The sequence below is a fragment of the Coprococcus sp. AF102-57 genome, from assembly GCF_027686195.1.
GTDB classification, from domain to species: domain Bacteria; phylum Bacillota; class Clostridia; order Lachnospirales; family Lachnospiraceae; genus Allocoprococcus; species Allocoprococcus comes.
The window spans coordinates 41,828-99,498 of sequence record NZ_JAQCSY010000010.1 but is presented as its reverse complement, the minus strand read 5'-3'; the positions used below and the strand labels follow the sequence as shown (position 1 = coordinate 99,498).

General features: G+C 41.7%; 50 protein-coding genes (1 of these 50 cut by a window edge). All 50 read left to right on the top strand.

What is annotated here, in order from left to right:
- On the top strand, positions 1-1,141 hold the 3' portion of the coding sequence (gene glgA, locus PGZ10_RS08525; RefSeq protein ID WP_117556531.1) for a glycogen synthase GlgA. The gene continues 296 nt to the left of window position 1, outside the view; 1,141 of the gene's 1,437 nt are visible here — the last part of the coding sequence; its start codon lies off the left edge, out of view; its stop codon occupies positions 1,139-1,141.
- Between the two features lie 72 nt (positions 1,142-1,213).
- On the top strand, positions 1,214-2,080 hold the full coding sequence (gene metF, locus PGZ10_RS08520; RefSeq protein WP_117556533.1) for a methylenetetrahydrofolate reductase [NAD(P)H]: 867 nt from the start codon (positions 1,214-1,216) through the stop codon (positions 2,078-2,080).
- A gap of 15 nt (positions 2,081-2,095) precedes the next feature.
- Positions 2,096-2,743: a vitamin B12 dependent-methionine synthase activation domain-containing protein gene (locus tag PGZ10_RS08515; RefSeq protein ID WP_270541135.1), complete on the top strand. Its 648-nt coding sequence runs from the start codon at positions 2,096-2,098 to the stop codon at positions 2,741-2,743.
- 12 nt (positions 2,744-2,755) lie between these two features.
- Entirely contained in the window at positions 2,756-5,182 is a 2,427-nt protein-coding gene (locus tag PGZ10_RS08510; protein WP_270541134.1) for a homocysteine S-methyltransferase family protein, read from the top strand.
- Positions 5,183-5,316: 134 nt separating this feature from the next.
- Positions 5,317-5,448 (top strand): vanadium nitrogenase, encoded by a 132-nt coding sequence (locus tag PGZ10_RS08505; RefSeq protein WP_270541133.1) that lies wholly within the window; start codon positions 5,317-5,319, stop codon positions 5,446-5,448.
- Between the two features lie 118 nt (positions 5,449-5,566).
- Positions 5,567-8,206 (top strand): alanine--tRNA ligase, encoded by a 2,640-nt coding sequence (gene alaS / locus PGZ10_RS08500; protein WP_270541131.1) that lies wholly within the window; start codon positions 5,567-5,569, stop codon positions 8,204-8,206.
- 158 nt (positions 8,207-8,364) lie between these two features.
- Positions 8,365-8,541, top strand: a complete 177-nt coding sequence (rpsU, locus tag PGZ10_RS08495; protein WP_004054229.1) for a 30S ribosomal protein S21 — start codon at positions 8,365-8,367, stop codon at positions 8,539-8,541.
- Between the two features lie 64 nt (positions 8,542-8,605).
- Entirely contained in the window at positions 8,606-9,220 is a 615-nt protein-coding gene (locus PGZ10_RS08490) for a putative ABC transporter permease (RefSeq protein ID WP_117556539.1), read from the top strand.
- Between the two features lie 220 nt (positions 9,221-9,440).
- Positions 9,441-10,682: an aspartate aminotransferase family protein gene (locus PGZ10_RS08485; protein WP_022219905.1), complete on the top strand. Its 1,242-nt coding sequence runs from the start codon at positions 9,441-9,443 to the stop codon at positions 10,680-10,682.
- A gap of 98 nt (positions 10,683-10,780) precedes the next feature.
- Entirely contained in the window at positions 10,781-11,065 is a 285-nt protein-coding gene (locus PGZ10_RS08480) for a hypothetical protein (RefSeq protein ID WP_022219906.1), read from the top strand.
- Between the two features lie 71 nt (positions 11,066-11,136).
- Positions 11,137-12,393: a D-alanyl-D-alanine carboxypeptidase family protein gene (locus PGZ10_RS08475; protein ID WP_117834491.1), complete on the top strand. Its 1,257-nt coding sequence runs from the start codon at positions 11,137-11,139 to the stop codon at positions 12,391-12,393.
- A gap of 15 nt (positions 12,394-12,408) precedes the next feature.
- Positions 12,409-13,302: a metallophosphoesterase gene (locus PGZ10_RS08470; RefSeq protein WP_270541129.1), complete on the top strand. Its 894-nt coding sequence runs from the start codon at positions 12,409-12,411 to the stop codon at positions 13,300-13,302.
- Positions 13,303-13,334: 32 nt separating this feature from the next.
- The gene (locus PGZ10_RS08465) at positions 13,335-14,102 is read left to right on the top strand and encodes a segregation and condensation protein A (RefSeq protein WP_008369228.1); all 768 of its coding nucleotides are present in this window, start codon (positions 13,335-13,337) and stop codon (positions 14,100-14,102) included.
- Between the two features lie 6 nt (positions 14,103-14,108).
- Positions 14,109-14,678 (top strand): SMC-Scp complex subunit ScpB, encoded by a 570-nt coding sequence (gene scpB / locus PGZ10_RS08460; protein ID WP_055155895.1) that lies wholly within the window; start codon positions 14,109-14,111, stop codon positions 14,676-14,678.
- A 76-nt stretch (positions 14,679-14,754) separates the two neighbouring features.
- On the top strand, positions 14,755-16,155 hold the full coding sequence (locus PGZ10_RS08455) for a D-alanyl-D-alanine carboxypeptidase family protein (RefSeq protein ID WP_270541128.1): 1,401 nt from the start codon (positions 14,755-14,757) through the stop codon (positions 16,153-16,155).
- A 239-nt stretch (positions 16,156-16,394) separates the two neighbouring features.
- Positions 16,395-18,383, top strand: coding sequence for a 2-isopropylmalate synthase (locus PGZ10_RS08450; RefSeq protein ID WP_008369222.1), 1,989 nt, complete (start codon positions 16,395-16,397; stop codon positions 18,381-18,383).
- Positions 18,384-18,671: 288 nt separating this feature from the next.
- On the top strand, positions 18,672-20,159 hold the full coding sequence (locus tag PGZ10_RS08445) for a peptide MFS transporter (RefSeq protein WP_117823802.1): 1,488 nt from the start codon (positions 18,672-18,674) through the stop codon (positions 20,157-20,159).
- A 43-nt stretch (positions 20,160-20,202) separates the two neighbouring features.
- Positions 20,203-21,306 carry a hypothetical protein gene (locus PGZ10_RS08440; RefSeq protein ID WP_022219910.1) on the top strand — a complete coding sequence of 368 codons (1,104 nt, stop codon included), beginning with the start codon at positions 20,203-20,205 and terminating at the stop codon, positions 21,304-21,306.
- Between the two features lie 11 nt (positions 21,307-21,317).
- Positions 21,318-22,397 carry a M24 family metallopeptidase gene (locus tag PGZ10_RS08435; protein ID WP_055247096.1) on the top strand — a complete coding sequence of 360 codons (1,080 nt, stop codon included), beginning with the start codon at positions 21,318-21,320 and terminating at the stop codon, positions 22,395-22,397.
- A gap of 574 nt (positions 22,398-22,971) precedes the next feature.
- On the top strand, positions 22,972-24,210 hold the full coding sequence (locus tag PGZ10_RS08430; RefSeq protein WP_270541127.1) for an amidohydrolase family protein: 1,239 nt from the start codon (positions 22,972-22,974) through the stop codon (positions 24,208-24,210).
- Positions 24,211-24,388: 178 nt separating this feature from the next.
- Entirely contained in the window at positions 24,389-25,825 is a 1,437-nt protein-coding gene (locus PGZ10_RS08425) for an acyl-CoA carboxylase subunit beta (protein ID WP_270541126.1), read from the top strand.
- A gap of 14 nt (positions 25,826-25,839) precedes the next feature.
- Positions 25,840-26,619, top strand: a complete 780-nt coding sequence (locus PGZ10_RS08420) for an OadG family transporter subunit (protein ID WP_008369211.1) — start codon at positions 25,840-25,842, stop codon at positions 26,617-26,619.
- Between the two features lie 27 nt (positions 26,620-26,646).
- Complete coding sequence (locus PGZ10_RS08415; RefSeq protein ID WP_008369209.1) at positions 26,647-27,012, top strand: biotin/lipoyl-containing protein; 366 nt, start codon at positions 26,647-26,649, stop codon at positions 27,010-27,012.
- A 36-nt stretch (positions 27,013-27,048) separates the two neighbouring features.
- Positions 27,049-28,200, top strand: a complete 1,152-nt coding sequence (locus tag PGZ10_RS08410) for a sodium ion-translocating decarboxylase subunit beta (protein ID WP_008369207.1) — start codon at positions 27,049-27,051, stop codon at positions 28,198-28,200.
- Between the two features lie 182 nt (positions 28,201-28,382).
- Positions 28,383-29,792, top strand: coding sequence for an oxaloacetate decarboxylase subunit alpha (locus tag PGZ10_RS08405; RefSeq protein ID WP_008369206.1), 1,410 nt, complete (start codon positions 28,383-28,385; stop codon positions 29,790-29,792).
- Positions 29,793-29,902: 110 nt separating this feature from the next.
- Positions 29,903-30,682: a hypothetical protein gene (locus PGZ10_RS08400; RefSeq protein ID WP_270541125.1), complete on the top strand. Its 780-nt coding sequence runs from the start codon at positions 29,903-29,905 to the stop codon at positions 30,680-30,682.
- A gap of 77 nt (positions 30,683-30,759) precedes the next feature.
- The gene (locus tag PGZ10_RS08395; protein ID WP_118217742.1) at positions 30,760-31,860 is read left to right on the top strand and encodes an AAA family ATPase; all 1,101 of its coding nucleotides are present in this window, start codon (positions 30,760-30,762) and stop codon (positions 31,858-31,860) included.
- Entirely contained in the window at positions 31,853-32,614 is a 762-nt protein-coding gene (locus PGZ10_RS08390) for a hypothetical protein (RefSeq protein WP_118217743.1), read from the top strand. The genes PGZ10_RS08395 and PGZ10_RS08390 overlap by 8 nt, the downstream gene beginning before the upstream one ends.
- 47 nt (positions 32,615-32,661) lie before the next feature.
- Positions 32,662-33,561, top strand: a complete 900-nt coding sequence (locus PGZ10_RS08385; protein WP_270541124.1) for a MurR/RpiR family transcriptional regulator — start codon at positions 32,662-32,664, stop codon at positions 33,559-33,561.
- Positions 33,558-34,790, top strand: coding sequence for an NAD(P)/FAD-dependent oxidoreductase (locus PGZ10_RS08380; RefSeq protein ID WP_008369201.1), 1,233 nt, complete (start codon positions 33,558-33,560; stop codon positions 34,788-34,790). The genes PGZ10_RS08385 and PGZ10_RS08380 overlap by 4 nt, the downstream gene beginning before the upstream one ends.
- Positions 34,791-34,868: 78 nt before the next feature.
- Positions 34,869-35,525: a (d)CMP kinase gene (cmk, locus tag PGZ10_RS08375; RefSeq protein WP_270541122.1), complete on the top strand. Its 657-nt coding sequence runs from the start codon at positions 34,869-34,871 to the stop codon at positions 35,523-35,525.
- Between the two features lie 283 nt (positions 35,526-35,808).
- Positions 35,809-37,230, top strand: coding sequence for a sugar transferase (locus PGZ10_RS08370; RefSeq protein WP_270541119.1), 1,422 nt, complete (start codon positions 35,809-35,811; stop codon positions 37,228-37,230).
- 861 nt (positions 37,231-38,091) lie between these two features.
- Positions 38,092-39,141, top strand: a complete 1,050-nt coding sequence (locus PGZ10_RS08365) for an NAD-dependent epimerase/dehydratase family protein (protein WP_024344867.1) — start codon at positions 38,092-38,094, stop codon at positions 39,139-39,141.
- Between the two features lie 22 nt (positions 39,142-39,163).
- Entirely contained in the window at positions 39,164-40,414 is a 1,251-nt protein-coding gene (locus tag PGZ10_RS08360) for a nucleotide sugar dehydrogenase (RefSeq protein ID WP_270541117.1), read from the top strand.
- Between the two features lie 19 nt (positions 40,415-40,433).
- Positions 40,434-41,330 (top strand): glucose-1-phosphate thymidylyltransferase RfbA, encoded by an 897-nt coding sequence (gene rfbA, locus PGZ10_RS08355; protein ID WP_118634115.1) that lies wholly within the window; start codon positions 40,434-40,436, stop codon positions 41,328-41,330.
- Between the two features lie 28 nt (positions 41,331-41,358).
- Positions 41,359-42,378 carry a dTDP-glucose 4,6-dehydratase gene (gene rfbB, locus PGZ10_RS08350; RefSeq protein WP_118634116.1) on the top strand — a complete coding sequence of 340 codons (1,020 nt, stop codon included), beginning with the start codon at positions 41,359-41,361 and terminating at the stop codon, positions 42,376-42,378.
- Positions 42,379-42,392: 14 nt separating this feature from the next.
- Positions 42,393-43,307 (top strand): dTDP-4-dehydrorhamnose reductase, encoded by a 915-nt coding sequence (gene rfbD, locus PGZ10_RS08345; protein ID WP_270541116.1) that lies wholly within the window; start codon positions 42,393-42,395, stop codon positions 43,305-43,307.
- Positions 43,308-43,326: 19 nt separating this feature from the next.
- The gene (rfbC, locus tag PGZ10_RS08340; protein ID WP_118618503.1) at positions 43,327-43,935 is read left to right on the top strand and encodes a dTDP-4-dehydrorhamnose 3,5-epimerase; all 609 of its coding nucleotides are present in this window, start codon (positions 43,327-43,329) and stop codon (positions 43,933-43,935) included.
- A 19-nt stretch (positions 43,936-43,954) separates the two neighbouring features.
- A complete protein-coding gene (cps2T, locus tag PGZ10_RS08335; protein WP_118618501.1) occupies positions 43,955-45,187 on the top strand; it encodes a beta 1-4 rhamnosyltransferase Cps2T in 1,233 nt (410 codons plus the stop codon).
- A 17-nt stretch (positions 45,188-45,204) separates the two neighbouring features.
- On the top strand, positions 45,205-46,449 hold the full coding sequence (locus PGZ10_RS08330) for a glycosyltransferase family 4 protein (protein ID WP_118618499.1): 1,245 nt from the start codon (positions 45,205-45,207) through the stop codon (positions 46,447-46,449).
- A 16-nt stretch (positions 46,450-46,465) separates the two neighbouring features.
- Positions 46,466-47,365, top strand: a complete 900-nt coding sequence (locus PGZ10_RS08325; protein WP_270541115.1) for an ATP-grasp fold amidoligase family protein — start codon at positions 46,466-46,468, stop codon at positions 47,363-47,365.
- Positions 47,366-47,407: 42 nt separating this feature from the next.
- Positions 47,408-48,496 carry a glycosyltransferase gene (locus PGZ10_RS08320; protein WP_270541114.1) on the top strand — a complete coding sequence of 363 codons (1,089 nt, stop codon included), beginning with the start codon at positions 47,408-47,410 and terminating at the stop codon, positions 48,494-48,496.
- 24 nt (positions 48,497-48,520) lie between these two features.
- Complete coding sequence (locus PGZ10_RS08315; protein WP_158580411.1) at positions 48,521-49,495, top strand: glycosyltransferase family 2 protein; 975 nt, start codon at positions 48,521-48,523, stop codon at positions 49,493-49,495.
- A gap of 23 nt (positions 49,496-49,518) precedes the next feature.
- Positions 49,519-50,643 carry a polysaccharide pyruvyl transferase family protein gene (locus PGZ10_RS08310; protein WP_118618491.1) on the top strand — a complete coding sequence of 375 codons (1,125 nt, stop codon included), beginning with the start codon at positions 49,519-49,521 and terminating at the stop codon, positions 50,641-50,643.
- Positions 50,644-50,654: 11 nt separating this feature from the next.
- A complete protein-coding gene (locus PGZ10_RS08305) occupies positions 50,655-51,857 on the top strand; it encodes an O-antigen ligase family protein (RefSeq protein WP_118618489.1) in 1,203 nt (400 codons plus the stop codon).
- Positions 51,854-52,768 (top strand): glycosyltransferase family 2 protein, encoded by a 915-nt coding sequence (locus tag PGZ10_RS08300; protein ID WP_118618487.1) that lies wholly within the window; start codon positions 51,854-51,856, stop codon positions 52,766-52,768. Before PGZ10_RS08305 ends, PGZ10_RS08300 begins: the two co-directional genes overlap by 4 nt.
- A 13-nt stretch (positions 52,769-52,781) precedes the next feature.
- Entirely contained in the window at positions 52,782-53,900 is a 1,119-nt protein-coding gene (locus tag PGZ10_RS08295) for a Coenzyme F420 hydrogenase/dehydrogenase, beta subunit C-terminal domain (RefSeq protein ID WP_270541113.1), read from the top strand.
- 58 nt (positions 53,901-53,958) lie between these two features.
- Positions 53,959-55,038 (top strand): polysaccharide pyruvyl transferase family protein, encoded by a 1,080-nt coding sequence (locus PGZ10_RS08290; RefSeq protein WP_270541111.1) that lies wholly within the window; start codon positions 53,959-53,961, stop codon positions 55,036-55,038.
- Position 55,039: 1 nt separating this feature from the next.
- Positions 55,040-56,602 (top strand): lipopolysaccharide biosynthesis protein, encoded by a 1,563-nt coding sequence (locus tag PGZ10_RS08285; RefSeq protein WP_182439391.1) that lies wholly within the window; start codon positions 55,040-55,042, stop codon positions 56,600-56,602.
- A complete protein-coding gene (locus PGZ10_RS08280) occupies positions 56,602-57,591 on the top strand; it encodes a Coenzyme F420 hydrogenase/dehydrogenase, beta subunit C-terminal domain (RefSeq protein ID WP_270358508.1) in 990 nt (329 codons plus the stop codon). The genes PGZ10_RS08285 and PGZ10_RS08280 overlap by 1 nt, the downstream gene beginning before the upstream one ends.
- Positions 57,592-57,671 lie beyond the last annotated feature (80 nt).

Here is a 57,671-nt window from a genome sequence, read left to right as displayed (position 1 = left end):
ATATGGTGATATTGCATACGATATTGAGAAGTTTGCATTCTTTTCAAAAGCAGCCTTAAGTGCACTGCCACTTCTGGATTTCAGACCGGATATCATTCACTGTCATGACTGGCAGACCGGGCTTGTTCCGATTTATCTGGATAATTTCCGCTATAACAATGAGTTTTTCCGTGGAATCAAGACTGTGATCACCATACATAACCTCAAATTCCAGGGTATCTGGGATAAGAAGACGGTTATGGATATCACCGGACTTCCGGCATACTATTTCTCACCGGATAAGCTGGAAGCATATGACGATGCCAACTATCTGAAAGGCGGAATTGTCTACGCTGACCGTGTGACAACGGTAAGTAGCAGTTACGCGGAAGAGATCAAGACACCGTTTTACGGGGAGAAGCTGGAAGGACTGATGCAGGCAAGATCAAACTGCCTGTCAGGAATTGTCAATGGTATTGATTACGGTGATTTTAATCCGGCAACAGATACCAACATTGCAAGAACTTACTCTGTCGAAAACTTCCGCAAGGAGAAAGTGAAAAATAAAATGGCGCTGCAGGAAGAACTCGGACTGGAGAGAGATCCGCACCGTATGATGATCGGTATCGTATCCAGACTGACCGACCAGAAGGGGTTTGACCTGATCGACTGTGTGATGGATGAACTTTGCCAGGATGCGGTTCAGATCGTCGTACTCGGTACCGGAGATGAGAGATACGAGAACATGTTCCGTCATTTCGCATGGAAGTATCCGGATAAGGTATCTGCACAGATCTATTATTCAGAGCCGATGTCTCACAAGATCTATGCATCCTGTGATGCATTCTTGATGCCGTCATTATTTGAACCATGTGGACTGAGCCAGCTGATGAGTCTGAGATATGGTACGGTGCCGATCGTAAGAGAGACAGGCGGACTCAAAGATACTGTAGAAGCTTACAATGAGTACGAGAAGACCGGAACCGGATTCAGCTTCACCAATTACAATGCGCATGAGATGCTTGCAACTGTAAGATATGCAGAACAGATTTACTATGACAAGAAGCGTGACTGGAACAAGATTGTAGAGCGTGGTATGGAAAAAGACTTCTCATGGAAGAATTCAGCCAAGCTTTACGAAGAACTTTACGAAAATATGTAAAATGCATTCTGGTAATTTACCGGAAAATATGGTATCATGAAATGAAAATTTTACAGAGGAGAAACATTCATTATGAGGATTATAGACAAAATTAAAGCAGACGGAGTACATATTTCCTTTGAAGTGTTTCCACCGAAGACGGATGCGGGCTTTGAATCCGTGTTAAAAGCAACGGATGGGATCGCAGAACTTACCCCGTCATTTATCAGTGTTACCTATGGAGCCGGTGGTGGAACCAGTAAGAATACGGTTAAGATTGCAAGTCATATCAAGAATGACCTGAAGATTCCGGCACTTGCACATCTGACCTGTGTGTCCTCAACCAAGGAAGAGGTACATAAGGTTATCGGACAGCTTCAGAAAGAAGGGATTGAGAATATCCTTGCACTCAGAGGAGATATCCCGCAGGATGGACAGTTCCCGCTTCCGGGACAGTATTCTCATGCCTGTGAACTGATCGAAGACATCAAAAAAATGGGAGACTTCTGCATCGGAGCTGCATGCTATCCGGAAGGACATGTAGAGATGGAACACAAGAAAGATGATATCCGTTATCTCAAAGAAAAGGTAGATTGTGGAGTGGATTTTATTACCACACAGATGTTTTTCAATAATGATATTTTCTATAATTTTCTGTATCGTATCCGTGAACAGGGAATCATGATACCGGTGCTTCCGGGAATCATGCCGATCACAACGAAAAAGCAGCTCGCAAGAAGCTGTGCCCTTTCAGGAACTGCTGTTCCGCAGAGATTCCGTGCGATCGTAGACTATTTTGGAGATGATCCGGCAGCGATGAAGCAGGCGGGAATTGTATATGCGACCGACCAGATCATTGACCTGATCGCAAATGGAGTCCGCAATATCCACGTATATTCGATGAATAAACCGGAAGTAGCTGCTGCAATCATGCAGAACCTTTCAGAAATCGTAAAATAAAGGAACATAAGAAAGATGACAGATGCCAGAACGAAAGAAGCAATTCGTTATCTGGGATATGGAAGACATGCGGTAGATGAACAGACGCTTGCGCTGATCGATGTTTCCTTCGGGGAGCTCGATCAGACTACGCAGGCAAAATCCGTCTATCGCATTTTTGACTGTAAAGTTACAGGAGAAGACCAGGTGACGATCGGAAAAATGAATATTAAAAGCAGAAGTCTCGGAAAGAATCTCAGAGGTTGCAAAGAGGCAGTTGTATTTGGCGCAACACTCGGTACCAGTGTCGATATACTGATGAAACGTTATTCACTGACAGATATGGCGAAATCTGTCGTATTGCAGGCATGTGCAGCTGCATATCTGGAGGAGTACTGTGACGATCTGCAGCTTTCGATCGGAGAAGAGTTAAAAGCACAGAATAAATGGCTCAGACCGAGATTCAGTCCGGGATACGGTGATTTTGATATCCATCATCAGGACGATATCCTACGGATGCTGGATACGGCAAAGAAGATCGGACTTACCATGACAGACAGCTATATGCTCACACCGACAAAATCGGTGACTGCAATCATTGGGATCAGTGATACGGAGGAAAAATGTCACATCAAAGGCTGCGAAGTGTGTGAGAAGAAGGACTGCATTTACAGAAGAAATTAAGGAGCGTAGGGTATGAATATCAGAGAACGTTTGGGAAAAGAACTTTTATTTTTAGATGGAGGAATGGGAACTCTTCTGCAGGCAGAAGGACTTGCACCGGGAGAACTTCCGGAGACCTGGAACATCGAACATCCGGAAAAGGTGGAAGCGATTCACCGCAGATATTACGAAGCAGGAAGTGATGTGGTTCTTGCAAATACCTTTGGCGCTAATGTCTGCAAATTTCATGATGACAGATATACGGTTGAAGAAGTGATCCGTGCAGGGATTGCAAATGCAAAAAGAGCAGGAGAGCAGATTGGAAAAGAGACTTATGTGGCACTGGATATGGGACCGACCGGAAAGCTATTGAAACCAATGGGAGATCTGGATTTTGATGATGCTTATGAAGCATTTGCAGAAGCCGTCCGCTATGGAGAAAAGTACGGTGCAGACCTGATCCATATCGAGACCATGAGTGACACCTATGAAGTAAAGGCAGCCATTCTTGCAGCAAAAGAAAATTCTTCTCTTCCGGTATTTGTAACCATGATCTTTGATGAAAGAGGAAAGCTTCTGACAGGCGGGGATGTCCTTTCTGTTGTGGCAATGCTGGAAGGACTCCGCGTAGATGCACTGGGGCTGAACTGTGGACTTGGGCCGAAACAGATGCTTCCAATCCTAAACGATTTAAGAAGATATACCTCCCTTCCGATCATTGTGAAGCCAAATGCCGGACTTCCGAAGCAGAAGAACGGGGAAACGTATTACGATGTAGAGCCGGATGAGTTTGCCCGGATCATGCAGGAGGTTGTAAAAGAAGGAGCCTGTGTGATCGGCGGATGCTGCGGAACGACACCGGAGCATATTAAAAAGCTGGTGGAAGAATGCAAAGATCTTCCGCTGCGCGAGATCGAGAAAAAGCATGATACGATCGTATCTTCTTATGGACAGGCTGTGATCCTGGATGATATGCCGCGTATCATCGGGGAAAGAATCAACCCGACTGGAAAGAAAAAATTCAAAGAAGCACTGAAAAATGAAGATATGGACTACATTTTGAAAGAAGCGATCACGCAGCAGGATAAGGGCGCGCACATTCTGGATGTCAATGTAGGACTTCCGGATATTGACGAAGTTGCCATGATGGAAAAAGTTGTAAAAGAACTGCAGAGCGTGACCAGTCTTCCACTTCAGATTGACACAGTAGATGGAAAGGCTATGGAACGTGCAATGCGTATCTACAATGGAAAGCCGATGATCAACTCTGTAAACGGAAAGCAGGTTTCTATGGACGAAGTCTTTCCTCTGGTCCGGAAATATGGCGGTGTGGTTGTCGGACTGACCATTGATGAAGAGGGGATTCCGAAGGATGCAGAAGGCCGTGTGCGTGTTGCAGGTAAGATCATCAACGAAGCAGCCAAATACGGAATCGACAAGAAAGATATCGTGATCGATGTGCTGACCATGACCATCAGTTCGGAAAAGGACGGGGCAAAGGTTACCTTGGAAGCATTGAAGAGAGTACGGGAAGAATTCGGGGTCAGAACCGTTCTTGGAGTATCGAATATTTCTTTTGGACTTCCAAGGCGCCCGATTGTCAACAGCTATTTCTATGCGATGGCAATGCAGAACGGACTGACGGCAGGAATCATCAATCCATCCTCAGAAGATATGATGAAAGCTTATCGTTCTTATAATGCACTGATGGGCTTTGATGAAAATTGTACGAATTATATCAGTACTTATGCGGGAACCACAGAGACGGTGACAGTCCAGGCATCGCAGGCAGCTGCAGCAGCCGGAAATGCACCAAAAGCTGCAGGCGTTGAGATGACACTCAAATATGCAATCGAGAGAGGGCTGAAAGAAGAGGCGCATCATATCACCCGTGACCTGATCGGTACGAGGGAACCGCTGGATATCATCCAGGAGGAACTGATCCCGGCACTCAATGTAGTCGGTGAAGGTTTTGAAAAGGGAACCGTCTTCCTTCCGCAGCTTCTGATGAGTGCGGATGCTGCGAAGATTGCCTTTGCAGTTATCAAGGATGTGCTTGCTTCATCCGGACAGGAAGAAGAAAAGAAGGAGAAGATCATCCTTGCTACCGTAAAAGGTGATATCCATGATATCGGAAAGAATATAGTGAAAGTTCTTCTTGAAAATTATGGTTTTGATGTGATCGATCTCGGAAAGGATGTACCGCCGGAGGCAATCGTAGAAAAAGCAGTTGAGGAGAATGTCACTTTGGTAGGCTTAAGTGCGCTGATGACCACAACTGTAGTCAGCATGGAAGAGACGATCAAACTCTTAAGAGAGAAAAAACCGGACTGCAAAGTCATGGTAGGCGGGGCTGTTCTGAACCAGGATTACGCGGATATGATCGGGGCAGATTTCTATGGAAAAGATGCCATGCAGTCTGTACACTATGCGCAGAAATTTTTTAGCATGGTGGAGTAGGAACTGCAAGGCAGATACAAAAGGTCGAAATTGTATGTGAAAATGCTAAAAAAGTTTGGAAAATTTTTTTGTATATGCTATAATATGCATAAATCAAGGAGAAAAGAAAATGATAGCATGGGAGGCATGACAAGATGACATTTTTTTCAACACTGATCTCTACGGTATTGAAGATGCTCTTTATCGGAGTGTTTGCGGTCGGAGGGGTTTTTGCAGGCAAGAAGCTTCGCGAAAGAAAAGACGCAAAGAATTCAGAGACTAAGTAGAATGGAAAAAAGAAGGAATCGCAGAAAATGCGGTTCCTTTTTAAATTTCATTATATTGACAAGCCATCAAAATCTCTTTATAATTAGAATTTAGCTGATAGAAGCGAGGAGGATAAAGATGAAAGCTTACGGAGTTAACGAACTTAGACGCATGTTTCTTGACTTTTTTGAGAGCAAAGGTCATTTAAAAATGAAAAGCTTTTCGCTGGTGCCGCACAATGATAACAGCCTTCTGCTGATCAATTCAGGAATGGCACCGCTGAAACCATATTTTACAGGACAGGAGATCCCACCGAGACGCCGTGTGACAACCTGTCAGAAATGTATCCGTACAGGAGATATCGAGAACGTAGGAAAGACTGCACGTCACGGTACTTTCTTTGAAATGCTTGGTAACTTCTCATTCGGTGATTACTTTAAGACAGAAGCGATCCACTGGTCATGGGAATTCCTGACAGAAGTGGTTGGACTGGATCCGGATCGTCTGTACCCGTCCGTATATGAAGACGATGATGAGGCATGGAAGATCTGGAACGAAGAGATTGGTATTGCACCGGAGAGAATTTTCCGTTTCGGAAAAGAAGACAACTTCTGGGAGCATGGATCAGGTCCGTGCGGTCCGTGTTCAGAGATTTACTATGACCGTGGAGAAAAATACGGATGTGGTAAACCGGGATGTACAGTAGGCTGCGAATGTGACCGTTATATGGAGATCTGGAACAACGTATTTTCACAGTTCGACAATGATGGACATGGAAACTACAGCGAACTGAAGCAGAAGAATATTGATACCGGTATGGGACTTGAGAGACTTGCATGTATCGTACAGGATGTAGACTCTATGTTCGATATTGATACTTTAAAAGCACTGCGTGACCAGGTATGTGAGATCGCTGGAGTATCTTATGGAGATAATGAAAGCACAGACGTATCTCTGCGTGTAATCACAGACCATGTGCGTTCTGTAACTTTCATGATCTCTGATGGTATTATGCCGTCTAATGAAGGAAGAGGATATGTTCTTCGCCGTCTTCTCCGCCGTGCATGCCGTCACGGAAGACTTCTGAACATTGCACCGGGATTCCTTACAGATCTTGCTGCAACAGTGATCGAAGGCTCTAAAGACGGATATCCGGAGCTGGAAGAAAAGAAAGACTTTATCATGAATGTCATCCGCAAGGAAGAAGAGCAGTTTGAGAAGACCATCGACCAGGGGCTTGTCATTCTGAATGAGATGAAAGAAAAGATGGCAGAAGAAGGAACAAAGACTCTGTCCGGAGAAGATGCGTTCAAATTATATGATACCTATGGATTCCCGATCGATCTTACCAAAGAGATTCTGGAAGAAGAAGGTATGGATATTGATGAAGAGGGATTTAAAGCCGCAATGGAAGTTCAGCGCCAGACTGCAAGAAAAGCACGTAAGGCAACGAACTACATGGGAGCAGATGCAACCGTATACGAATCCATCGATCCGTCTGTAACTTCTAAGTTTGTCGGATACGAGCATCTGGAATATGAATCGAAGATTACGGTACTTACCACAGAAGATGAGATCGTAGACGCTCTTTCTGACGGTGAGAGAGGAACCATCTTTGTAGATGAGACTCCGTTCTATGCAACAAGCGGTGGACAGGAAGCCGACCACGGTGTGATCAAATGCGGTGACGGTGAATTTGTTGTGGAAGATGTGAAGAAGATGCTTGGTGGCAAGATCGGTCATATCGGTTATATGGCAAAGGGTATGATGAAGGTTGGAGATCAGGTTACTCTGACCGTTGATTCGCAGAGACGTGTGCTTTGTGCAAGAAACCACAGTGCGACCCATCTGCTTCAGAAAGCACTCCGTACCGTACTTGGTACACATGTAGAACAGTCCGGATCTTATGTAGACGACAAGAGACTTCGTTTCGACTTCTCTCATTTCTCTGCAATGACACCGGAAGAACTGCAGAAAGTAGAAGATATGGTAAATGAAAGCATTTCCGGATCTCTGCCGGTTGTCATTAAGAACATGCCGATCGAAGAAGCAAGAAAGACCGGAGCACAGGCTCTGTTCGGTGAGAAATACGGCGACATCGTCCGTGTTGTAAATATGGGAGATTACTCTATTGAGTTCTGCGGTGGTACACATGTTGCCAATACAAGCGAGATCGGAGCATTCAAGATCCTGTCTGAAAGTGGTGTGGCAGCAGGGGTACGCCGTATCGAAGCACTTACATCCAAAGGACTGATGGATTATTATGGAGAACTGGAACAGTTGCTTCATGAAGCAGCCAAGCTCCTGAAAGCAACTCCGGATACTGTATCTGAGAAGATCGCACATCTTCAGACTGAGAACAAAGAACTTCACAGTGAAGTAGAAAGCCTGAAGAGCAAGCTTGCGAAAGATGCCATGGGTGATGTGATGGATCAGGTAGAAGAAGTAGCCGGCGTAAAAGTGATTGCTGTCAGCGTAGAAGATATGGACATGAACGGACTGCGTGACCTTGGAGACCAGCTCAAGGAGAAGATCGGAGAAGGCGTGGTCGTGATCGCATCCAGCGCGAACGGCAAGGTAAGCCTGATGGCTACAGCAACAGATGAAGCAATGAAGAAGGGGGCTCACGCAGGCAACCTGATCAAGGCAATCGCTTCCTGTGTAGGTGGTGGCGGCGGTGGACGTCCGAACATGGCACAGGCTGGCGGAAAGAACCCGGCTGGAATCCCGGATGCCCTTGCAAAAGTCAAAGAGGTACTGGCAGAACAGATAAAATAATGCCGGAAAATGACAGATTTATGCATATTTTTCCTATTTTTCAAAAAATTCTTGACTGAGATGAAAAATATGATATAATCTAATGTAGTGCAATAAATATACCCGAACAGTCGTATGATGCACAATACCAGGCTGGAGGGGAGGTTAGGTGTGAGACTATGTCAAATGTAATCGTTAAAGAAAACGAAACGTTAGATAGTGCTTTACGCAGATTCAAAAGAAACTGTGCCAAAGCAGGAATTCAGCAGGAGATTCGCAAAAGAGAACATTACGAAAAACCAAGCGTTAGACGTAAAAAGAAATCTGAAGCTGCTAGAAAACGTAAATATAACTAATATGTGCAGAACAATAATGGAGGGTTTATGATTCATAAACCCTCCATTTTTACAGGAAAATTTTATGTGGTGGAATAGGATAATATTTGGAATAGATGGATATGAGGTTGTGATGTGGTTTCTGACTTACAGCATGATGGGATGGCTGGTGGAATCCATCTATATGTCATTTTGTAATCATAAGATTACGAACAGGGGATTTGCAAAAGGTCCGTTTTGCCCGATCTACGGGTTTGGTGCTCTTACGGTGTTTTTTATATTACGTCCGTATAGCGACAATAGTATACTGCTGTTTTTCCTGGGATCGTTTCTTGCAACGACGTTGGAATTTCTGACGGCACTTGTGATGAAGCGCATTTTCGGTGAGATCTGGTGGGATTACCATGAGAAGCCATTTAACTACAGGGGGATCATCTGTCTGGAGAGTTCGATCGCATGGGGATTCTATACGTTGTTCCTTTTTATGTTCCTGCAGAACATAGTTGCAGCGTTTGTTGCCATGATACCGGTTCGTGCAGGGCGTGCAATTGGCAATCTGATTCTGATTGGATACATTATGGATTTTTCCGCGACAATTTATCGCCAGAAGAAAGAGAATCTTCAGGAAAGCATGGATGAGGAACAAATACAGCAGATTGAACAAGCAAAAGACAAAATGAAAGATAATTTTTTGACATAATTGTTGTTGACAAAACCATAGACCGTGGTCTATACTGTGTCTTGTAAACGACAAGGACGTCATGTACAGTTAGTACATGGCGTCTTTTTGTTTAGCGGTAAATTCCGAAGAGATTTCCTGCTAAACAAAAGGCACATTCTTTTACACATTTTTATTCGAAGTCCGGAACGAATAGCATGAAGTAGTATATGATCAAAAGAAGGAAAGCGAGGAGATTCTTATGAAACTCAAAGACACAGGACTCACAGCAGAAGAATTAAAGGACATTGTAAAAAAATATATGGTAGAAACCTATGCAAGATATGATTTTATCGCAGAACGTGCAGAAGGTATGTATCTCTACGATGAAAAAGGGGTAGCTTACCTCGACTTTTATGGTGGAGTTGCCGTAAATACACCAGGTAACAGAAATCCGAAGGTTGTCGCAGCAGTAAAAGACCAGCTTGATGACATCATGCATACATTCAATTACCCATACACAATTCCACAGGCACTTCTCGCAAAGAAGATCTGTGACACGATCGGAATGGATAAGATTTTCTTCCAGAACTCAGGAACAGAAGCCAACGAATGTATGATCAAGATGGCAAGAAAATACGGCGTTGAAAAATATGGCCCGGAACATTACCATATCGTAACAGCAATCAATGGTTTCCACGGAAGAACATACGGAGCACTTTCTGCAACAGGACAGCCGGATAACGCATGCCAGCTTGGATTCAAACCGATGCTTCCGGGATTCTCCTACGCAGAATATAACAACCTTGAAGATTTCAAGTCAAAAGTAACAGATAACACGATCGCGATCATGATCGAGCCGGTACAGGGCGAAGGTGGTGTACATCCGGCAACACAGGAATTTATCGAAGGACTTCGTAAACTCTGTGATGAAAGAGGTATGCTTCTCCTTCTCGATGAAGTACAGACTGGATGGGGACGTACAGGATCTCCAATGGCATTCATGGGATATGGTGTAAAACCTGACTGTGTAACGATGGCAAAAGCTATGGGAGGCGGAATGCCGATCGGTGCATGCTGCGCAAGCGAAGAAGTAGCTGCAGTATTTACATCAGGAACACATGGCTCTACATACGGTGGACATCCACTTGCATGTGCCGCATCTCTTGCTTCCATTTCTGAAATCCTCGACAGAGATTTAAGTGGAAATGCAAAAGTAATGGGTGAATACATGAAAGAAAAACTTGCAGAGCTTCCACATGTAAAAGAAGCAAGAGGAAAAGGACTTCTGGTAGGATGCGAATACGATATTCCGATCGCTCTTGAAGTAAAATGGGCATGCTTCAGAAGAAGACTTCTGATCACAGCGATCGGCGACAGCGTAAACCGTATGATCCCGCCACTGATCCTTGCAAAAGAACACGTAGATCAGGCAATCGAGATCATGAGAGATGCAATCAACGAAGCTGCTGCAAAATATGAGGTAGATCAGAAGACTGCATAGTATAGACATTCCTCCGACTTATTGATATAATTGTATAAAAAATAGAGTACCGGCACAGAAATCCCCAAGTTTCTGTGCCGGTTTTTGAGGTGAAAAATATGTTAGAAAGAATGCAGCTTTTTCCGCTGAATTTTTATAAAAAAGCGAAATTTAACGGAAGTATGGGAAAAATGAATTATCGCCTGGCGAAAGAAGAAAAAAAGACCGATGAGGAAAATTCAGAAACGATTCTTGTCGGAAGTATCTGGGAAGGACCGTTTATTTATGATAAGATTCCACAGGAAAAGATCACAAAGAGAGAATTCCCATTTGCAGAAGAAGGAATCTGTCAGGCAATGGACTGGTTCAATGAGGAAGGCGAAAAAATGAACCGGGAAGTGTAAAGAAAGGTTCTATTTTCCTGTCAGAAGGCTTATTTATATAGTATCGATGGATGGAAAAAAGGAGTCTTATGATGCGCAAATTTCTGGCAGGTCTGCTTGGCATGGTTCTGTGCGTGCAGACCGTATATGGGATCCCGGTCCGGGCGGCAGATATTTTCGAGCCGGGAGAAAGACCGAAAGCTATGCAGGATGTGATCCGGCAGGAGGATCCGGAGCAGACGAACAGAGACAATTCGGGCAATCTGACCGGTCTGGAACTATCTGCTGAGTCCGCAGTTATTATGGAAGCTTCCGGAGGTCAGGTTCTCTTAGAAAAAAATGCGGATGAGAAAAAGCCCCCGGCGAGTGTGACAAAGGTTATGACGCTGCTTCTGATCTTTGATGCACTGGCAGACGGAACGATCACGCCGGATACCGAAGTCACAACTTCTGAGTACGCTGCATCGATGGGTGGATCCCAGGTGTTTCTGGAAGCTGGTGAGAAGCAGACTGTGGATACAATGATCAAGTGCATTGCTGTGGCAAGTGCCAATGATGCCTGCGTGGCGATGGCAGAAAAGATTGCCGGGAGTGAACCGGCTTTTGTGGAAAAGATGAATCAGAGATCGGCAGGGCTTGGAATGACGAATACCCATTTTGTCAACTGCAATGGACTGGACACGGAAGGGCATCTGACGACAGCGAGAGACATTGCACTGATGTCACGGGAGCTGATCACGAAGTATCCACAGATCGAGGATTACTCAACGATCTGGATGGAAAATATTACCCACACTACGGCAAAGGGCAGCAGTGAATTCGGACTGAGTAATACCAACAAACTGATCCGGCAGTATGAATACGCAACCGGACTGAAGACCGGATCCACAAGCGGTGCGAAGTTCTGCCTGTCTGCAACGGCAAGAAAAGACGGGGTCAATATGATTGCGGTTGTGATGGCAGAGCCGGATTCTAAGACACGGATAAAGGATGCCATTGCCATGTTAAACTATGGCTTTGGGAAATGCAGTATTTACCAGGATGAAAAGGCACTGGAAAAAATTGTGTACGCCGAAGTGAAACATGGAATGCAGGAGAAGGCAAAGGGAGAGACGCTGGAGGGCTTCCGGTATGTGGATACCAGTGGATCAGATCTGTCTGCCGTGGAAAAAGAGGTACAGATACAGAAACAGACTGCCCCGGTAAAGAAAGGCGACCAGATCGGAGAAGTCATTTACCGGCTGAATGAGAAAACCATCGGAAGCGTTCCGGTTTATGCGACAGAAGGTGTCGGGGAGTTGACATTTGGGGGCGCATTCCTTAAAATTCTGGAAGAAATGATGGTATAACGAAAGAGGGAAGAGATGAAGGCAACAGGGAGTATCGTATTGATACTGGTGATTTTTGCAGCAGCAGTTCTTGCAGAAGTATGGCGGGAGCTGCACTGCTTCAAGATTACAAGATACCGGATCAGAACCAGTAAAATAAAGGGAGATGCCGGAAAAGTACGGATTGCTTTCTTAAGTGATCTGCATAATCATGTCTATGGAAAAGAGAATGAAGAGCTGCTTTTGGCGATCAGGGAAGCAAAGCCGGATCTGATCCTGGCAGGCGGCGATATGCTGGTCGGGAAAGCCGGAAGAGACTGGACAGTGGCAGCGGATTTGATGAAAAAACTTCCACAGATTGCACCGGTCTGGTGCTGTAATGGCAATCATGAGCAGAGAATGCATGAGCAGCAGGAGATTTACGGCAAAGAATATGGATATTATGAGAATGAACTGAAAAAGGCAGGGATTCATGTCCTGGTGAATGGATCAGAAGAGATCCCGGTAAACGGGATGAAGCTGCGCTTATATGGGATGGAGCTTCCATTTGGATGCTATAAAAAAGGATGGAAGGTGTGTCCGCTTACGACTGGCGAGATGGAAGAACGGATTGGCAGTGCAGAGACGGACGCATACTGCATTTTAATGGCACATCATCCGCTTTACGCAGAAACCTACTGGAAGTGGGGAGCAGACCTGGTGCTGTCCGGACATTTACATGGCGGGATTGCCAGACTTCCACTGCTTGGCGGTGTGATCAGTCCGCAGTTCCGTCTGTTTCCACGCTACAGCGGGGACTGTTATGAAAAAGACGGGAAATATATTGTGGTCAGTAAAGGGCTCGGAACCCACACGATCAATTTCCGCTTCTGGAATCCGGCAGAGTTAGTTGTACTTGATATCATCCCGGCTTTCCTGTATAATAAATAAGGTTATCGACAATTTGACTGGAAAGGATATCTATGGGAAAAGGAATACCGGTAAAGCTGCAGGTTTTTGAGGGACCTCTGGATCTGCTCTTACATTTGATCGATAAAAATAAAATAGACATCTACGATATTCCAATCGTAGAGATCACCAACCAGTATATGGAATATATCCAGGCGATGGACAGAGCAGACCTGAATGTCATGAGTGAATTTCTGGTCATGGCGGCGACACTTCTGGACATCAAATGCAAGATGCTTCTTCCAAAGGAAGTCAATGAAGAGGGCGAGGAAGAAGATCCGCGTCAGGAACTGGTAGAGCAGCTTTTGCAGTACAAGATGTACAAATACATGTCTTATGAACTGCGTGACCGCCAGGTGGACGGAGAAAAGCTGTTCTATAAGGGAGCGACCATTCCGGATGAAGTAAAGGAATACGAAGAACCGGTAGATCTGGATACGCTTCTTGACGGGCTGACACTGACGAAGCTGAATGATATTTTTCAGGATATCCTGAAAAGACAGGCAGATAAGACGGATCCGATCCGAAGCAAGTTCGGCAAGATCGAGAAAGAAGAGGTTACGCTTCCGGAGAAACTGGAATATGTTTATGAGTATGCAAAGGTACATCACAGATTCAGTTTCCGGGATCTCCTGAAAAAGCAGGCATCCAAGGTACAGATCATTGTCACCTTCCTGGCGGTGCTGGAGCTGATGAAGACAGGAGAGATACAGGTATATCAGGAACATACGTTTGATGATATCATCATTACATCGGACGAGGGACTGCGGCAAGGAGTATAGAAGAAAATGAGAACAAAACAGTTGGAGAGTATCATAGAGGCAATCCTGTTCACTATGGGAGATTCGGTCGAGGTGAGTAAGATCGCATCCGCGATCGAGCAGGATGTGCCGACGACGGAGAAACTTATCCATAATATGATGGACAAGTATCAGAAAGAGGAGCGTGGCATCCGGATCATCGAACTGGATCATGCATATCAGCTCTGTAGCAAACCGGAGATGTATGAGTATCTGATCCGGATCGCAAAGCAGCCGAAAAAGTATGTCCTGACAGATGTCATGCTGGAGACACTTTCAATCATTGCTTACCGTCAGCCGATCACCAAGCTGGAGATTGAGAAGATTCGCGGAGTCAAATCGGATCATGCGGTAAACAAGCTGATCGAGTACAATCTGGTCTGCGAGCTTGGGCGCCTTGATGCACCGGGACGTCCGCTGCTTTTTGGAACAACCGAAGAATTTCTGCGCAGATTCAGTGTGCAGTCTTTAGATGATCTCCCGGGCATTGAACCGGAGAAGCTGGAGACATTCAAAGAAGAAGCGGAAGATGAGGCACAGATCCGGCTGAATATTTAAAATGGAATCCATAGTATAAACGCCCGTCCCTGTTCATAAAATGGAACAGAAAAGAGCAGGAGGGAGAGCGGGGCGCATGAAAAAGAAAGAAAAGAAGAGGAATGGAATACCGGCACGGATCAGAAGAGGGATTCTGGCAGCGTGCATGGTATTCTTTTTTAGTTTGCAGATTTTTCAAGGAAAGATGCTATGGAGAGAATCCACAGGAGAAAGTCCGGGTAAGGTCTTATCAGGGAAAGTGCCTGCAGAAGAAAATGAACGGACACAGATAATGGAGACTACGCAGCAAAAGGAACCGGTCTCGGATGCGCAGACTGCACAGGAAAAAGAAACCCGTGAGCAGGAAAGGGAGCAGCTTCTTGCCCGGCTCTATGCCCGTTCCGCTGCGCTGGTGGATGCGGACAGCGGCAGGGTTCTGCTCGGAAAGGAAGAGCATGTAATGCGTCCGATGGCAAGTACAACGAAGATCATGACCTGCATTCTTGCGCTGGAAAAGGGAAATCCGAAGGACCTGGTGACAGCCTCTGCAAATGCGGTCGCACAGCCGAAGGTTCATCTGGGAATGCACGAAGGGGAAGCGTTTTATCTGGGGGATCTTCTATATTCCCTGATGCTGGAATCCCATAATGATTCTGCAGTGGCGATCGCGGAACACCTTGCAGGATCCGTTCCGCAATTTGCCGGGTGGATGAATGAAAAGGCGGAAGAGATCGGATGCACTGAGGCACATTTTGTTACGCCAAACGGATTGGATGGAGAGGATGTGGGCGGTGTGCACAGCATTTCAGCTGCAGATCTGGCAAAAATCATGAGCTACTGTGTCCTGCGTTCTCCCAAAGCTGCAGAATTTCTTGCGATCACGCAAATGCCGGCATACAGCTTTTCTGATGCTGAGGGAAAGGGGAATTTTAGCTGCAGCAACCACAATGCATTTCTTCAGATGATGGATGGCGCGATTTCCGGGAAAACAGGGTTTACCGGGGATGCCGGATATTGCTATGTAGGGGCTTTACAGAGTGAGGATCGTACATTTGTAGTGGCACTGCTTGCCTGTGGCTGGCCAAACAACAAGAATTATAAATGGACAGATACAAGAAAACTGATGGAGTACGGAATGGCACATTATCGTTATGATGAGGTATGGAAAATACCGGAGCTTTCGAAAATACCCGTGGAAAACGGTATTTCCCAAAATGGTTTGTTTGGAAAAGCAGCAGTGGAAGTGGAAATCAAAGGAAAAGAAAGTCCGGGTAAGATTCTGGTCGGAGATGATGATGTGGCAGAAGAAAAGACAGAAGTACCGGAAAAACTGGATGCGCCGGTGAAAAGCGGAACACCGGTCGGACAGATCACGTATCTCTTAAACGGGGAGAAATGGGGGAGCTGCCAGGCTGTTGTAAAAGAAACAGTCAGACGGAGAACATTTACCTGGATAGCCATGAAAATGTGTGAAATGTTTTACCAATTTAATTTTTAAAACACGAGAAGAATAAAATAGATCAAGAAAATTGCTTAAATTCATCAATGGACTTTCGTGATAAGATATGTTAGCATTAGCTAGACAACAAAATAAGACAAGAAAGTTGACGGATATTTGTGAAAAGTCAGGAATTAGGCAAATTGTGTGATTTTTATGAAAAATTTCTTGTTTTTTCATATGAACAAAAGAAAAAGCAGATGCCGCCCTTTCCAATTAAATAAAAGGAGAGAAACAAAATGGAAAACTGTAAAAAATACGAGAGACAATATTTTATGCCTCCGAAATTTGAATATGATTGGGTGAAAAAAGATTATGTAGACGCACCGCCAATCTGGTGCAGCGTTGACCTGCGTGATGGAAACCAGGCACTGATCGAGCCGATGAGTCTGGATGAAAAGCTGGAATTCTTCCAGTTATTGGTCGATGTGGGATTCAAAGAGATCGAAGTCGGATTCCCGGCAGCATCTGAGACAGAGTACCAGTTCATGCGTACCCTGATCGAAAAAGACATGATCCCGGATGACGTGACTGTTCAGGTACTGACACAGGCAAGAGAGCACATCATCAAACGTACCTTCGAAGCCGTACAGGGAGCACCACATGCTGTGATCCACGTGTACAACTCAACCTCTGTTGCACAGAGAGAACAGGTTTTCAAAAAAGACAAAGAACAGGTAAAACAAATCGCCATCGACGGAGCAAAGCTGTTGAAACAGCTTGCTGATCAGACAGAAGGAAACTTTACTTTCGAGTACAGTCCGGAAAGCTTTTCAGGAACGGAGGTGGACTATGCAGTGGATGTCTGCAATGCAGTACTGGATGTATGGCAGCCGACAAAAGATAAAAAAGTAATTATCAACATTCCGACAACCGTAGAAAACGCAATGCCGCATGTATTTGCAGGACAGGTAGAATATGTAGATAAGAATCTGAAATACCGTGATGGCGTGGTACTCAGCCTTCACCCACACAACGACCGTGGATGCGGCGTGGCAACTGCTGAAATGGGTATTCTTGCAGGTGCAGACCGTATCGAAGGAACCTTATTTGGAAATGGAGAACGTACCGGTAACGTGGATATCGTGACACTGGCACTCAATATGTTCTCGCAGGGTGTAGATCCGGGACTGGATTTCACTGACATTCCAAAGATCCGTGAAATCTACGAACGCCTGACCAGAATGCATGTCTATGAAAGACAGCCATATGCAGGAGATCTGGTATTTACCGCATTCTCCGGCTCCCATCAGGATGCCATCGCAAAAGGTATGGCATGGCGTGAAGCGGAAGAAAGAGATCACTGGACCGTACCGTATCTGCCGATCGATCCGAAGGACATCGGAAGAACTTACGATAAAGATGTTATCCGTATCAACAGCCAGTCAGGAAAAGGCGGTGTAAGCTACATTCTGAAACAGAACTTTGGCATCAGCGTTCCGAAAGAAATGCGTGAAGAAGTCGGCTACATGGTAAAAGATGTATCCGATAAAGCACACAAGGAGCTGACTCCGGACTGGGTATACCACATTTTTGAAGATCATTATGTAAATTACAAAGGAATCTTCTCTATCGATGAATGCCACTTCAAACAGGAAGATGGTATTATAGCAGATGCAACCATTTCCCATGCAAATGGAAAACGTGTGGTAACAGCAGGCGGTAACGGACGTCTTGACGCAGTCAGCAATGCGATCAAACAGTACTTTGGTATCAGCTATGAACTGAGCTTCTACGAAGAACATTCCCTGACACGTGGTTCTTCTTCCAAGGCATGTGCTTATGTAGGTGTCATCTGCAATGGAAAGACCTACTGGGGAGTCGGAATTGATGCCGATATCATCAAAGCTTCTATTGAGGCATTGACAGTTGCTGTCAATAAGATCGATGAACTGAAGAATGTGAATGAATGTAAAGATGAAAGAATGGTAGAGATCATGAACTATATCCAGGCAAATTATCTGGATGTATCTTTAGATGATCTGGCAGAAAAATTCTTCCTGTCCAAACCGTATCTTTCTAAATATATCAAAGAAAAATCCGGAATGACTTTCGGGGATATTGTCAAAAAAGTCAGAATGAAAAAGGCACGTGCCCTGTTAAAGAGCAGCAGCATGACCGTTGAAAATATTGCACTGACCGTTGGATACCAGAATGTAGAGCACTTCAACAGGCTCTTCAAAAAGGCGTACAATATCACACCGGTACAGTTCCGCAACCAGAAATAAATAATACAGAAAAATGACGAAAAAAGGGCGCAAAAAGCGGTTAAAAAGACGTTTTTTGCGTTCCTTTTTTGTCAATGTTTATGAATGTGAACAAAAATTCATATTTACAGGCAAAATTATTGACAAAGTAAACAAAAAAAAGTAAGATAGTTGTATGTTCATAATAAAAAACAAAAGTTAAAAATTATGAAAAAGGAGGAGTGAAGACATCTGAGGATGGGGAAATAATTAACGATTGTTTTTTGCTGAATGAATAGAATACAAAAGGTTATCTTGGAGGAAAAAATAATGAACGAACATGATGAGGCGTTAAGAAAACAAACCGCCTTTTTAGGACAGCCAAAGGGTGTGGGAACCCTGAGCTTTATGCAGCTTTGTAACTCTTTCGCAAGCTATGCGATGAGTGCGGTACTGATTTACTACTTATACGCAAATGCACCGGAAGGACTTGGATTCAGCAAGGCAAATGCAGCACAGCTGATCTCTTTATATTCAACAGTTGTCGTACTGACAGGTATTGTCGGAAGCTTTGTCTGCGACCGTATCTTAGGATGCCGGAAGTCCTTATTTATATCAAGATCACTTTCATTTATTGGATATGTATGCCTTGCATTACCACTTGGCGTTCCTGGCTATGGAATCGCTATGGGATGTCTGGCAATCGGACCGATGTTCGGTGGCAGATGCCTGGATGCTCTTCTTGGAAAATTCTATGATGAATCCGATGGAAGACGTGACAGCGCTTACACGATTTCTTACGTAATTTCCAACATTGGTGCAGCAGCTCCGGTACTTTCCGGTATAATCGCAGCAGCACTCGGATATCATGTAGCATTCGCGGCATGTGCAGTCCTTGCATTCCTGGGTATCGTTGTATATGCAGTTACATACAAACCGTTCTTCGGTAATATCGGTATTGAACCGGATGATCCGCTTCCGGATGATAAGAAACGTTCTTTCATCACAAAGATGATCATTGTACTTGTTATCTGCGCAGTTGTTCTTGCAACGCTTTTTGCAACAGGAACATTAAGTATTTCTGTATTTTCAAATGTAATCAGTACTGTATCGATCATTATCCCGATCGTATACCTGGTAGTTATTTACAAAAGTAAAAAGACAGAGCCACATGAGAAGAAGAAAATCCTCTGCCTGGTTCCGCCGTTCATCTGTAACGCAGTTACCCTGCTGATCTGGACACAGACAATTTCAATCCTTGCAATCTTCTATGAAGAAAAGGTTAACCGTGTACTGTTCGGAATTGAAGTGCCTGCAGCATCTATGCAGACAATCCCAGCAGTATTTGCAGTTATCATCGGAAGTATCCTGACAGCAGTATGGACAAAACTCGGAAAGAAACAGCCATACGGAACCACAAAGATGGGTATCGGAACAATCTTCTGGGGACTTGGAGCTTTAATCATTGCACTCCTCTATGTAATCTATCCTGGAGATGCAAAAGTCAGCGCATGGTGGATCGTATTATTCTATGCAATCCTGATGCTTGGTGAAGGATTTACCTGCCCGATCGGTTACTCAATCACGGCTGTTGCAGCACCGAAGGCATTCATGACACAGATGATGACAATCTGGTCAATGTCACAGTCTACAGGAGCTGCTCTTAACACGCTGCTCACAAACTTCTACAAAGAAGGAAGCGAAATTCCGTTCTTCGTAGCAATCGGTTTGGGTGTATGTGCAGTCGGTGTGGTTGTAGCAATTTTCAGTAAAAAGCTTGCAGTCGGAATGGGACTGGACAAGAACGCAGAAGCATAAAAGATCAGAGAATAAGTTTATGTTTCAGGAGGATGAAAAATAAATGTCAGAGAATTGTAATTATGCACCGGTCGAAAAAGTCATTCTGATCGATGACAGAAGAATTGAGATTTATTGGGGCGAACAGATGCGCCGCGCTGATAATGAAAACGATTATCTGGTAAAATACAAAGGGGAAGTACAGGAGCTGGTACACTGGACCAGTGATATGACATGGGATTATGGTACGGTATACCAGAAAGAATCCATGCGTACCACACTTTCCCTGGTTCATCCGGTTGATCCGGAATGTGCAGGAGAGGTTACCGTACAGGTTGTCGGAAAGCTGACTGATGTAAAAGACAGACCGGCAGACAATGAAAAGGTCTACCAGACCGTGTATCAGCCATACTATGTAGTCCGCAAAAAAGGAACCTCCGGCATTGTAGTAAAAGCCGGAGAAAAAACAACACCGGCTGTAGTGGATAAAGCACTTGCAATTATTGATATGATGCTTGAAAAGATCCCGGAAGTAGCAGAAGAGCTTGTCCGCAGAGGTGCAGAGGTATCTGTGTTCGGACTGCTTGAGAATGCATATGATGTCCCGGAACACAGAATGGGATATCTGCTTGCAACCCGTCACGTGGCAGGTTACGGCGGTGAGATGACGAATCCGGCATCCTCTATTTCAGAGGCAAATGTGATCCGTCTCAGAACCGGAAGATATGCAACCAGTTATCCAAATGAGATGATCCTTGTGCATGAATTTGGACATGCGATCCATCTGGTTGGAATGAATGGTCTGAAAGACCAGACGCTTGCAGACATGATCCGGAAAGCATATCAGCATGCCAGCGACAATGGTTTGTGGCCGGACACTTATGCGATCAGCAATTACGAAGAGTATTTTGCAACCTTAAGTACTGTCTGGTTCAATGTCATGCAGGAAGGTGTTGACGGACGATGGGATGGTATCCGCGGACCGGTCAACACAAGAGAGGAATTGAAGGTCTATGATCCGGAAGGATATGAGCTGATGAAGCACATTTATCCGGAGAAGACACTTCCGGAACCTTGGCATTATAATGTAAACATCTATGATATTGATGGAAAACCATACAAATCATATGATGAAAATATGAAATTCAACTGGGATTTCATTCAGTAGGAGATGGAACAATGAATACACGCATACAGAAAATTGTAGATGCTGTAAAGAAAAATGGTCATGACGGAATTGTGATCAGCAAAGGCAGCGACATTAAGTATCTGACCGGCTTTACCGGAGAATATGGAGTTGCAGTCCTGCTTTTGACAGAAAAGAAAAACTATTTTGTAACCGACGGACGGTTTGAATTCCAGGCCGCACAGGAAACAGAAGGATTTGAAGTTGTTGTCTACGGTGAAGGACTGAATTACTTCAGCCAGACCGGTAAATTGGCGGCAGAAGCAGGGGTAAAACAGTGTGCAATCTGTGGAGCAGATCTTACGTTTGATGATTATCAGGATCTGGTAAGTCAGGCGCCTGATACCAAATTCGTTTCCGAAGGGTCTTATGTAGAACCTTTACGTGCGATCAAGACACCGGAAGAAATCGAGACGATCGAACAGGCATGCCGGATTTCAGAGAGATCTTTCTATGCACTGCTTGATGTGATCAAACCGGGCGTTACAGAGATCGATATTGCAAATGAACTGGAATATCAGTTCAGAAGCCGTGGCGGCTCCGGATTCTGCTTCGAGACGATCGTAGCATCTGGTCCGGATAACGGAGCAAACTGTCATGCGACAGCATCCGATAGAAAAATCCAGCTTGGTGATTTTGTGACGATTGATTTCGGAACTTATTATCACGGATACTGCTCGGATATTACCCGTACTGTTGCAGTAGGGAAAGCCAAAAATCCGGAGCTTTACAAGATGTTTGACGTAGTCAGAAAAGCAAAGGATGCTGGTCAGAACAGCCTGAAACCGGGAATGGTTATGGGCGAGCTCAGAGATATCATCGTGAAGGTAGTAGAAGATGCAGGCTATCATATTCCACATGGTCCGGGACACAACTTCGGACTGGATATTCATGAACAGCCGTATATCTGTACCGGCAGTAAAGTGACCCTTCAGCCGGGAATGGTTCATACGATCGAACCTGGAATTTACATTCCGGGAATCGGCGGAGTCCGTCAGGAAGATGATTTCCTGATCACAGAAGATGGATACCGCAGAATTACAAATATTACAGATGCTCTGATCACACTGTAATAAGAATGTTGTCATCCTAAAAAAGTATAAAGAATTGAGGAAATCCTTATCTGGTGATTTGCTGGGTAAGGATTTTCTTTTTTGTGGGGACGGTCTGCGAAAGGGAGGTAGTGAGGCAGATAAAAAAATATAGGGGTGAAGTCCATTGTGCAAACCATTCAGATGAGCCTCTGGAAGCGAAAATTGTGTCAGCAGAGGCTTCCACAATTTTTGAGTCTCATCTCCATTGCACAATAAGTGCCTTCACCCCTATATTTTTTTAAATCTGCCGCTGTAATCTTTGGACGCAGACCTGGGAATCACAAAATTTTAATATTGATTGTTAAACGATGTTGTGAGTAAAATGAAAAGTGCAAGTGTATCCGTATAAAGTTTTGGACGTAAAACGGATTAAAAAATGCAAAATATTTAACAGATTCTGTGGAAAACGGTTGCGTCGGTTTGAAAAAACAAGTATAATACACTTCAAGATGGTTGCGCTTTAAAAAGTTAAAGAATGGATGCGACGGGAGAGAGGCAGCATGAAAGGGCTGCGTGTATTTGAAAAATAAAGGAATAAAAGAGGGACCAAGGGATGATTATCAGTACGAAATATCTGATTACAGGAGATGGAAAGACCGTTCTTACGGATAAGGCAGTCTATATTGGAGAGGACGGCAAGATCGGAAAAATCGCACCAAAAGAAGAGCTGCTGAAAGAATTTCCGCAGGAGGAAGTTAAGGAGTATGGTGATGCGACACTTCTTCCGGGACTTATGGATATGCATGCGCATCTTGCATACGGCTATTCCCAGCCGGACAGCTTTAATTATGGATCACAGCTGATCATGTTATATGCGTTGCAGCATGCGCAGTCTGCATTTGAAAGAGGGATCACCACGGTGCGGGATATGTCTTCAGCACATGGTGTATGCAAGAATCTGAAACTGGCAGAAAAGAAGGGATTTGTCGTGATCCCGAGAATCGTGCATACGGATACCGGAATCTGCATGACGGGCGGGCATGCCTGGGAAGAGGTAGAGGAAATGGACGGTCCGTGGGCAATCCGTAAAGAGATCCGTAAGCAGGTGCGTGACGGTGCGGAATGGGTGAAGATTCTGACCACCAACCGCGAACCGTATCCGGAGCTTACCCAGGAAGAACTGGATGCGGCGGTGGATGAGTGTCACAGAAGAGGAATCAAGTGTGGCGTACATGCCGGGACCAATCCGGGGATCCAGATGTGCATTGATGCCGGATTTGACACGATCGAACATGGAACCTTTATGACGCTGGATCATGCAAAGCAGATGGCAGAAAAAGGTATTGCCTGGACACCGACTATCATGGCATATACTTATCTCTATGAACTATGCAAGGAAAATATCGAGAAGAATGGCGATGCACCGGTCAGTGATCCGGTCATGCAAAAAGAGATGGCAAATTATGAATTCTTTGAACCGGCATACAAAGCGTACCGGGATCATTTTAAAGAATTTTATGATACGGGTGTGACGGTTCTTGCCGGCACCGATATGGTGATGTATCATTCTCCGCTCTTACCGCTTCCGAGAGAACTGCAATATATGGTGGAATACGGAATTACACCGGTGCAGGCAGTACAGGTGGCAACTTCCAATCCGGCAAAGGTTCTGGGTGTGGAAAAAGAACGCGGACTTGTTGCCGAAGGATTGGATGCAGATCTTCTGGTAGTTGGCGGTGACTTAAGCAGGGATATCACCAGATTAAAAGATGTAAAATTTGTTACACTTGGCGGAAAAAGAGTCTTTGAAGACGGAATCCGTTATGTTGGAACAGGGAATATGTTTATGTAAGAAAAGGCTTCTGCGTTGCAGAGGCTTTTTTTGCACGTGAAAATTACTTGTCGAAAATTTAACAAAATAAGAGAAAACTTATCAAAAACAGTTGCGTATTGCATAAAAAGCAAGTATAATATACACGGCAGAAAATTTGATTTAATTATTAAATTTATAAAAATGGAGGGCTAGATTTATGAGCAACACAACATCATCAAACCCGGCGAGCTTAAGAATTGCCAATTTGCTCGATGAGGGAAGCTTTGTTGAAATCGGTGGACAGGTAACTGCAAGAGCAACAGATTTCAACATGCAGGAGAAAAAAGCTCCGACAGATGGCGTCATCACAGGTTACGGTGTAATCGATGGAAACCTGGTATATGTATACAGCCAGGACGCATCTGTACTTAACGGAACCATCGGCGAGATGCACGCAAAGAAGATTGCGAACATTTATGATATGGCAATGAAGATGGGCGCACCGGTGATCGGTCTGATCGACTGCGCAGGACTTCGTCTTCAGGAAGCAACTGACGCACTGAACGCATTCGGAAGCTTCTATTACAAACAGGCTATGGCTTCTGGCGTAATTCCACAGATCACAGCAGTATTCGGCAATTGCGGTGGTGGACTGGCAGCGGCAGCAGCACTTTCTGATTTTACATTCATGGCAGAGAACGGAAAATTATTCGTAAACTCTCCGAACACTATTCCGGGCAACACCGCGGACAAATGCGATACAGCAAGCGCAAAATTCCAGAGTGAAGAATCCGGAATCGTTGACGGCGTAGGAAGCGAAGAAGAAATTCTTGGCGAGATCCGCTCACTCGTAGCAATTCTTCCGGCTAACAACGAAGACAACGATGCATATGATGAATGCACAGATGATCTGAACAGAGTATGTGCAGATCTTGAGAATGCAGCAGAAGATGCAGCACTTGCTCTTTCTATGATCTCTGACAATGGTGTATTCATTGAGACAAAGAAAGCTTATGCAAAAGATATGGTAACAGGATTCATCCGCCTGAACGGAATGACAGTAGGTGCTGTTGCCAACCGCTCAAAAGTATACGATGAAGAAGGCAACACAGCAGAAGAATTCGACGGCACACTCTCAGCAATGGGATGCAAGAAAGCAGCAGCTTTCGTTAAATTCTGTGATGCATTCGGAATTCCGGTACTCACACTTACAAACGTAAACGGACTCAAGGCAACTGCATGCTCAGAAAAGAACCTTGCAAGAGAGATGGCAGCTCTCACTTATGCATTTGCAGATGCAACTGTACCAAAAGTCAATGTGATCACAGGTAAAGCATTTGGAAGCGCATATGTGACAATGAACAGCAAAGCAATCGGAGCAGACATGGTATACGCATGGCCGGAATCTGAGATCGGAATGATGGCAGCAGACATGGCTGTGAAGATCATGTACACAGATGCAGATGCAGATACATTAAAAGCAAAGACAGAAGAATACAAAGCACTTCAGTCAAGCCCGCTTTCCGCAGCTGGAAGAGGATATGTAGATACCATCATCGAACCGGCAGATACCAGAAAATATGTGATCGGTGCATTTGAGATGTTATTTACAAAAAGGGAAGAAAGACCATCCAAAAAACACGGAACAATTTAGCGAGGTGAAGCAAAGTGAAGAAAAAGATTAGTTTAGTAGTCGCAGTTCTGGTACTTGTGCTCGGCCTTGCAGGCTGCGGAAATGCCAAGACCGTCAGCTATGACAAAGATACACTGATCCAGTCTTGTGATGCTGTTTTTGATATCATTGAGAGCGGATCCATCACAAGCGACCAGATCACAGAGATGTCAGACTGGAATCAGGGATATCTGATGGCACAGTTTGAAAGCCAGACCGGTGTGCAGATGGAAGCAGACACTTTCGCAACTGCACTGGAAGGATGGAAAGCATCCCTGGAAGAATGCGGCGATTATGAAAGCCATAAAGACTATGAATTCGAGGCGTCTTCTACAGGTGTAACGGTAACTGCACCGGCAACATTTTCTGACAGAAGTGCAGACCTGGAATTCGTATTCGATGAGAATATGACTCTGGAATCATTTACAGTCAATGCTCATTACGGCATGAGCGAAATCCTTGAAAAAGCGGGACTTAACACATTACTTGGTATGGGAACTGTATTCGTAATGCTTATTTTCATGAGCTTTATCATTTCCCTGATCAAATACGTTCCTGCATTACTTAACGGTACATCCAAGAAGAAAAAAGAAGAAGCTCCGAAGGCAGCACCGGCACCGGCAGTGGCAGCAGCTGTAGAAGAAGCAGAAGAAATGGATGATACCGAACTTGTTGCAGTTATCGCAGCAGCGATCGCAGCAGCAGAAGGAACTACTACAGACGGATTTGTAGTACGTTCTATCAAGAGAAGAAAATCAAACAAATGGAATGCATAGTGCGAATAGAATCAGGAGGATTTAAAGATGAAAAACTATACAATCACAGTTAACGGCAACGTATATGATGTTACAGTAGAAGAAAACGGAAACGGAGCAGCTGCAGCACCAGTAGCAGCACCAAAGGCAGCTCCGAAAGCAGCACCGAAGGCAGCTCCAAAAGCAGCAGCCGGAGCTGGAAGCATCAAGGTAGAAGCAGGTGCGGCCGGAAAAGTATTTAAGATCGAAGCAAGCGTAGGACAGAAAGTATCCCGCGGTGATGCAGTTCTTATCGTAGAAGCAATGAAGATGGAAATTCCTGTTGTAGCTCCGGAAGACGGAACAGTTGCAAGTATCGATGTAGCAGTAGGTGATGCAGTAGAAGCAGGACAGACACTGGCTACATTGAACTAAGGAGCAACATCCTTTTGAAAAACAGGAGGTTATAACATGGAATATATCACTAACACACTGGGAAACCTCGTGCAGCAGACTGCGTTCCTCAACCTGACTTGGGGTAACTACATTATGATCGCAGTTGCATGTTTTTTCCTTTATCTTGCAATCAAGCATGGGTTTGAACCGCTTCTGCTTGTACCGATTGCATTTGGTATGCTCCTGGTAAATATTTACCCGGATATCATGCTTCATGCAGAAGATTCGGCTAACGGAACGGGCGGACTTTTGTATTACTTCTTCCAGCTGGATGAGTGGTCTATTCTCCCGTCACTTATTTTCATGGGTGTCGGTGCGATGACTGACTTCGGACCGCTCATTGCCAACCCGGCGAGCTTCCTCCTCGGTGCGGCAGCACAGTTTGGTATTTTCGCAGCTTATCTTGGCGCGATGGCTCTTGGTTTCTCTGATAAGGCAGCAGCTGCTATCTCCATCATCGGTGGAGCAGACGGACCGACATCCATTTTCCTTGCAGGTAAGCTCCAGCAGACGGCTCTGATGGGACCGATCGCCGTGGCGGCGTACTCGTACATGTCACTGGTTCCGATCATCCAGCCGCCGATCATGAAGCTTCTCACAACAGAGAAGGAAAGAAAGATCAAAATGGGACAGCTTCGTCCGGTTACACAGCTTGAGAAAATTCTGTTCCCGATCATCGTAACCATCGTTGTATGTATGATTCTTCCGACAACAGCTCCTCTGGTAGGTATGCTGATGCTTGGTAACCTGTTCAAAGAATCCGGTGTTGTAAGACAGCTGACAGAGACCGCATCCAACGCAATGATGTACATCGTAGTTATCCTGCTTGGTACATCTGTAGGTGCTACTACAAGTGCAGAGGCATTCTTAAATGTCAGCACATTGAAGATCGTACTACTTGGTCTGATCGCATTCGCATTCGGTACCGCAGCAGGTGTCCTGTTTGGAAAACTGATGTGCGTAGCCACACATGGCAAGGTAAATCCGCTGATTGGTTCAGCCGGAGTATCTGCCGTACCTATGGCAGCCCGTGTATCTCAGAAAGTAGGAGCGGAAGCAGATCCGACCAACTTCCTTCTGATGCATGCAATGGGACCGAACGTAGCCGGAGTTATCGGAACAGCCGTAGCAGCCGGAACATTTATGGCTATTTTCGGAGTAATGTAGCAACAGGAAGCGATTTGCTTGCTTGCAAGGGCAAATCGCGGTTGCTATCGAAATGTCAGACTGTGTCATCAGGCACAGAAGGAAACCGTCAGGTTTCCTTAGCGCTGCGAGCAGCGCGTATCTGACAGTGAGATAACAATCCTGGAGCTTAATAAACCTTATAATAATTGGAGGAAGATATAATGGCAGCAATTGAAAAGAAACCGATTAAGATTACGGAAACAGTTCTGCGTGATGCGCATCAGTCCCTGATCGCAACAAGACTTACCACAGAACAGATGCTTCCGATCGTAGATAAAATGGACAAAGTCGGATATCATTCCGTAGAGTGCTGGGGCGGAGCTACATTTGATGCATCCCTTCGTTTCCTGCATGAAGATCCATGGTCAAGACTTCGTAAATTCCGTGACGGATTCAAGAATACCAAACTTCAGATGCTCTTCCGTGGACAGAACATCCTTGGATACCGTCCATACGCAGATGATGTAGTAGAATACTTCGTTAAAAAATCTGTTGCAAACGGAATCGATATCATTCGTATTTTTGACTGTCTGAATGACCTTAGAAACCTTCAGACAGCAGTAAAAGCAGCTAACGCTGAGAAAGCAGAAGCACAGATCGCGCTTTCTTACACACTTGGAGATGCTTACACCTTGGATTACTGGGTAGACATCGCAAAGAGAATCGAAGATATGGGTGCAAACTCTATCTGTATCAAAGATATGGCAGGTCTTCTTCTTCCGTACAAGGCAACAGAACTTGTCGGAGCATTAAAAGAAGCTGTTGATATCCCGATCCAGCTGCATACACATTACACATCAGGTGTTGCTTCAATGACATACTTAAAAGCAGTTGAAGCCGGTGTAGACGTGATCGATACCGCTATTTCACCGTTCGCACTTGGAACTTCTCAGCCGGCAACAGAAGTTATGGTTGAGACATTCAAGGGAACACCTTATGATACAGGATTTGACCAGAGTCTTCTGGCTGAGATCGCTGATTACTTCCGTCCGATCCGTGACGAAGCACTTGACAGCGGACTTCTCAATCCGAAGAACCTTGGTGTTAACATCAAGACTCTTCTGTACCAGGTACCGGGTGGAATGCTTTCTAACCTTACTTCCCAGCTCAAAGAGCAGGGAGCAGAAGACAAGTTCTACGACGTACTTGAAGAAGTACCGAGAGTTCGTAAAGACCTTGGTGAACCACCGCTGGTTACTCCGTCATCACAGATCGTTGGTACACAGGCAGTATTCAATGTCCTGATGGGCGAACGCTACAAGATGGCAACAAAAGAGACGAAAGACATCCTGAGCGGAAAATACGGTGCAACTGTTAAACCGTTCAACCCGGATGTTGTTCAGAAAGTACTCGGAGACAATCCGGAAGTTATCACATGCCGTCCGGCAGACCTGATCCCGGATGAACTCGGAACTCTTGAAAAAGAGATGGAACAGTACAAAGAGCAGGATGAAGACGTACTCAGCTACGCACTCTTCCCACAGGTAGCTACAGACTTCTTCAAATACCGCGAGGCACAGGAGAAGAAAGTAGATGCTACAATTGCAAAAGACGGAAGTTATCCGGTATAATAGTATATTAGTAAGAACAGCTTTTTGGCAAAAAAAGCTGTTCTTTTCATATAAAAAAAGGACAGGCATATAATTTATAATAAGAAGTCAATAAAAAAGGAAATGGTTAAATGCTGTCTTGTTTTGAAGTAGAAAATTATGGAAATTTTATAGAAAAATTATCAATAGAATGGAATCAGGGCATTTCGTGCGTATTTGGAAAATGTGGAGCTGGAAAAACTACATTGTGTATGGCATTAAAAGATATTATTACTGAACAAGATTTGAAAAATCAATATATAGAAAATAATGGAAAGTTCAAATATATATTTTTAATAGAAGATATAGAAATTGAAATAGTATACGAGCGGAAAAAGAATGGGAGGATCTATTGTGGATGCATTAAAATAGAAAAAATGCTTTTTGAATTTATTTTAATGAATGAAGTAAACGTGCCTATAGATATGATAAAAAAATCAGTTAAATATGCAAAAGTAAAAAATTTGAAAAGAGAAACAGAGATTTTAGAAAAATGTATGAATATGTTTCAACAAAAGGAATATGTTGTTGAAGTTACGGAAAATGACAAGTCTGTGGAATGGAACAAGGTGAGAAATGATTTAAAGAAAGAATATTTGAAAAGAAATAGTAAGAGAACGAAAATAAAAATTATTGATGATGTGGATGATAGCGAAATAGATAGAATAAAAAAAGAAGGTATAGATTCAGAGGTTCAGATTATAGTGTTTGCGAGAAGAAGCTGTTGGATAGATGAATGTATTGCACCATTGGATAATTACTATTACATAAACGGAGGAAAGATGATAAAAATGATAAATGGGATAGAAAAAGAAATAAAAACAGTGTACCAGCTAAAAAAACTTTTTTTAAAGGGAATTTATGATATATAACTGTAGTTTTTTTACGGATGAATATTGTAAATGCCTTTTTTTTGGTGTAATATGAAAAGACAGGAGGAAAGAAGGCAATGTTAAAAAAGTTTTGGCTGAAAAATTTTAAAAATTTTAAAGAGGACTTATTGCTTGATTTATCTAAAATAAATAATTATGGATTTAGTGATAAAGCAGTTCATAATAGGACGATAAAAACCGCACTCGTATATGGGGAAAATGCGAGCGGAAAAAGTAATCTGGGATATGCTTTATTCGATATTATTTTACACTTAACAGATAAAGAAAGAAATTTTGAATTCTATCGGTTATATGGGAATCTGGAAAAAGATGAGCCGACTGAGTTTTATTACGAATTTGAATTTGAAGAAGGAAATTTGAAATATTGGTATAAAAAAGAAAGTGCACAAAAGTTACTGGAAGAAAAGGTCTGGATCAATGGAGATATTTATCTGAGATATAATTATGAAACGCATGAAGGAGAGGTACTGCTGGCAGGGGCAGAGACATTGAATACAAATCTGACAGAGAAGAACATTTCGTTTGTAAAATATGTTTCTAATAATACAGTTTTGAAGAACACAGAAGAATGTATAGTATTTACTAAATTCATGAGATTTGTCGATCGGATGCTCTGGTTCAGTTCTTTGGAAAAAAATGATTATCAAGGATATTATAACGGCACTGAAAAAATTGCACAGGGAATTATCAAACGTAATAAGGTAAAAGATTTTCAGGAGTTCTTACACGAATTAGGTATAGAATATGAATTAGTAGCTAAAGAAATAGAAGGTGAACAACAATTGTTCTGTAAATTTGGTAAGCGAGAAGTGAATTTTTATAGTGTGGCTTCGCGAGGAACATGTTCATTGACATTGTTTTATTATTGGCTGATGCATTTGGAAAATGTATCACTTGTGTTTATTGATGAATTTGATGCATTTTATCATAATAATCTTGCAACAGCAGTTGTAAAAGAACTTTTGAAACTTCCTAAGACACAAAGTATACTGACAACACATAATACAGATATCATGAGTAATGATCTGCTTCGACCAGATTGTTATTTGCGTATCCAGAACGGAAAGATTAAATCATTCAGTGAAGCAACCAATAAGGAATTGAGAAAAGCACATAATTTGCAAAAGCTTTATAATGCGGGGGCATTTGATGATTAAAAAATACATAGCGATTATTTATGAGGGTGAACGGACAGAAAAGCAGCTTGTATGGAACTTGAATCAAATCTTTTTCTCGGAACAATGCGAGCTTGTGCCGATTACGTTTCCGGCAGGAGAAAATATTTACATGTTGTGGAAACAATTAAAGAAGGACGAGTTTGAGACCGATGTAATTGAAGTACTAAGGGAGTCGAATAAAGAGGCGAAAAAAGTACTGGAAGGTTTTGAACGAAATGATTTTATGGAAATATATTTGTTTTTTGATTATGATGGCCATAATAATAATCTGAAAGCGAAAGAAAAAGATGTAGATATTCTGGAAGAAATGTTAAATACATTTAATGAAGAGACAGATTTGGGAAAGCTGTATATTAATTATCCAATGGTGGAGTCGTTAAGGGATCAATACGCATTTGAAGAAGAAAAATGTTATCGCAGATGTATGCTTGATATTGATGATATCAAAAAATATAAGAAAACAGTTCATGAAATCAAAAAATATCAGGATTTCAGACATTTATCGAAAAATGACTGGTATGATTTATGCCGAAACAGTTTACGCAAACTAAACTGTATTATAAAAGGAAGATATGAATTGCCTGAAAGAAATGATTTATTTAATGAGCTGACTCAGGACAGATTATATGATTTTCAAAAGACTAAATTTATAAAAAATGGAAAAATAGGAATTATCAATAGTTTTCCATTGTTTATTTATGAATATTTTAGAGAGTCTATATGGGAAGCTTAACAGGGGACGAGGAATCGTCCCTTGTCAAATGATACTGGAGGCAAATTGTGAGCACAAAAAATGAGTTACTGATTAGAATTGATGAGAGATATCCGAAGTTCAGCAAGGGACAGAAGCGGCTTGCGGATTACATCAAAGAAAATTATGATAAAGCAGCCTTCCTGACGGCTGCAAAGATGGGAGAGGCAGTCGGTGTCAGCGAATCAACGGTTGTCCGTTTCGCAACACAGCTTGGATATAAAGGCTATCCCGAATTCCAGAAAGCATTGGGAGAGCTGGTGCGTACCAAGCTGAATTCTATCCAGCGTATGGAAGTGACCTACGGACGGATCGACCGGAGCGAGATCCTGGCGACGGTTCTGCAGTCTGATATCGAGAAGATCAAGCAGACATTGGAATCTGTGGACAATCATGCATTTGAGCTGGCGGTGGATACGATCCTTGCGGCAAAAAAGGTTTATGTGATCGGAATCCGAAGCTGTGCACCGCTGGCAAAATTCCTGACTTTCTATCTGAATCTGATCTGTGAGGATGTGGTAGAGGTCGATACCAACAGTTCCAGCGAGATTTTTGAGCAGCTGATCCGGATCGGGGAAGAAGATGTGATCATCGGGATCAGTTTTCCACGATATTCCATGCGTACTTTAAAAGCACTGGAATTTTCCAGCAACCGGAAAGCAAAGGTAATAACCTTGACCGACAGTGTGAATTCACCGATGAATCTCTATTCCTCCTGCAATCTGATCGCCAAGAGTGATATGGCATCTATCGTAGATTCCCTGGTTGCACCGCTCAGTGTGATCAATGCACTGGTGGTTGCACTCTGCATGAAGAAGCAGGATGATGTCATCGAGACGCTGGAGACACTGGAGGACATCTGGGACGAATATCAGGTTTATTCCAGAGATGAGCTGGAGCCTGTAGAAGATGAGGTAAGGATCAAATGAGTAAAGTACTGATCGTAGGGGGCGGAGCTGCCGGTATGTTCGCATCGATCTTTGCGGCGAAAAATGGCAATGAAGTCCACGTATTTGAGAAAAATGAAAAACTTGGAAAGAAGCTTTTCATCACGGGAAAAGGCAGATGCAATGTCACCAATGCCTGTGACGTAGATGAACTTTTCCAGAATATGGTATCCAATGAGAAATTCATGTACAGCAGTTTTTACGGATTTACCAACCAGGATGTGATGGATTTCTTTGAAAATGCAGGATTGCGTCTGAAGACAGAGCGTGGCAACCGTGTATTTCCGCAGTCGGATCATTCTTCGGATGTTATCCGCACACTGGAGCTGGAAATGAAGCGAAATGGAGTACACATCCATCTTTATTCCAATGTAGAAAAGGTTGTGGCAGAGGATGGAAGATTTTCCTATCTTGTCATGGCAGATGGAAGCAAAGAAGAAGGGGATGCCTGCATTATCGCAACCGGTGGTGTCAGCTATCAGACAACAGGTTCCACCGGAGATGGCTATCGCTTTGCAGAAGCGATGGGACACAAGATCACCGAACCTGCACCTTCCCTGGTTCCGATGAATGTCAGAGAAGAGTACATTCCGGCACTGATGGGGCTTTCCCTCCGGAATGTCCAGGCAACGGTCTATGACGGAAAGAAAGAGCTGTACAGTGATTTCGGAGAAATGTTATTCACCCACTTTGGAGTAAGCGGACCACTGATTATCAGTGCGAGTGCCTATGTAGGTAAAATCCTGCAGAAAAAGCATGAGTTAAAGCTTGTGATCGATCTGAAACCGGCACTTTCCGAAGAGCAGCTGGATGCGAGAGTGCTGCGGGAATTTGATGCGAACCATAATAAACAGTTTAAAAATGCAGTTACCGGACTGTTTCCGGCAAAATTACTTCCGGTCATGATCCACTTAAGCGGCATTGATCCGGAGAAGAAGGTCAATGTGATCACAAAAGAAGAGCGGATGAATTTCGTCCATCTGATCAAGCATTTTACTGTGACATTGACCGGGCTTCGAGATTTCAAAGAGGCAATTATTACACGGGGTGGCGTAAAAGTCAAAGAAGTCAATCCGTCTACGATGGAGTCAAAGCTGGTACAGGGACTGTATTTTGCAGGGGAAGTGCTGGATTTGGATGCACTGACCGGTGGATTCAATCTGCAGATCGCATGGTCGACTGCATATGCGGCAGGAAGTAATATCTGGTAGTTTTTGGATTATAGATATCGCACAGCAATCCAGAGATGGCGCAAACAGGAAATGTGAGTGAAACAGGGAGGATATAAAATGGGATATAATATCGCAATTGACGGACCGGCAGGTGCCGGAAAGAGCACGATCGCAAAACTGGTTGCAAAGGAACTGGGATTCATCTATGTAGATACCGGGGCAATGTACCGCGGACTTGCCGTGCATTTTCTGAAAAAAGGGATCGTACCGGGAGAAGTAGAGAAGATCGAGGCAGCATGCGAAGATGCAAAGGTAGAGCTTGGCTACGAAGACGGTGTGCAGCAGGTATATTTAAATGGAGAGAACATCACTGGAGAGCTTCGAGAGGAAGCTGTTGGAAATATGGCATCCGTAAGCTCGGCAGTACCGGCAGTCCGTGCAAAGCTTCTGGATCTGCAGAGGAATCTTGCAAAAGAAAAAGATGTCGTTATGGATGGAAGAGATATCGGAACCAATGTACTTCCGAATGCGGACGTTAAAGTGTATCTGACTGCAAGTGTAGAATGCCGCGCAATGCGCCGGTTCAAAGAACTGGAAGGAAAAGGAGAAGCCTGTGATTTTGAACAGATTAGGCAGGATATCCAGGAAAGAGACGAGCGCGATATGACAAGAGAGATCGCACCGCTCAAACAGGCAGAAGATGCAACGCTGATCGACAGCTCTGAGATGGGAATTGACGATGTGGTGAAGGCAATTATTGCACTGACAAAGTAGAAAATCTGTCAGAAATCAGATTGCAGCAGCAAAAAAAGGTGATTATTGTATGGAAAGGGTAAAAATCTATAATTGAAAATACAATAATCGATAAATAATTAAAAAGTCATTAGTTTTTAGGAAAAAAGTACACAAAGCTAATGGCTTTTTTGCGCGAAAAGTCGATAAAATGTCAAAAAAGAGAATTGTACATGGAGATTGCTTTACCTTTTATACGAAATATGTTATAAATGTTAGAGAAGACGAATTACGAAAGTAATGTTTAAGAGGGTTGGGTTCACTTATGTACAGAAAGAAAACTTCCAGTTGGCTAAAACACTGGGATTTTATTTTGTTAGATTTAATATTGTTGGAAGTATCTTATTTACTTGCTCAGTGGTTACGTCATGGGACTGCATATTACAGAGAAGCACCGCTTTACCGGAATGTGTTTTTTGCGATAGCGGCGATCAATCTGATTGTGGGACTGATGATGGGAAGTTACAGGGGCATCTTAAGAAGAGGGTACTGGTTGGAGGCTAAGGCAGTCGCAAAGCACGCGATCATCGTGACCGTGTGTGTGATTGTCTATTTATTTGCAATGAAAGAGTCAAGCAATTACTCACGAGTTGTCACATTTGCATTCCCAATCATATCGATCTGCGTATTATATATAGGAAGGATTTTGTTGAAAAAATGGCTTTCCAAGCACAGAGGCCCTGCATCAGGGAAAAGAGCGATCCTTCTGATCGGTGGAAAAAAGAATTATAGAGAAATTGTGGAGGCATTTACTGGCAATCCCTACAGTGAGTTTCATGTAATGGGAATTGGAATTATTGATGCAAAAGAAAATGAAATTCCAAATTATCATGGATTCCCGGTATTTTGTGGCGAGAGTGCGATTGAAGATTTTGCACAGTTGAACTGGGTGGATGAAGCACTTTTCAGCATTCCGACAGAGCTTGCGCTTCCGGATAAACTGATCAAAAATTTCGGTATCATGGGAATTACCGTACATATCAAGCTGGCAAGAGTTGCGGATGATTCTTCCAACCAGATTGTGGAAAAGCTGGAAGGATATACGGTGCTTTCGACCAGCATCAATATGGTAAGCGCCGGTCAGCTGATCTTCAAAAGGACGATGGATATCTGCGGAGGACTGGTTGGAATGCTACTGACAGGTATCCTTTTTATCTTTGTAGCACCAATCATTTATATTAAGTCACCGGGACCGATCTTCTTCAAGCAGGTGCGAATCGGAAAAAATGGCAAAAAATTCAACATTTACAAATTCCGAAGCATGTATATGGATGCAGAAGAGCGGAAGAAAGAGCTGATGGCGCAGAACGATATCAAAGATGGTATGATGTTCAAGATGGATAATGATCCACGTATCATCAAGGGAATCGGTAATTTTATCCGTGATTACTCTCTGGATGAATTTCCACAGTTCTGGAATGTACTCATAGGTGACATGAGCCTTGTGGGAACCAGACCGCCAACAGTGGACGAGTGGGAGAAATATGAGATGCATCATCGCTCCAGACTGGCATTCAAGCCGGGACTTACCGGTATGTGGCAGGTCAGCGGAAGAAGTAATATCACAGACTTTGAAGAAGTTGTAAGACTGGATACCGAGTATATTAAAAAGTGGAGTCCGGGGTTGGATATTAAGATTCTGTTTAAGACCGTGGCAGTTGTGCTTGGGAAGGTCGGATCGAAGTAGGATTGTTGTAAAAGGTCAATAAAAAGCATACGAAATGCTGAAAAGGCTACTTCTTTTAAGTATGTAGAGTGCAGAAATGTCTACTCAACAAACAGAAGCGACGTAACATAGTCGAAAAGAACCTGTTTTGCATACTATACGGGGCACTGAAATTGGTTATATTTCACAGCTATATGAACTGAAAATGACAGATATTTATACAAAACGTTGAACTTTTAACCCCTGTGGCACAAAATTGACACGACTTTTTCAGAAGAATCATAGAAATGGCGGAAAACAGGAGAAAACAACAAAAATCCATGAGTTTATCATTAATGTCTGAAACTGCTGTTGAGTACACTATCTGACCCGCTAATGACACCTACATCATAACGGTTTGTTGAGTCATGAAAAATAGAGAAAAACAGATGATTTCTACTTCATAAAACAGCTGTTGAGTAGAGCATGTATGGTGATGATAAATACATGTTTTGTGCGGTGAGAGTGAATGATTTGCTCATAATGAACAATGAATAGTAAGAATTAGATTGAATGATATGTGCGGTTTTAACAAAACTCATGCGCCGACAGGGTTCGATTCAACAATCCAACACTTAGAAAAAACGTCATTGCAGGGTATACGGGGCTCGACTGTATAAATCATCACTTCGGTTATAGAGGAATAGAGACGAGTGTACTCAACGGATGTTTTATGGAGTAGAAAACAAGGGAAATATGATTGCTGGGGTGGTTGGATATGACAGTATAAGAAAACACTTAGCCGAGTGTGGTTATCACATAGCGGAAATTAGAGAGAAATACTATCTGTGAAGAGCAGATGTGTACATAGATTTGGTAGTTAACAAAAATGGAGGAATACATATGAGCACAGTTACTTTAGATAATAAAACAATTTTAGTCACAGGTGCGGCCGGTTTCATCGGTTCTAACCTTGTGAAACGAATTTATCAGGAGGCTCCTTCTGCTACGGTCATCGGCATCGACAACATGAATGCTTACTACGACGTGGCACTCAAAGAGTTCCGTCTGAATGAGCTGGCCAAGTATCCCACATTTACTTTTGTCAAAGGCAATATCGCTGATAAGGAACTGATCACTGAGCTGTTCGAGAAGTACAAGCCGTCTGTGGTCGTCAACCTTGCAGCACAGGCTGGTGTGCGTTACTCCATCACCAACCCGGATGCTTATGTGGAATCTAACTTGGTCGGCTTTTTCAATATCCTTGAAGCCTGCCGCCATTGCGAGAGTCTGGAGCATCTGGTGTATGCTTCATCTTCCTCCGTCTACGGTTCCAACAAGAAGGTTCCGTACAGCACGGATGATAAGGTTGACAATCCGGTTTCCCTTTATGCAGCTACCAAGAAATCCAATGAGTTGATGGCTCATGCCTATTCTAAATTGTACAACATTCCTTCCACCGGTCTGCGTTTCTTTACCGTGTACGGTCCAGCAGGTCGTCCTGACATGGCTTACTTCGGCTTTACCAACAAGCTGGTGAAGGGCGAAACCATCAAGATCTTCAACTACGGCAACTGCAAGCGTGACTTTACTTATGTGGATGACATCGTTGAGGGCGTTGTCCGTGTGATGAAGAAAGCACCGGACAAGAAGAATGGTGAGGATGGTCTGCCGATTCCGCCGTATGCTGTTTACAACATCGGTAATCAGAACCCTGAGAACCTGCTGGACTTCGTGCAGATTCTGAGTGAGGAGTTAGTAAGAGCGAAAGTTTTGCCGGAAGATTACGATTTTGAAGCTCACAAGGAACTGGTTCCGATGCAGCCGGGTGATGTCCCTGTCACCTATGCAGATACTAGCGCACTGGAGCGTGACTTCGGGTACAAGCCGAGCACCAGCCTGAGAACTGGTTTGAGGAACTTCGCTGAGTGGTACGCTGAGTTTTATAAATAAGGAAAAATAGAGGGTTAGAAAAATGAGAGAGTTTAAGGATTTAAAGATTGCTGTGGCAGGTACTGGTTATGTTGGTCTTTCCATTGCTACACTGCTGTCTCAGCACTACAAGGTGACGGCAGTAGATATCATTCCTGAGAAAGTAGAACTGATTAATAACAAGAAGTCTCCGATTCAGGACGAGTACATTGAAAAGTATCTGGCAGAAAAAGAGCTGGATTTGACCGCAACTCTGGATGCCAAGGAAGCGTATAGTGACGCTGATTTTGTAGTGATCGCTGCTCCTACAAATTACGATAGCAAGAAGAATTTCTTTGACACCAGTGCTGTGGAAGCAGTCATCAAGCTGGTCATTGAGTACAATCCGGAAGCCATTATGGTCATTAAGTCTACAATTCCGGTTGGCTATACGGCTTCCGTGCGTGAGAAGTTCCATTGCGACAATATCATTTTCAGCCCGGAGTTTCTGCGTGAGAGCAAGGCTCTGTACGATAATCTTTATCCTTCCCGTATCATTGTTGGTACTGATGTGGATAATGCTCGTCTGGTAAAGGCGGCACACACCTTTGCAGAACTCCTGCAGGAAGGCGCAATTAAGGAAAATATCGATACCTTGTTTATGGGCTTCACCGAAGCAGAGGCAGTTAAGCTGTTCGCCAACACCTATCTGGCACTGCGTGTTAGCTATTTCAACGAATTGGATACCTATGCAGAGATGAAGGGGCTGAACACACAGCAAATTATCAACGGTGTCTGCCTTGATCCTCGTATTGGCACTCATTACAACAACCCGTCCTTCGGCTACGGTGGCTACTGCCTGCCGAAAGATACCAAGCAGCTGCTGGCAAACTACGCAGATGTGCCGGAAAACCTGATCGAAGCAATTGTTGAGAGCAATAGAACAAGAAAAGATTTCATCGCTGACCGTATTCTGGAGATTGCTGGTGCTTATGAAGCAAATGACAGCTGGGATGAAAGCAAAGAAAAAGAGACCGTGGTCGGTGTATATCGCTTAACCATGAAGAGTAACAGTGACAACTTCCGCCAGAGTTCTATCCAGGGTGTCATGAAGCGCATCAAGGCAAAGGGTGCAACTGTGATTATCTATGAGCCGACGCTGAAAGATGGCGATACTTTCTTTGGTAGCAAGGTTGTTAATGACCTGGATGAGTTTAAAAAGCAGAGTCAGGCCATTATCGCAAACCGTTATGATAAGTGCTTGGATGATGTAAAAGAAAAAGTTTACACGAGAGATATTTTCCAGAGAGATTAAGATAGACGAGGGATACAGAATGAAAGGCATTATTTTAGCAGGTGGATCGGGCACTCGTCTGTATCCATTAACGAAAGTTACGAGCAAACAACTCCTACCCATTTTTGATAAACCGATGATTTATTACCCGATGTCAGTTCTGATGAACGCTGGCATCCGTGACATTTTGATTATTTCCACACCACAGGATACTCCTCGCTTTGAGAACCTGCTGGGTGATGGACACCAGTTTGGTGTGAATCTGACCTATGCTGTTCAGCCCTCTCCGGATGGACTGGCACAGGCCTTTATCATTGGTGCTGATTTTATTGGCAATGATTCTGTGGCGATGGTTCTGGGCGACAACATTTTTGCGGGCCACGGATTAAAGAAAAGATTGACTGCTGCAGTAGAAAACGCTGAGAGTGGCAGGGGTGCAACAGTATTTGGCTACTACGTGGACGATCCAGAGCGTTTCGGCATCGTTGAGTTCGATAAGAACGGTAAGGCTATTTCTATTGAGGAAAAGCCAGTACATCCGAAGAGCAACTACTGCGTGACTGGCCTGTACTTCTATGATAACCGTGTGGTCGAATTTGCTAAAAACCTGAAACCTTCTGCGCGTGGCGAATTGGAAATCACTGACCTGAACCGCATCTATCTTGAGGATGATTCTTTGAATGTTGAGTTATTAGGTCAGGGCTTCACTTGGCTGGATACTGGAACACACGAGAGTCTGGTGGATGCCACTAATTTCGTAAAGACTGTAGAGCAGCATCAGCATCGTAAGATTGCCTGCCTGGAGGAAATCGCATACCTGAATGGTTGGATCAGCAAGAATGAGCTGATGGAAGTCTATGAGGTCATGAAGAAGAACCAGTATGGACAGTATCTGAAGGACGTCATGGACGGCAAGTATCAGGAACATCTGTATTAAAAAGGGAAAGTGTAGAGGAGAATAGATCATGAATATTATTGTTACCGGTGGTGCTGGTTTTATTGGTAGTAACTTTGTGTTCCACATGCTGAAGAAGTATCCGGATTACCGGATTATCTGCTTGGACAAGCTGACTTATGCAGGCAATTTGTCCACGCTGGCACCTGTTATGGACAACCCGAATTTCCGCTTTGTGAAGGCAGATATCTGCGACCGCGAAGCAGTGGACAAACTGTTTGAAGAAGAACATCCGGATATTGTGGTTAACTTTGCGGCAGAGTCTCATGTTGACCGTTCTATCGAAGATCCGGGTGTCTTTCTCCAGACCAATATCATCGGTACCAGTGTTCTGATGGATGCTTGCCGCAAGTACGGTATCCAGCGTTATCATCAGGTTTCTACCGATGAGGTTTATGGCGACTTGCCGCTGGATCGTCCTGACCTGTTCTTTACTGAGGAGACTCCTATTCACACCAGCTCTCCGTACAGCAGCTCCAAGGCTGCCGCTGACCTGTTAGTTCTGGCTTACCATCGTACCTATGGTCTGCCTGTGACCATTTCTCGTTGCTCCAACAACTATGGTCCGTATCACTTCCCGGAGAAGCTGATTCCGCTGATGATTGCTAATGCTCTGGCTGACAAGCCACTGCCTGTTTACGGCGAGGGTCTGAATGTCCGTGACTGGCTGTATGTTGAAGATCACTGCAAGGCTATTGATCTGATTATTCACAATGGTCGCGTTGGTGAAGTTTACAATGTCGGTGGCCATAACGAAAAGCAGAATATTGAGATCGTGAAGATCATCTGCAAGGAACTGGGCAAGCCGGAGAGCCTGATTACCCATGTTGGCGACCGTAAGGGCCATGATATGCGTTATGCCATCGACCCAACCAAGATCCATAATGAGCTGGGCTGGCTGCCGGAGACAAAGTTCGAGGACGGCATTAAGAAGACCATCCAGTGGTATCTCGATAACCGTGAGTGGTGGGAGACCATCATCAGCGGTGAGTATCAGAACTACTACGAGAAAATGTACAGCAACCGTTAATAGAGGGAATGAAGATGAAGTTTTTTGTAACAGGCGTTGGTGGTCAGTTGGGTCATGATGTAATGAACGAGCTGTTGAAGCGCGGTCATGAGGGTGTCGGTTCTGATATTCAGGAAAACTACAGCGGCGTGGCAGATGGTTCTGCGGTAACGAAAGCACCGTATATGGTTCTGGATATTACTGATAAGGATGCCGTTGAAAAAGTAATTACAGAAGTAAATCCGGATGCTGTGATCCACTGTGCAGCATGGACTGCTGTGGATATGGCAGAGGATGACGATAAAGTAGTAAAGGTTAGAGCAATCAATGCTGGCGGTACTCAGAATATTGCAGATGTTTGCAAGAAGCTGGATTGCAAGATGACCTACATCAGCACGGATTACGTATTTGATGGTCAGGGTACTGAGCCGTGGCAGCCGGACTGCAAGGATTACAAGCCTTTGAATGTGTACGGTCAGACGAAGTTGGAAGGTGAACTGGCAGTTAGCCAGACTCTGGAAAAGTATTTTATTGTCCGCATTGCTTGGGTGTTTGGCCTAAATGGTAAGAATTTCATTAAGACTATGCTGAATGTCGGCAAGACTCACGACACTGTTCGTGTGGTCAATGACCAGATCGGTACACCGACGTATACATACGATTTGGCTCGACTGCTCGCCGATATGAATGAGACTGAAAAGTACGGCTATTACCATGCGACCAATGAGGGCGGTTATATCAGTTGGTATGATTTTACGAAAGAAATCTACCGTCAGGCTGGTTATAAAACGGAAGTCCTGCCGGTGACCACGGCAGAGTATGGTCTGAGCAAGGCCGCTCGTCCGTTTAACAGTCGCTTGGATAAGATCAAGCTTGTGGAAGCTGGCTTCACTCCGCTTCCGACCTGGCAGGATGCACTGAGCCGTTACCTGAAAGAAATCGAGCAGTAATAGAGGAGATAGAGAAAAGTTGGGACAGATTAAAGTTGAGAAAAATGTAGGTGGCATTGAGGGACTTTGTGTTATTGAACCTGCTGTTCATGGTGATGCCCGTGGCTATTTCATGGAAACTTACAATGAAAAAGATATGAAGGAGGCTGGCATCGACATCCACTTCGTACAGGATAACCAGTCTATGTCCACAAAGGGTGTGCTGCGTGGTCTGCACTTCCAGAAGCAGTATCCGCAGTGCAAGCTGGTGCGCGCCGTGCGTGGTACGGTGTTCGATGTTGCTGTTGACCTCAGAAGCAATTCTGAAACCTATGGCAAGTGGTATGGCGTTACCCTGTCTGCTGAGAACAAGAAGCAGTTTCTCATCCCAGAGGGCTTTGCACATGGCTTCCTTGTTCTAAGTGACGAGGCTGAGTTCTGCTATAAGGTCAATGACTTCTGGCATCCGAATGATGAAGGCGGCATGGCTTGGAACGATCCGGAGATCGGCATTGAGTGGCCGGAGCTGAAAGGTGAGTACAAGGGCAGTGCAAGCGCAGAGGGCTATACGCTGGAAGATGGCACTGCACTGAACTTGAGCGAGAAGGATCAGAAGTGGCTGGGACTGAAAGATACTTTTAAATTTTAAGAACACAGGGGTAGGAAGAATGCAGCGGGAAAACGAAGTACAACACGTATTTCTGGTAGGAGCTAAGAGCTTAGGTGCATATGGCGGATACGAGACTTTTGTTTATAAGCTCACAGAGTACCACCAGAACAAGAAAAATATTAAATATCATGTGGCGTGTAAGGCTAACGGTGACGGCTGCATGGATGAAACAAAAGTGGATGGTGCGACCAGAATCAATGATCATGAGTTTGAATTCCACAATGCACATTGTTTCAAGATAGATATTCCTCAGATTGGACCTGCACAGGCAATTTATTATGATGTTGCAGCATTGAAAGCTTGCTGCAAGTACATAAAGGAACATCGGATTAAGCATCCAATCGTTTATATTATGGCTTGCCGTATCGGACCTTTTGCTGGTCATTTCTATAAAGAAATCCATAAGCTTGGTGGTACTGTGTACTTGAATCCGGACGGCCACGAATGGATGAGAGCAAAATGGTCTGCGCCGATCCGGAAATACTGGAAGATTTCTGAGCAGATGATGGTTAAATACTGTGACCTTGCTATCTGTGACTCAGTGAATATCGAGAAGTATATCCACGAGTGCTATGACGGCAAAGGCATCAAGGGCAGAAATCCGAAGACCACATTTATTGCGTATGGCGCAGATCTGACCCTTAGTAAGTTAGCTGATGACGATGAGAAGCTGGTGAACTGGTATAAAGAAAAAGGACTGACGAAAAAGGACTATTACCTTGTCGTCGGTCGTTTTGTACCGGAGAACTCTTTTGAAGTTATGATTCGAGAGTTCATGAAAAGCAAGAGCAAAAAGGATTTTGCTATTATCACAAATGTGAATGAGAAGTTCCTAAGTGAGCTTGAAGAAAAACTTCATTTCAAGAGCGATAAGAGAATCAAATTTGTTGGCACTGTTTATGATCAGGAGTTGCTGAAGAAGATTCGAGAGAACGCCTATGCTTATTTCCACGGACATACGGTCGGTGGTACGAATCCGTCCCTGATTGAAGCTCTTGGTAGTACAGATCTGAACCTGCTGGTTGATGTTGGTTTTAATAAAGAAGTCGCAGAAGATTGTGCGCTTTATTGGAGCCGTAAGCCGGGGAGCCTTGCAAAGCTCATTGATAAGGCTGATCAGATGAGTACAGATGAAATTGCAGAGATGGGCCGAAGAGCCAAGAAGCGTGTGGCAGAAGAGTACACGTGGGATAAAATTTGTGGGCAGTATGAAAATGTGTTTGTAAAATAATATGTTGGGAGAAAAGTATGAGGATTATTATAGCAAACTACCGCTATTTTATAGCCGGTGGACCAGAAAAATATATGTTTAAATTTATGGATGCAGCAGAAAAAATGGGAATTGAAGTGATTCCATTTTCTGTTAATAATCCCCAAAATGAAAAAACTCCGTACAGCCAATATTTCGCAAAGCCGCGTTCAAATCAGCTGATGTATGCAGATACAAAAAAATCTCTGGGAAATTTGGTTGGAATGGTAAGGGCCACAGTCTGGAACTACGATGCGGAAAAACGCCTTAGACGTTTAATTCGTGACACTAAGCCAGATGCTGTTTATATTCTCCATGAAGTAAATCATCTTTCACCATCAATCATTCGTGCAGCAAAAAAAGAAGGAGTCCGAGTTGTACATAGAATATCTGACTTCTTTATGTTTTGTCCTAAATATGATTTCTTATGTGCAAATGAAATATGTGAAGCCTGCTTACACGGAGATTACAGAAAGGCAATTGAACATAAATGCGTAAAGGGCTCAAAAGCAGGTACACTCTTGAGAGTAATGGCAATGAAGTTGTATGCAGCTACTAAGGTATTTGATGATGTTGACCAATATATTTGTACATGTGAATTCAGTAAAAATAAGTTGATTGAAGGTGGAATTTCAAAAGATAAAATTACCTGTGTTCCGACATTTATTGATGCAACGTCAATTACACCGTGCTATGAAGATGACAAATACTTTCTGTTTCTAGGTCGAATGGCACATCAAAAGGGAACTATCTATGCAATTGAAGCTATGAAATATTTGAGAGATACAGATTATGTTTTGAAAATAACAGGTCAAATATCTGATTCGGAGGAAGATCAAAAAATTTGGAATTATATTAAAGAGAACAAATTAGAAGAGAAAATAGTTTTTACTGGATTTAAACATGGTAAAGAATTACGGGAGTTGATATCTCATTCAACTTGTATTGTGTGTCCTGCGATATGGTATGAAAACATGCCAAACACAGTTATTGAAGCGTATGCTTATGGTAAACCTGTGGTAGCTTCTAGGATTGGCAGCCTGGCTGAGATAGTTGAAGATAACAAAACCGGCTTGTTATTTGAAATGAAAAACAGTAAAGATTTCTCAGATAAATTGAGAAAATTTATAGATGAACCTACACTAAGTATGACACTGGGAATAAATGCAAGGTGTAAAGTTGAAAAAGATTATGCTGTAGAGAAACACATGAACAGCGTTGTAAGAATACTAGAAGGAAAGTAATATTGAGGTGGAATATATGGATTTTAAAGAGGCACTTAAGAATCCTAAGAAAATCATTTTTTCATTAGGGATGAAGGGCAAACTCAGTTTTATAAGCGATGAAAAATATCTAAAATTGATGTATTGGGCAAATACAGGGAAAAAACTTAATCTAGAGAAACCAGTAACATTCAATGAAAAACTTCAATGGCTAAAATTGCATAATCAGAATCCGGAATACAGCAAAATGGTAGACAAATATGAAGCAAAGAATTGGATCACAGAAAAAATTGGAGACGAATTTATTATCCCTACGCTCGGTGTTTGGGATACTTTTGACGAAATTGACTTTGACAAATTGCCAAATCAGTTTGTTTTGAAGTGTACGCATGATTCAGGAGGTCTTGTTATTTGTAAAGATAAGAGAACATTAGATAAAGCCAAGGCAAAGAAAAAAATTGAAGCTTCACTAAAAAGAAATTACTTTTTGGTAGGAAGAGAGTATCCATATAAAGCAGTAAAACCGAGAATTATTGCAGAAAAATATATGGTTGATTCGAATTCAAAAGAAAAAGAGGAATGTCTTACAGATTATAAATTCTTCTGTTTTGATGGTCAACCTAAAATAGTGTATGTTGGAAAAGACAAATCTGAAGATCCAAGAACAGACTTCTTTAACATGAATTTTGAACATCTTCCGATAAGGATGCGTGATCCAAATGCAGATGTTGTACCAGAAAAACCTGTGATGTTTGAAAAAATGAAATCTCTTGCTGGAATATTGTCAAAAGGATGTCCTCATTTGCGAGTAGATTTCTATTTGATTAATAATCAAATTTACGTTGGTGAACTAACATTTTATCATTGCAGTGGTTTTACGGAGGTAAAACCCGATGAGTGGAATAATATAATGGGATCATGGATTGATTTGGATTAAGTTAAAGCGTATTTGTATCAATGAGGCTAAAGGAGAGTAGCAATGAATGTGTTACATTTGCTTGTTAAAGGAGAAGCTGGTGGAATAGAGAGTTTGTGTCGAGACTATGCTAATTATTCAAACAATAAGAATGTGTTTGCTTTCTTAAAGGGCGTAGATTCAGTGAATGCAGTGAAAATGAAGAAAAGTGGTCATACGGTTATAGAGCTTAACTATAGTTCAAAAAAAGCGATAGGAGTATGGAAGAATCTTAATAAGCAAATAAAACTGTATTCAATAGAGGTAATAGTTGTTCATCACGCTTCCCCGATTTTGTATTTATTTGCTTGGGGGCTTAAACTGAAGAACGCTTATTTGAAGATTGTAGCATATGCACACTGTGAAGCAGAAGATATGCTTTCTGGATCTGGAAAGCTTTCAATTAAAGATAAGATAATTGTTAATTCATTTGTAAATAGTGAGAAGGTAATTGCAATTTCATCGGCTGTAAGATCTAGCCTGATAGAGTGTTTTGGATTACAGAAGAATAAAATTTGTGTTGTACACAATGGGGTAGATTTAAGCAGATTTAAATCCAATTATAACTGCGAAATGCATAATCCAATTAGACTTTTATATGTTGGAAGACTTGTAAAAGAGAAGGGTGTACAAAATATATTGCTTGCTTTGTCAAAACTTTCAGAAAAAATTGATAATTGGAGTTTTGATATTGTTGGAGAGGGAGAATATCGCAATAACTTGGAAGAATATACGAAGAAATTAGGACTAACGAGAAGAGTTCGATTTTTAGGTACAAGAGACGATATCCCAGAAATTTTGGAAAAACATGATATTTTTGTGCATATGCCTGCTTACGAAGAGGGATTTGGAATAACAATTATTGAAGCTATGGCGGCAGGACTTGTGTGTGTGTGTGCAGGAAGAGGTGGAATTCCTGAAATTATTGAAAATAACATAAGTGGAATTTTAGTATATTCAAATCAAGAACTTTGTGATGCATTAACAAAAATTTTTATGTGTAAAGATCAAGAAATATTTAGTGAAATAAGAAGAAGTGCAATAAGACGAGCTGAAGATTTCGATATAAAAATTTTTTCAAAGAATTTGGATACTCAACTGCTTTTAATATAGAAAATGTGCGGGAGGGGAGAACATATGGTATCAGTCGTTGTTCCTATATATAGGGTGGAGAAATATTTAAGAAAATGTGTTGATAGTTTACTTCAACAGACCTATAGGGATATTGAAATTATATTAGTGGATGATGGATCACCAGATGCCTGTCCTGAAATATGCGATGAATTAAAGGAAACAGATGATAGAATAGTTGTCATTCATAAAAAGAATGGTGGACTGTCAGATGCTAGAAACGCTGGAATTCAGATTGCCAAAGGTACTTATATTACATTTATTGATTCAGATGATTATGTCGGCATCCACTACATTGAAACACTCGTAAAAGCAATAGAAGACGGTAAGGCTTTCGTAAGTATCTGTGACTATAGCAATGTCTATGACGATATGGGGACGGAAAGAGAAGAAAGCATTTGTAATATCTTCAGTAATAAGGAGTGTATCGAAAAAATTTACCATCCAATTTGTCATGGAATGGAGTTTGTTGCGTGGGGAAAATTATACAAAACAAGTTTGTTTAAGAATAATGAGATTCTGTACCCTGTAGGAAAAATACATGAAGATACTTTTACAACTTATAAATTACTGTACTATGCGGAGAGAATAGTATATGTGGATTATGTTGGCTATTTTTATCGACAGAGAGAAAATAGCATAATGTCTTCAACATTTAATATGAAAAATTTGTCAATAGTGGAAGCTACGAGAGAAGCTTGTGATTTTTTTTCTAATAATGGCGAAAAATATCTATTTGATTGTGCTGTGAATTCACACTTTAAAACTTACATTAGTACTTTTTCAGAAGTGCTAAAAAATAAAAATAGTATAGATAAATACAAACAAGTAAAAAATGATCTGCTCTTTCAATATCATGAAGATATAAAACACTATTTGGACTCTTCTGAAATTGGGGCTGGACATAAACTGTTTTATAGATTGTTTGAGAAAGTTCCGGCATTAGTGGTGGAAATCAATAGAATTTTTTTGAATCGATAACTGATATAATTAGGAGAGTGAAAATGAGAGTTTCAATAATGTCAATGCAGAGAATTGCTAACTATGGTTCTTTTCTACAGGCATATGCTCTAAAAAAAACAATTGAAACGTTAGGGCATCAGGTTGATTTTGCAGATTATAGAGTACAACCCTGTTTAATACAGCCACAAAAAGTAGAGCAAGGTAAAGATACCTATATAAAAGATAAGGCATTTCGGTTAATGAATGCAATTAAGTGTTTTGCATATAAGATTCCTTTTGATCAACATAAACAGTTCTATCAGAATTACTCTGGTAAATATCTTCAAATTATTGGTGTGTCTGATGAACGAAGAGAACGCCCTGATACAGATGTCTTAGTAATAGGTAGTGATGAGGTGTTCAATTGTGTCCAATCAAATCCGGATGTAGGATGCTCGATGGAGTTATTTGGAAAAGATTCAAGGGCAAAAAAAATTATAAGTTATGCAGCATCATTTGGAAATACAGGAATCAAAGAATTAAAACGTTTTGATGTTCAAGATGAAATTGCTGAATTGTTGAAAAAATTCACAGCGATTTCAGTAAGAGATAAAAATAGTGAGGCTATTGTAAAAGAATTAATGGGTAAAATGCCTCAGAAGCATTTGGATCCTGTATTGATATATGATTACACAAAAGAAGTTACATCTTGCACTTGTTACATGCCATTTGAAAGGTATATGGTGGTCTATGCTTACAGTAGCAGAATAACTAAACAAGAAGGAAAGGAAATTAAACGCTTTGCAAAGAAGAATGGATTGAAGTTGATTGCTATAGGTGGAGAGCATTCATTTTGTGATGTGTCAATTTATCCTAAGCCATTTGAAGTACTATCAATTATTAAGAATGCAGCGTATGTTGTGACAGATACCTTCCATGGAACTGTATTTTCGATTAAATACAATAAACAGTTTGGAACATTGATAAGAAAAGGTAATGGTGAAAAATATGGGAACTATGAAAAGTTAAATGATTTGTTGAGTACATTTAACTTAAATGATCGAGAAATAAAAGAAATTAGTGATTTGGATTTTATCTTGAATTCCAAGATTGATTATAAATCAGTAAATGAAATTATTGCGGTAAATAGAAAAAATACATTGGAGTATCTAAAAAGTAATATTTAGGAGAATATAAAGTGAGTTGGAAAGTTTCACCTAAAAAGGTAATGGTTACATTGTTACTGATAATGATAACAGTATATCATTCAATGACAATGTTGTATTATATAAGTGGTATGGATTCAAGCTTCCTAGAGAAGAGGTATATTATAGGCACAGCAACAATGATTTTGGCAATATTTATTATTGCCGTATTCAAGTTGCATAGATATTTAAAAATGCCACTAGGTCTTGGTGTCGTGTTATTATTACTTTTTGTTTTCCCTATAATAACTGCAAGAATGAATTATCAGGAAATATATCACACTCTGATATCTCAAACCTTGATGTGGATTCCGATTTGCGCTGCAAGCTATTATTCGGTATTGTACTATGGTGAATTTCCAGTCAATAAGAAGATGCTGTATTTTTTGTATGCAATTCTTATAGGATTATCATTTCCCCTGATTGGTATACATCTGTCTGGTGCAGGTCTAAATGGGTCAGTAATTTTTTCTACCTATTTAGTATTGACAATTGTACCGTTACTTTTACAGGCAACAGAGTATAAAAGTCGCTATTTACCTATTCTTTGTTCATTGATTGTTATTGCCGCAACAACCAAACGAACAGGAATGTTGGCGGCCAGTATCGGATTCGCAGTCTTTTATTTAACGGATGGTAAATCGAAGAAACCTATTAAAAAGAGATTGGAGCGAATTGTTAAAATTACCATCCTGGGATTGATCGTTATAGCGTTTCTCGTACTTGTCTTGAGTAGGTTTGGCATTGATGTTTTGGGCAGATTTAGCGAATTGAGCTCAGATGGTGGATCTGGACGAAATATTGTTTGGGCAAAGGTACTTGCAAGTTTTTCAAATAGTGATTTAAAGAGAAAAATATTTGGACACGGTATTAATTCAGTTTTTCAAACGGTTACCATATATAGTGATGTTAGAATTAAGGCACATAATGATTTTATAGAAACATTGCATGATTATGGATATTTTGGCCTATTTCTGTTAATAGCATTTATTATAATGCTCTTTAGAGAATGGTATTATCAATTTAGAGAGCATACGGAACAGCTTGCAATATATTCATTTTCAATGATAGTTACAATCTTTTTTGCAACTTTCAGTTATTTCTTTATTGAGTCAACAGTTATCAATTATATGGCTGTGTACTGGGGAATAGTATTTGCAAAAAGAAAGTTGCACAGGGAGGGATTGGAAGAATGACGGAAAATGATAAAAATTTGATAAGCGTTATTATCCCATTATATAATGCAGAAAAATACCTTAAAAATTGCATAACGAGTGTTGTGGGACAAACATATAGAAATCTTGAAATTATTCTTGTAGATGATGGATCAAACGATAAATCTTTAAGTATTTGTGAAAAATTTGCCTTACAAGATAACCGAATAAAAGTTTTTCATCAGAATAATGGCGGCGTGGCATCGGCGAGAAATAAGGGACTATCTGAGGCATCAGGAGAGTTCATAGCTTGGGTAGATAGCGATGATTCGATTGAGCCGGAGTATATACAAAATTTGTATGACGCTGTAAAGGAATATAATGCAGATATCTCAATTGCATTGAAACAATACAAAGAACAAATAAAATATATACATAGTAGAGAGAAAATTGTTCAAGAATACTTGATGGGTAACCTCACAGCTTATTTGTGGAGCACTTTGGTAAAAAGAGCACTTTATAATGAGTTGAGATTTGAACAGCTTAAAATAGGCGAAGATGCCCTTATGCTTTGTCGGTTATATTGCAGAGCAGAAAAACTTGTTGTATTTCAAAGCAATGGATATCATTATCTCGAAAGAATTGATTCGGCATCGTCGAAAAGATCTTTTTCCATTTTGAAGATGTGGCTTTGGGGTGTAAAAGAACAAAGTAAAATTGTTGAAGATAACTGTCCATCTTGCTCGGTTTATATGAATTATAAAAAGACAATATATGCATTGTCATTTCTGATTTGGACAAAAGAACTGCAGGATGAAGGAGTAACATTATTCAGAAAAGAATTATGGGATATGTTTCATGATAGTATACATAAACTGCCAGTATTTCATATATCCTTAAGACAATATAAAAGGGTGATTGATTTATATTTGGAGGCAAGAACAGTACGTTAAAGAGGGAAATAATATGGTGACTGTATGTGAAAAAGACCAGTGTGCAGGATGCATGGCTTGTTTGGAAGTGTGCTCAAAAAATGCAATTAATATTAAAGATTCCATAAAATCATATAATGCTATTATCGATGAAAAACGGTGTATTAATTGTAATGCATGTAGAAACATTTGTCAGGTTAACAATAATGTAGATATGTCGAAACCTATAATGTGGAAGCAGGGATGGGCATCAGATGTAAATATAAGAAAAAAAAGTTCTTCAGGTGGAGCAGCTGCGGCCATCGCAAGAAGTTTTGTAGAAAATGGGGGCATTCTCTGCAGTTGTTGCTTTTCACAAGGTGAATTTGTGTTTGACTTTGAGGATGACAAAGACAAACTTGCAAGATTTTCAGGCTCAAAGTATGTAAAAAGTAATCCTAAAGGAATTTATAAAAAAATTAAACAATTATTGCAGTCAGGTAAAAAAACTTTATTTATTGGACTACCATGTCAAGTAGCAGCGGTTAAGAGATTTGTAGGTAAACGATATGAAGAGAAGTTATACACGATTGATTTGATTTGTCATGGCTCTCCGTCGCCTATGTTGCTTGAACGCTTTTTGAATGAAAAGGGATATAATATTAAGCAAATTGAAAATATAGAATTCAGAAGTAAAACGAATTTTGCATTAAAAGGAAAAAGTATAAGGCTTGAACCAGTTGGTGTACAAGATTTATATACGTATGCTTTTTTAACCTGTATGGATTATACGGATAATTGCTATTGTTGCAAGTATGCCAGATTAGAAAGAGTTTCAGATATTAGTATTGGTGATTCTTGGGGAAGTGACATCAAAGAAGAAGAAAAAAAGGGAATCTCGTTAATCCTTTGTCAGACAGGAAAAGGAATGGATTTATTGGAACAGTCTAAGATGACTTTGGAGGCTGTTGATTTAGAAAGTGCTGTAGCATCAAATCATCAGTTAAAACATCCATCGAAGCCAGCTGTTAAGAGGGATAAATTTATTACTTTACTGCAGAAGGGCAAAAGGTTTGATTTGAGTTTTTTCATGTGTCACCCCAAAGTCGTGGTATTAAAACAGCTTGACAGAATAAATAGCCATTTGAAAAATGGGGGGGGTACGAAAGTATAAGCTATAGTATCTCAATCATTGAAAAGTAATATTTTTTAGAAATAGGATGGGGTGACCAATGAAAAAGATAGCCATTGTAACATTGAGTGATTTTAATAATTATGGAAATAGGTTACAGAATTATGCATTAGAGAGAATTATTACGAGTCAAGGATATGATGTTGTTTCATTGGTTGATTTCCGACCTAATCTCCTTAAAAATTCGGTTAAGACGATTATAAAGAAAGATGGCATCAAATTCACAGATAAGATGAAAAAGATACGAAGGCTAAAAAAATTTCTAGACTTTGACAAAAAGTATGTAAATACATTCCCTGTCAATGCTGGAGAATTTAATAGCATATCTGATGATGAGTATCATTGCTTTATAGTTGGAAGTGATCAGGTATGGAATCCAGATTGGGCAAAATATACTTATGACAGAATGTTTTTAAGATTTTGTTCTCCGACTAAACGTATTTCATATGCTGCGAGCTTTGGAGTTGATAAAATTCCAGAAAAATGGGTTGATAAATATAAAGCTGGACTTATAGATTTTAAGGCACTTTCAGTCAGAGAAGATAAGGCTGTTGATATTGTTAAAAATACTATCGGAATCACTTGTCATAAAGTACTTGATCCAACAATGCTACTGGAAAGAGCAGAATGGGATAAAATTAAAAAAATGCCAACAAAAATAAATGGGAAGAACTATATTTTAACTTATTTTTTGGGCGGAAGAACGCGAGAAGTAGAAAAAGTAATATATCGATATGCTAAATTGACAGATAGCGCAGTAATAAACTTGCAAGATTATAATACGCCTTACTATACAGTAGGGCCAGATGAATTTGTTGGCCTTATTAGCAAAGCCAAGATGGTTTTGACAGATTCTTTTCATGCTACTGTTTTTTCAATAATATATGAAAAGCCATTTGTTGTGTACGACAGACAGGGAAGCGGCAAAAAGATGGGCTCAAGGCTCTCTTCGTTACTGGAGATGTGTGGCTTAAATAATCGAAGAGCTTCTGCATTGGATGAAAAGATGTTGTTACAAGTTAATTATACAAATGCTAGATTAGCAATTCAGAAAGAAAAAGTCTGCAGCCTAAAATATTTGAATGAAGCGATTCAAAGCTGTGGGGATAGCGTGGGTTAATATGAAGATAGAGAGAACAAAAAATGCAAGTAGAAATATTCTATTTGGAATAATTTTGAAAATTTATCAAATTGCAGTTCCGTTTTTGATGCGTACTGCCATGATATATTTCATGGGGGTTCAATATCTTGGACTAAATAGCTTGTTTACATCAGTGTTGCAAGTTTTGAACTTGGCAGAACTAGGAGTTGGATCTGCTATGGTTTACAGCATGTATAAGCCCATAGCAGAAGATGATACAAAAAAAATTTGTGCATTGATGAAACTTTATAGGTTATATTATAGAGTAATTGGCTTTGTTATTGGCGGCGTAGGTCTTGTTTTAACTCCGTTTGTTCCAAAGTTAATAAGTGGTGACGTTCCAAGTGGTTTGAATATTTATATTCTATATTTGATGAATTTAGCTGCAACAGTGCTTTCGTATTGGCTATTTGCTTACAAAAATAGTCTCCTTCAAGCGCATCAGAGAGTAGATGTTGTTAGCAAAATAACACTTGTTACAAACACGTTTCAGTATGCGATCCAGATATTGATTTTAGTACTTTCTCATAATTATTATTATTACGTTCTTGCTATATTGGCAACCCAAATAATAACAAATATTTCCACAGCGATTGTTGTAGATAAAATGTATTCAAGATACAATCCTGAAGGAAATCTGGATAAAGATGAAATCCAACAGATTAATCACAAGATAAGAGATTTATTTACATCAAAAATTGGATTCGTAGTTGTCGACTCGGCTGATACAATTGTCATCTCTGCGTTTCTTGGGTTGACAGCATTAGCAATATATCAAAATTATTTTTACATTTTGAGTTCTGTTATGGGATTTATAGCTGTTGTTTTTACTTCGTGTACAGCTGGAATCGGAAACAGTATTATTGTGGAAACCGCAGAGAAAAACTACAATGATCTAAAAAAATTTACTTTTTTAATTTCATGGATATCCGGAATGTGCCTTTGTTGTTTCCTTAATCTATATCAACCGTTTATGGAGTTATGGGTTGGCAAAGATCTAATGCTTAGCATGGGCGCGGTAGTATGTTTTTGCGTTTACTTCTATATCCAGGAGATAAATAAACTCTTTAATACCTATAAAGATGCTTCTGGAATTTGGCATGAAGATAGATTCCGCCCACTTGTTGTCGCACTGACAAACCTTTGTCTCAATCTTCTTATGGTTAATTTTTGGGGGATTTATGGTATTCTTCTTTCAACTGTGTTTGCAACCTTGTTTGTAGGTATGCCATGGCTCTTACATAATCTTTTTACTACGGTATTTGATAAAAAGTATTTAAGCGGATTTTTAATAAACTTAGGCCGATATGTTGCTGGAGTAGCATTGGTAGGTGTGATTACGTATTTAATTTGCAATCGCATATCTTTTTCAAATCTTTGGCTAACATTGGTAATAAGAGGACTCATAAGCTGTTTGATTCCAAATGTTGTGTTTTGGGGTTTATATCACCGCTTGAGAGAGTTCAAAGAGTGTGTGAAGCTGGTTGATAAGATGACAAAAGGGAAATTTAGGTTAAGCGGCCTAATTTTAGGAGAAAAGTGATGTCAAATAAGATTTTAAATACATATGCGGCATATGCGTTTGATGATTTGATTCGTAAACAAAGTTCATCGGGAGCGATATTTTCATTGATCGCAGAAAAAATATTGTCCCTCAGTGGAATTGTATATGGAGTTACGATGACCGATGACTGCAAAGGGGCAGAATTTGTTCGTGTTGATAATATCGAGCAGTTACACCTATTACGTGGCTCTAAGTATATTCAAGCTAAGGTTGGTCAATCCTATAAGTCTGTCAAAAACGATTTGAATAGTGGTAGAATTGTATTATTTTCTGGTACAGGATGTCAGAATAACGGTCTAAAAAATTACCTTGGAAAAGACTATGAGAATCTATATTGCATCGATGTGGTATGTCACGGTGTTCCATCTCCAAAATTGTGGAGACATTATCTTGAACATATGGAGACTATAAATAATGCAAAAATTATTGGCGTGAATTTTCGATGTAAGGATCAAGGATGGAAGAATTTTGGAATGGAAGAAATTCAGCACGACAAAAAGAAAGTATATATTCCTAGTAGTCAAGATTCTTTCATGAGAATGTTTTTGCGAAATTATTGTTTAAGACCTTCTTGTTATGAGTGTGAAGCAAAACTGGTAAGATGTGCGGATTTGACTCTAGCAGATTTCTGGGGAATAAATTTTGTTGCACCAGAAATGAATGATAATAAAGGTGTGTCACTTGTAATTATCAGAAGCCAGAGAGGACAAAGTTTGTTTGATACTATTCAAGAAAAGCTATGTTATAAAAAGGTGGATTATAATGCAGCAATTAAATATAATCCATCGGAAATAACTTCGGCTCCAAGACCAAAAGAGCGTAATAAGTTCTTTACAGATCTTGAAAAAAAAGAATTTATTAAAATGGAGAAAAAGTATGCAGGAGACGCAAAAATACCACTAAAACAAAAACTGAAAAACATATTAAGAAAAGCATTATTGCGTAAAAATAACGGGGGGGGACAGTAATGTAAAAAACGTCTCCTGTTATGGGATGCTTTTCACATTTGACATGATTGACAGGAAATAAAGGGAGAAATACAATCTTG

Excerpts from the sequence above, each read along its gene's own strand:
- metF (WP_117556533.1), top strand. The coding sequence starts at position 1,214 with ATGAGGATTATAGACAAAATTAAAGCAGACGGAGTACATATTTCCTTT.
- PGZ10_RS08515 (WP_270541135.1), top strand. The coding sequence starts at position 2,096 with ATGACAGATGCCAGAACGAAAGAAGCAATTCGTTATCTGGGATATGGA.
- PGZ10_RS08510 (WP_270541134.1), top strand. The coding sequence starts at position 2,756 with ATGAATATCAGAGAACGTTTGGGAAAAGAACTTTTATTTTTAGATGGA.
- PGZ10_RS08505 (WP_270541133.1), top strand. The coding sequence starts at position 5,317 with ATGACATTTTTTTCAACACTGATCTCTACGGTATTGAAGATGCTCTTT.
- alaS (WP_270541131.1), top strand. The coding sequence starts at position 5,567 with ATGAAAGCTTACGGAGTTAACGAACTTAGACGCATGTTTCTTGACTTT.
- rpsU (WP_004054229.1), top strand. The coding sequence starts at position 8,365 with ATGTCAAATGTAATCGTTAAAGAAAACGAAACGTTAGATAGTGCTTTA.
- PGZ10_RS08490 (WP_117556539.1), top strand. The coding sequence starts at position 8,606 with ATGTGGTGGAATAGGATAATATTTGGAATAGATGGATATGAGGTTGTG.
- PGZ10_RS08485 (WP_022219905.1), top strand. The coding sequence starts at position 9,441 with ATGAAACTCAAAGACACAGGACTCACAGCAGAAGAATTAAAGGACATT.
- PGZ10_RS08480 (WP_022219906.1), top strand. The coding sequence starts at position 10,781 with ATGTTAGAAAGAATGCAGCTTTTTCCGCTGAATTTTTATAAAAAAGCG.
- PGZ10_RS08475 (WP_117834491.1), top strand. The coding sequence starts at position 11,137 with ATGCGCAAATTTCTGGCAGGTCTGCTTGGCATGGTTCTGTGCGTGCAG.
- PGZ10_RS08470 (WP_270541129.1), top strand. The coding sequence starts at position 12,409 with ATGAAGGCAACAGGGAGTATCGTATTGATACTGGTGATTTTTGCAGCA.
- PGZ10_RS08465 (WP_008369228.1), top strand. The coding sequence starts at position 13,335 with ATGGGAAAAGGAATACCGGTAAAGCTGCAGGTTTTTGAGGGACCTCTG.
- scpB (WP_055155895.1), top strand. The coding sequence starts at position 14,109 with ATGAGAACAAAACAGTTGGAGAGTATCATAGAGGCAATCCTGTTCACT.
- PGZ10_RS08455 (WP_270541128.1), top strand. The coding sequence starts at position 14,755 with ATGAAAAAGAAAGAAAAGAAGAGGAATGGAATACCGGCACGGATCAGA.
- PGZ10_RS08450 (WP_008369222.1), top strand. The coding sequence starts at position 16,395 with ATGGAAAACTGTAAAAAATACGAGAGACAATATTTTATGCCTCCGAAA.
- PGZ10_RS08445 (WP_117823802.1), top strand. The coding sequence starts at position 18,672 with ATGAACGAACATGATGAGGCGTTAAGAAAACAAACCGCCTTTTTAGGA.
- PGZ10_RS08440 (WP_022219910.1), top strand. The coding sequence starts at position 20,203 with ATGTCAGAGAATTGTAATTATGCACCGGTCGAAAAAGTCATTCTGATC.
- PGZ10_RS08435 (WP_055247096.1), top strand. The coding sequence starts at position 21,318 with ATGAATACACGCATACAGAAAATTGTAGATGCTGTAAAGAAAAATGGT.
- PGZ10_RS08430 (WP_270541127.1), top strand. The coding sequence starts at position 22,972 with ATGATTATCAGTACGAAATATCTGATTACAGGAGATGGAAAGACCGTT.
- PGZ10_RS08425 (WP_270541126.1), top strand. The coding sequence starts at position 24,389 with ATGAGCAACACAACATCATCAAACCCGGCGAGCTTAAGAATTGCCAAT.
- PGZ10_RS08415 (WP_008369209.1), top strand. The coding sequence starts at position 26,647 with ATGAAAAACTATACAATCACAGTTAACGGCAACGTATATGATGTTACA.
- PGZ10_RS08410 (WP_008369207.1), top strand. The coding sequence starts at position 27,049 with ATGGAATATATCACTAACACACTGGGAAACCTCGTGCAGCAGACTGCG.
- PGZ10_RS08405 (WP_008369206.1), top strand. The coding sequence starts at position 28,383 with ATGGCAGCAATTGAAAAGAAACCGATTAAGATTACGGAAACAGTTCTG.
- PGZ10_RS08400 (WP_270541125.1), top strand. The coding sequence starts at position 29,903 with ATGCTGTCTTGTTTTGAAGTAGAAAATTATGGAAATTTTATAGAAAAA.
- PGZ10_RS08395 (WP_118217742.1), top strand. The coding sequence starts at position 30,760 with ATGTTAAAAAAGTTTTGGCTGAAAAATTTTAAAAATTTTAAAGAGGAC.
- PGZ10_RS08390 (WP_118217743.1), top strand. The coding sequence starts at position 31,853 with ATGATTAAAAAATACATAGCGATTATTTATGAGGGTGAACGGACAGAA.
- PGZ10_RS08380 (WP_008369201.1), top strand. The coding sequence starts at position 33,558 with ATGAGTAAAGTACTGATCGTAGGGGGCGGAGCTGCCGGTATGTTCGCA.
- cmk (WP_270541122.1), top strand. The coding sequence starts at position 34,869 with ATGGGATATAATATCGCAATTGACGGACCGGCAGGTGCCGGAAAGAGC.
- PGZ10_RS08370 (WP_270541119.1), top strand. The coding sequence starts at position 35,809 with ATGTACAGAAAGAAAACTTCCAGTTGGCTAAAACACTGGGATTTTATT.
- PGZ10_RS08365 (WP_024344867.1), top strand. The coding sequence starts at position 38,092 with ATGAGCACAGTTACTTTAGATAATAAAACAATTTTAGTCACAGGTGCG.
- PGZ10_RS08360 (WP_270541117.1), top strand. The coding sequence starts at position 39,164 with ATGAGAGAGTTTAAGGATTTAAAGATTGCTGTGGCAGGTACTGGTTAT.
- rfbA (WP_118634115.1), top strand. The coding sequence starts at position 40,434 with ATGAAAGGCATTATTTTAGCAGGTGGATCGGGCACTCGTCTGTATCCA.
- rfbB (WP_118634116.1), top strand. The coding sequence starts at position 41,359 with ATGAATATTATTGTTACCGGTGGTGCTGGTTTTATTGGTAGTAACTTT.
- rfbD (WP_270541116.1), top strand. The coding sequence starts at position 42,393 with ATGAAGTTTTTTGTAACAGGCGTTGGTGGTCAGTTGGGTCATGATGTA.
- cps2T (WP_118618501.1), top strand. The coding sequence starts at position 43,955 with ATGCAGCGGGAAAACGAAGTACAACACGTATTTCTGGTAGGAGCTAAG.
- PGZ10_RS08330 (WP_118618499.1), top strand. The coding sequence starts at position 45,205 with ATGAGGATTATTATAGCAAACTACCGCTATTTTATAGCCGGTGGACCA.
- PGZ10_RS08325 (WP_270541115.1), top strand. The coding sequence starts at position 46,466 with ATGGATTTTAAAGAGGCACTTAAGAATCCTAAGAAAATCATTTTTTCA.
- PGZ10_RS08320 (WP_270541114.1), top strand. The coding sequence starts at position 47,408 with ATGAATGTGTTACATTTGCTTGTTAAAGGAGAAGCTGGTGGAATAGAG.
- PGZ10_RS08315 (WP_158580411.1), top strand. The coding sequence starts at position 48,521 with ATGGTATCAGTCGTTGTTCCTATATATAGGGTGGAGAAATATTTAAGA.
- PGZ10_RS08310 (WP_118618491.1), top strand. The coding sequence starts at position 49,519 with ATGAGAGTTTCAATAATGTCAATGCAGAGAATTGCTAACTATGGTTCT.
- PGZ10_RS08300 (WP_118618487.1), top strand. The coding sequence starts at position 51,854 with ATGACGGAAAATGATAAAAATTTGATAAGCGTTATTATCCCATTATAT.
- PGZ10_RS08295 (WP_270541113.1), top strand. The coding sequence starts at position 52,782 with ATGGTGACTGTATGTGAAAAAGACCAGTGTGCAGGATGCATGGCTTGT.
- PGZ10_RS08290 (WP_270541111.1), top strand. The coding sequence starts at position 53,959 with ATGAAAAAGATAGCCATTGTAACATTGAGTGATTTTAATAATTATGGA.
- PGZ10_RS08285 (WP_182439391.1), top strand. The coding sequence starts at position 55,040 with ATGAAGATAGAGAGAACAAAAAATGCAAGTAGAAATATTCTATTTGGA.
- PGZ10_RS08280 (WP_270358508.1), top strand. The coding sequence starts at position 56,602 with ATGTCAAATAAGATTTTAAATACATATGCGGCATATGCGTTTGATGAT.